This is a genomic window from Streptomyces sp. NPDC088197 (assembly GCF_044741185.1).
Taxonomy (GTDB): domain Bacteria; phylum Actinomycetota; class Actinomycetes; order Streptomycetales; family Streptomycetaceae; genus Actinacidiphila.
The window spans coordinates 1-55,638 of record NZ_JBIUSD010000014.1; the positions used below are offsets into that span (position 1 = coordinate 1).

The 55,638-nt window shown below is 72.3% G+C and carries 53 protein-coding genes and 1 pseudogene (1 of these 54 only partly in view); 23 read left to right on the forward strand and 31 right to left on the reverse strand.

Annotated elements, in window-relative coordinates:
- The first annotated feature begins 534 nt into the window (after positions 1–534).
- The gene (gene trpS, locus ACIOC1_RS27570) at positions 535–1,536 is read left to right on the forward strand and encodes a tryptophan--tRNA ligase (RefSeq protein WP_401856641.1); all 1,002 of its coding nucleotides are present in this window, start codon (positions 535–537) and stop codon (positions 1,534–1,536) included.
- Positions 1,537–1,641: 105 nt separating this feature from the next.
- Here trpS and proC read toward each other — a convergent pair whose 3' ends face one another.
- The 3 genes from proC to ACIOC1_RS27585 form a co-directional block, all read right to left on the reverse strand.
- The gene (proC, locus tag ACIOC1_RS27575; RefSeq protein WP_401856642.1) at positions 1,642–2,460 is read right to left on the reverse strand and encodes a pyrroline-5-carboxylate reductase; all 819 of its coding nucleotides are present in this window, start codon (positions 2,458–2,460) and stop codon (positions 1,642–1,644) included.
- 156 nt (positions 2,461–2,616) lie between these two features.
- The gene (locus tag ACIOC1_RS27580) at positions 2,617–3,354 is read right to left on the reverse strand and encodes an ABC transporter permease (RefSeq protein ID WP_355350226.1); all 738 of its coding nucleotides are present in this window, start codon (positions 3,352–3,354) and stop codon (positions 2,617–2,619) included.
- Positions 3,351–4,247: an ABC transporter ATP-binding protein gene (locus ACIOC1_RS27585; protein WP_401856643.1), complete on the reverse strand. Its 897-nt coding sequence runs from the start codon at positions 4,245–4,247 to the stop codon at positions 3,351–3,353. The genes ACIOC1_RS27580 and ACIOC1_RS27585 overlap by 4 nt, the downstream gene beginning before the upstream one ends.
- A 995-nt stretch (positions 4,248–5,242) precedes the next feature.
- On the opposite strand from ACIOC1_RS27585, the gene ACIOC1_RS27590 reads away from it, so the two are divergent.
- The gene (locus ACIOC1_RS27590) at positions 5,243–5,572 is read left to right on the forward strand and encodes a hypothetical protein (RefSeq protein WP_401856644.1); all 330 of its coding nucleotides are present in this window, start codon (positions 5,243–5,245) and stop codon (positions 5,570–5,572) included.
- Between the two features lie 9 nt (positions 5,573–5,581).
- Here ACIOC1_RS27590 and ACIOC1_RS27595 read toward each other — a convergent pair whose 3' ends face one another.
- A complete protein-coding gene (locus ACIOC1_RS27595; protein WP_401856772.1) occupies positions 5,582–6,058 on the reverse strand; it encodes a hypothetical protein in 477 nt (158 codons plus the stop codon).
- A 41-nt stretch (positions 6,059–6,099) separates the two neighbouring features.
- Positions 6,100–6,294, reverse strand: a complete 195-nt coding sequence (locus ACIOC1_RS27600; RefSeq protein ID WP_355350217.1) for a hypothetical protein — start codon at positions 6,292–6,294, stop codon at positions 6,100–6,102.
- Positions 6,295–6,382: 88 nt separating this feature from the next.
- Here ACIOC1_RS27600 and ACIOC1_RS27605 point away from each other — a divergent pair, with 88 nt between their 5' ends.
- Positions 6,383–6,925 carry a GNAT family N-acetyltransferase gene (locus ACIOC1_RS27605; RefSeq protein ID WP_401313855.1) on the forward strand — a complete coding sequence of 181 codons (543 nt, stop codon included), beginning with the start codon at positions 6,383–6,385 and terminating at the stop codon, positions 6,923–6,925.
- Between the two features lie 316 nt (positions 6,926–7,241).
- On the forward strand, positions 7,242–7,352 hold the full coding sequence (locus ACIOC1_RS27610; RefSeq protein WP_401856645.1) for a hypothetical protein: 111 nt from the start codon (positions 7,242–7,244) through the stop codon (positions 7,350–7,352).
- A gap of 41 nt (positions 7,353–7,393) precedes the next feature.
- Here the strand turns inward: ACIOC1_RS27610 and ACIOC1_RS27615 are convergent, their stop codons facing one another.
- The gene (locus ACIOC1_RS27615) at positions 7,394–7,855 is read right to left on the reverse strand and encodes a hypothetical protein (protein ID WP_401856774.1); all 462 of its coding nucleotides are present in this window, start codon (positions 7,853–7,855) and stop codon (positions 7,394–7,396) included.
- 103 nt (positions 7,856–7,958) lie between these two features.
- Here ACIOC1_RS27615 and ACIOC1_RS27620 point away from each other — a divergent pair, with 103 nt between their 5' ends.
- Both ACIOC1_RS27620 and ACIOC1_RS27625 read left to right on the forward strand, forming a co-directional pair.
- On the forward strand, positions 7,959–9,218 hold the full coding sequence (locus ACIOC1_RS27620; protein ID WP_401856646.1) for an LPXTG cell wall anchor domain-containing protein: 1,260 nt from the start codon (positions 7,959–7,961) through the stop codon (positions 9,216–9,218).
- A 50-nt stretch (positions 9,219–9,268) separates the two neighbouring features.
- Complete coding sequence (locus ACIOC1_RS27625) at positions 9,269–9,724, forward strand: Uma2 family endonuclease (RefSeq protein ID WP_401313850.1); 456 nt, start codon at positions 9,269–9,271, stop codon at positions 9,722–9,724.
- A 149-nt stretch (positions 9,725–9,873) separates the two neighbouring features.
- Here the strand turns inward: ACIOC1_RS27625 and ilvD are convergent, their stop codons facing one another.
- From ilvD to ACIOC1_RS27645, 4 genes are all read right to left on the reverse strand, one after another.
- The gene (gene ilvD, locus ACIOC1_RS27630; protein WP_391049609.1) at positions 9,874–11,727 is read right to left on the reverse strand and encodes a dihydroxy-acid dehydratase; all 1,854 of its coding nucleotides are present in this window, start codon (positions 11,725–11,727) and stop codon (positions 9,874–9,876) included.
- A 138-nt stretch (positions 11,728–11,865) separates the two neighbouring features.
- Positions 11,866–12,561 (reverse strand): TetR family transcriptional regulator, encoded by a 696-nt coding sequence (locus ACIOC1_RS27635; RefSeq protein WP_401856647.1) that lies wholly within the window; start codon positions 12,559–12,561, stop codon positions 11,866–11,868.
- Positions 12,558–13,352 carry a sugar phosphate isomerase/epimerase family protein gene (locus ACIOC1_RS27640; protein ID WP_401856776.1) on the reverse strand — a complete coding sequence of 265 codons (795 nt, stop codon included), beginning with the start codon at positions 13,350–13,352 and terminating at the stop codon, positions 12,558–12,560. Before ACIOC1_RS27640 ends, ACIOC1_RS27635 begins: the two co-directional genes overlap by 4 nt.
- Before the next feature lie 260 nt (positions 13,353–13,612).
- A complete protein-coding gene (locus ACIOC1_RS27645; RefSeq protein WP_355350196.1) occupies positions 13,613–14,581 on the reverse strand; it encodes a Ppx/GppA phosphatase family protein in 969 nt (322 codons plus the stop codon).
- Positions 14,582–14,711: 130 nt separating this feature from the next.
- Here ACIOC1_RS27645 and ACIOC1_RS27650 point away from each other — a divergent pair, with 130 nt between their 5' ends.
- Positions 14,712–15,524: a hypothetical protein gene (locus tag ACIOC1_RS27650; protein WP_401856648.1), complete on the forward strand. Its 813-nt coding sequence runs from the start codon at positions 14,712–14,714 to the stop codon at positions 15,522–15,524.
- A 311-nt stretch (positions 15,525–15,835) separates the two neighbouring features.
- Here the strand turns inward: ACIOC1_RS27650 and ACIOC1_RS27655 are convergent, their stop codons facing one another.
- A complete protein-coding gene (locus ACIOC1_RS27655; protein WP_401724329.1) occupies positions 15,836–16,678 on the reverse strand; it encodes a hypothetical protein in 843 nt (280 codons plus the stop codon).
- A 330-nt stretch (positions 16,679–17,008) separates the two neighbouring features.
- Here ACIOC1_RS27655 and ACIOC1_RS27660 point away from each other — a divergent pair, with 330 nt between their 5' ends.
- From ACIOC1_RS27660 to ACIOC1_RS27670, 3 genes are all read left to right on the forward strand, one after another.
- Positions 17,009–17,506: a methylated-DNA--[protein]-cysteine S-methyltransferase gene (locus ACIOC1_RS27660; protein ID WP_401856649.1), complete on the forward strand. Its 498-nt coding sequence runs from the start codon at positions 17,009–17,011 to the stop codon at positions 17,504–17,506.
- A 144-nt stretch (positions 17,507–17,650) separates the two neighbouring features.
- On the forward strand, positions 17,651–18,148 hold the full coding sequence (locus tag ACIOC1_RS27665) for a sigma-70 family RNA polymerase sigma factor (RefSeq protein ID WP_355342318.1): 498 nt from the start codon (positions 17,651–17,653) through the stop codon (positions 18,146–18,148).
- Positions 18,145–18,816 (forward strand): methylated-DNA--[protein]-cysteine S-methyltransferase, encoded by a 672-nt coding sequence (locus ACIOC1_RS27670; RefSeq protein WP_401856650.1) that lies wholly within the window; start codon positions 18,145–18,147, stop codon positions 18,814–18,816. The genes ACIOC1_RS27665 and ACIOC1_RS27670 overlap by 4 nt, the downstream gene beginning before the upstream one ends.
- Positions 18,817–18,861: 45 nt before the next feature.
- Here ACIOC1_RS27670 and ACIOC1_RS27675 read toward each other — a convergent pair whose 3' ends face one another.
- Both ACIOC1_RS27675 and ACIOC1_RS27680 read right to left on the reverse strand, forming a co-directional pair.
- Positions 18,862–19,614, reverse strand: coding sequence for a hypothetical protein (locus ACIOC1_RS27675; protein WP_355342312.1), 753 nt, complete (start codon positions 19,612–19,614; stop codon positions 18,862–18,864).
- Positions 19,615–19,690: 76 nt separating this feature from the next.
- Entirely contained in the window at positions 19,691–21,559 is a 1,869-nt protein-coding gene (locus ACIOC1_RS27680) for a hypothetical protein (RefSeq protein ID WP_401856651.1), read from the reverse strand.
- A 225-nt stretch (positions 21,560–21,784) separates the two neighbouring features.
- Here ACIOC1_RS27680 and radA point away from each other — a divergent pair, with 225 nt between their 5' ends.
- Together radA and disA are read left to right on the forward strand one after the other, a co-directional pair.
- Positions 21,785–23,170, forward strand: coding sequence for a DNA repair protein RadA (gene radA, locus ACIOC1_RS27685; protein WP_355342306.1), 1,386 nt, complete (start codon positions 21,785–21,787; stop codon positions 23,168–23,170).
- 402 nt (positions 23,171–23,572) lie between these two features.
- Positions 23,573–24,733 carry a DNA integrity scanning diadenylate cyclase DisA gene (gene disA, locus ACIOC1_RS27690; protein WP_391049623.1) on the forward strand — a complete coding sequence of 387 codons (1,161 nt, stop codon included), beginning with the start codon at positions 23,573–23,575 and terminating at the stop codon, positions 24,731–24,733.
- Positions 24,734–24,841: 108 nt separating this feature from the next.
- Here the strand turns inward: disA and ACIOC1_RS27695 are convergent, their stop codons facing one another.
- Positions 24,842–25,741, reverse strand: coding sequence for a hypothetical protein (locus ACIOC1_RS27695; RefSeq protein ID WP_391049625.1), 900 nt, complete (start codon positions 25,739–25,741; stop codon positions 24,842–24,844).
- Between the two features lie 139 nt (positions 25,742–25,880).
- Here ACIOC1_RS27695 and ACIOC1_RS27700 point away from each other — a divergent pair, with 139 nt between their 5' ends.
- The 5 genes from ACIOC1_RS27700 to ACIOC1_RS27720 all read left to right on the forward strand — a co-directional run bounded on the left by ACIOC1_RS27700 (position 25,881) and on the right by ACIOC1_RS27720 (position 30,872).
- A complete protein-coding gene (locus ACIOC1_RS27700) occupies positions 25,881–26,849 on the forward strand; it encodes an A/G-specific adenine glycosylase (protein ID WP_391164074.1) in 969 nt (322 codons plus the stop codon).
- 477 nt (positions 26,850–27,326) lie between these two features.
- Positions 27,327–28,058 (forward strand): SigE family RNA polymerase sigma factor, encoded by a 732-nt coding sequence (locus ACIOC1_RS27705; protein WP_391049628.1) that lies wholly within the window; start codon positions 27,327–27,329, stop codon positions 28,056–28,058.
- Positions 28,046–28,843 carry a hypothetical protein gene (locus tag ACIOC1_RS27710; protein ID WP_355342297.1) on the forward strand — a complete coding sequence of 266 codons (798 nt, stop codon included), beginning with the start codon at positions 28,046–28,048 and terminating at the stop codon, positions 28,841–28,843. The genes ACIOC1_RS27705 and ACIOC1_RS27710 overlap by 13 nt, the downstream gene beginning before the upstream one ends.
- A 4-nt stretch (positions 28,844–28,847) precedes the next feature.
- Entirely contained in the window at positions 28,848–29,531 is a 684-nt protein-coding gene (gene cseB, locus ACIOC1_RS27715) for a two-component system response regulator CseB (protein WP_355342294.1), read from the forward strand.
- Positions 29,532–29,597: 66 nt separating this feature from the next.
- Positions 29,598–30,872, forward strand: a complete 1,275-nt coding sequence (locus ACIOC1_RS27720) for an ATP-binding protein (protein WP_391049787.1) — start codon at positions 29,598–29,600, stop codon at positions 30,870–30,872.
- Positions 30,873–30,982: 110 nt separating this feature from the next.
- Here the strand turns inward: ACIOC1_RS27720 and ACIOC1_RS27725 are convergent, their stop codons facing one another.
- Positions 30,983–32,557 carry an MDR family MFS transporter gene (locus tag ACIOC1_RS27725; RefSeq protein ID WP_355342279.1) on the reverse strand — a complete coding sequence of 525 codons (1,575 nt, stop codon included), beginning with the start codon at positions 32,555–32,557 and terminating at the stop codon, positions 30,983–30,985.
- 234 nt (positions 32,558–32,791) lie between these two features.
- On the opposite strand from ACIOC1_RS27725, the gene ACIOC1_RS27730 reads away from it, so the two are divergent.
- Complete coding sequence (locus ACIOC1_RS27730; RefSeq protein ID WP_355342276.1) at positions 32,792–33,370, forward strand: helix-turn-helix domain-containing protein; 579 nt, start codon at positions 32,792–32,794, stop codon at positions 33,368–33,370.
- Positions 33,371–33,544: 174 nt separating this feature from the next.
- Here the strand turns inward: ACIOC1_RS27730 and ACIOC1_RS27735 are convergent, their stop codons facing one another.
- Entirely contained in the window at positions 33,545–34,282 is a 738-nt protein-coding gene (locus ACIOC1_RS27735; RefSeq protein ID WP_355342273.1) for a M23 family metallopeptidase, read from the reverse strand.
- Positions 34,283–34,796: 514 nt separating this feature from the next.
- Between ACIOC1_RS27735 and ACIOC1_RS27740 the strand changes: the two are divergent.
- Positions 34,797–34,973 (forward strand): annotated as a pseudogene (locus ACIOC1_RS27740) (hypothetical protein); the annotation flags it as partial.
- Positions 34,970–36,532 carry an NACHT domain-containing protein gene (locus ACIOC1_RS27745; RefSeq protein ID WP_401856652.1) on the forward strand — a complete coding sequence of 521 codons (1,563 nt, stop codon included), beginning with the start codon at positions 34,970–34,972 and terminating at the stop codon, positions 36,530–36,532. The pseudogene ACIOC1_RS27740 and the gene ACIOC1_RS27745, both read left to right, overlap by 4 nt.
- Positions 36,533–36,623: 91 nt before the next feature.
- Here ACIOC1_RS27745 and ACIOC1_RS27750 read toward each other — a convergent pair whose 3' ends face one another.
- On the reverse strand, positions 36,624–39,143 hold the full coding sequence (locus tag ACIOC1_RS27750) for an ATP-dependent Clp protease ATP-binding subunit (protein WP_355342267.1): 2,520 nt from the start codon (positions 39,141–39,143) through the stop codon (positions 36,624–36,626).
- A 434-nt stretch (positions 39,144–39,577) separates the two neighbouring features.
- Between ACIOC1_RS27750 and ACIOC1_RS27755 the strand changes: the two genes are divergently transcribed.
- On the forward strand, positions 39,578–40,162 hold the full coding sequence (locus ACIOC1_RS27755) for an SCO3374 family protein (RefSeq protein WP_401856653.1): 585 nt from the start codon (positions 39,578–39,580) through the stop codon (positions 40,160–40,162).
- Here ACIOC1_RS27755 and ACIOC1_RS27760 read toward each other — a convergent pair.
- The 10 genes from ACIOC1_RS27760 to ACIOC1_RS27805 form a co-directional block, all read right to left on the reverse strand.
- Positions 40,093–40,431: an Lsr2 family protein gene (locus ACIOC1_RS27760; RefSeq protein WP_355342261.1), complete on the reverse strand. Its 339-nt coding sequence runs from the start codon at positions 40,429–40,431 to the stop codon at positions 40,093–40,095. The genes ACIOC1_RS27755 and ACIOC1_RS27760 overlap by 70 nt on opposite strands.
- A gap of 121 nt (positions 40,432–40,552) precedes the next feature.
- Complete coding sequence (locus tag ACIOC1_RS27765; protein ID WP_355342258.1) at positions 40,553–41,071, reverse strand: amino-acid N-acetyltransferase; 519 nt, start codon at positions 41,069–41,071, stop codon at positions 40,553–40,555.
- A gap of 9 nt (positions 41,072–41,080) precedes the next feature.
- Positions 41,081–41,476, reverse strand: a complete 396-nt coding sequence (locus ACIOC1_RS27770) for a BlaI/MecI/CopY family transcriptional regulator (RefSeq protein ID WP_355342255.1) — start codon at positions 41,474–41,476, stop codon at positions 41,081–41,083.
- Between the two features lie 166 nt (positions 41,477–41,642).
- A complete protein-coding gene (locus ACIOC1_RS27775; RefSeq protein WP_355342252.1) occupies positions 41,643–41,819 on the reverse strand; it encodes a hypothetical protein in 177 nt (58 codons plus the stop codon).
- 60 nt (positions 41,820–41,879) lie between these two features.
- Positions 41,880–42,659, reverse strand: a complete 780-nt coding sequence (locus tag ACIOC1_RS27780) for a hypothetical protein (protein WP_355342249.1) — start codon at positions 42,657–42,659, stop codon at positions 41,880–41,882.
- A 164-nt stretch (positions 42,660–42,823) separates the two neighbouring features.
- Entirely contained in the window at positions 42,824–43,618 is a 795-nt protein-coding gene (locus tag ACIOC1_RS27785; RefSeq protein ID WP_355342247.1) for a type III pantothenate kinase, read from the reverse strand.
- A gap of 6 nt (positions 43,619–43,624) precedes the next feature.
- Positions 43,625–44,683, reverse strand: coding sequence for a carboxylating nicotinate-nucleotide diphosphorylase (nadC, locus tag ACIOC1_RS27790; protein ID WP_355342244.1), 1,059 nt, complete (start codon positions 44,681–44,683; stop codon positions 43,625–43,627).
- Positions 44,680–46,527, reverse strand: a complete 1,848-nt coding sequence (locus ACIOC1_RS27795) for an L-aspartate oxidase (RefSeq protein ID WP_401856654.1) — start codon at positions 46,525–46,527, stop codon at positions 44,680–44,682. Before ACIOC1_RS27795 ends, nadC begins: the two co-directional genes overlap by 4 nt.
- Positions 46,524–47,303 carry a pantoate--beta-alanine ligase gene (gene panC, locus ACIOC1_RS27800; RefSeq protein ID WP_391049788.1) on the reverse strand — a complete coding sequence of 260 codons (780 nt, stop codon included), beginning with the start codon at positions 47,301–47,303 and terminating at the stop codon, positions 46,524–46,526. The genes ACIOC1_RS27795 and panC overlap by 4 nt, the downstream gene beginning before the upstream one ends.
- A gap of 50 nt (positions 47,304–47,353) precedes the next feature.
- Entirely contained in the window at positions 47,354–48,250 is an 897-nt protein-coding gene (locus tag ACIOC1_RS27805; RefSeq protein ID WP_355342364.1) for a DUF2520 domain-containing protein, read from the reverse strand.
- Between the two features lie 464 nt (positions 48,251–48,714).
- On the opposite strand from ACIOC1_RS27805, the gene ACIOC1_RS27810 reads away from it, so the two are divergent.
- Entirely contained in the window at positions 48,715–49,860 is a 1,146-nt protein-coding gene (locus ACIOC1_RS27810) for a threonine aldolase family protein (protein WP_401856655.1), read from the forward strand.
- A 16-nt stretch (positions 49,861–49,876) separates the two neighbouring features.
- Here ACIOC1_RS27810 and ACIOC1_RS27815 read toward each other — a convergent pair whose 3' ends face one another.
- The 4 genes from ACIOC1_RS27815 to cdgB form a co-directional block, all read right to left on the reverse strand.
- On the reverse strand, positions 49,877–50,854 hold the full coding sequence (locus ACIOC1_RS27815) for a zinc-binding alcohol dehydrogenase family protein (protein ID WP_401856656.1): 978 nt from the start codon (positions 50,852–50,854) through the stop codon (positions 49,877–49,879).
- Positions 50,855–50,967: 113 nt separating this feature from the next.
- Positions 50,968–51,657, reverse strand: a complete 690-nt coding sequence (locus tag ACIOC1_RS27820; RefSeq protein WP_355342358.1) for a response regulator transcription factor — start codon at positions 51,655–51,657, stop codon at positions 50,968–50,970.
- A 75-nt stretch (positions 51,658–51,732) separates the two neighbouring features.
- Positions 51,733–52,932, reverse strand: coding sequence for a histidine kinase (locus tag ACIOC1_RS27825; RefSeq protein WP_391049646.1), 1,200 nt, complete (start codon positions 52,930–52,932; stop codon positions 51,733–51,735).
- A gap of 337 nt (positions 52,933–53,269) precedes the next feature.
- On the reverse strand, positions 53,270–54,934 hold the full coding sequence (gene cdgB, locus ACIOC1_RS27830) for a diguanylate cyclase CdgB (RefSeq protein WP_401724372.1): 1,665 nt from the start codon (positions 54,932–54,934) through the stop codon (positions 53,270–53,272).
- 288 nt (positions 54,935–55,222) lie between these two features.
- On the opposite strand from cdgB, the gene ACIOC1_RS27835 reads away from it, so the two are divergent.
- Positions 55,223–55,638 carry the 5' portion of a flavin reductase family protein gene (locus tag ACIOC1_RS27835; protein WP_355342226.1) on the forward strand. It continues 103 nt past the right edge of the window, so the window shows 416 of its 519 coding nt (coding positions 1–416); the start codon lies at positions 55,223–55,225; its stop codon lies beyond the right edge, outside the window.

Genomic DNA, 55,638 nt, shown 5'->3' on the forward strand with positions numbered 1-55,638 from the left:
TCCTTCAGACCGTTTCACCGGCCCTCCGGGCTTTCCCTTCGTCGTGTCTCCGACTCTATCAGACGCTTTCCAGTGCCTGACCCCCAGTCAGCGGGGCTTGTCTTTCCGGCTGTTCGGCCGTTCCGACGAGTGAGACATTAGCTGAACTTCGGCGGTCGAACCAAATCGGCCGCTTTCCGTTCCCGCCCCATTCCGAATGCGCACAAGTGAACGCCACGGCATGCCGTAGTCGCTCGTTTGTTTGCTGCGGAATGGCTGTCCGGGGACCGACCGGAGTCGGCGCTCACGCTCGGACAACCCGGAGAACGTTACGCACGGGTCCGGAGAGTGTCAACTCGGTGCCCTGGCGGTGGCCGGAGGGCTACTGTGGGTCGTATGACATCGCATGCGTGCACCTCTCAGTGGTGGGCCGCCTAGGGCGGCCAGGAGGTACGTATGCATCCAACGGCCGCCGCCTCGGCGGCCGTTTTCTGTTGTCCCGGCCGCGGTGGGCGGTGGTCCCGCGAACCCGACCAGGACCAGGAGACAGCAGTCATGACGCGGATTTTCAGTGGGGTCAAGCCGACCGGGCACCTCACCTTGGGGAACTACCTCGGCGCGATCCGGCGGTGGGCGGACGAGGACCAGCACCGGGCGGAGTCGCTGTTCTGCGTGGTCGACCTGCACGCGCTCACCGTCGACCACGATCCGGCGCGGGTGCGACGGCTCACCCGGCAGGCGGCGAGCCTGCTGCTCGCGGCCGGGCTCGATCCGCAGGTGTGCACGGTGTTCGTGCAGAGCCACGTCGACGAGCACGCGCGGCTGTCGTACGTCATGGAGTGCGTGGCCACCGACGGTGAGATGCGGCGCATGATCCAGTACAAGGAGAAGTCCGCGCGGGCGCAGGCGGCCGGGCAGAGCGTACGGCTGTCGCTGCTCACGTACCCGGCGCTGATGGCGGCGGACATCCTGGCGTACGGCGCCGACGAGGTGCCGGTCGGCGAGGACCAGACGCAGCATGTGGAGCTGACGCGGGTGCTGGCGGAGCGGTTCAACCAGCGGTACGGGCGGACGTTCGTCGTGCCCCGCGCCGTACGGCCCGCCGTGGCCGCGCGGGTCATGGACCTCCAGGACCCCACCGGCAAGATGGGCAAGTCGCACGACGCCACCGCCGGGATCATCTACCTGCTCGACGAGCCCGACGCGATCACCAAGAAGGTGATGCGGGCGGTGACGGACAGCGGGGCCGGCGAGGTGGAGTACGACCGCGAGGCGCGGCCGGGCGTCGCGAATCTGCTGGACATCCTGGCGGCTTGTACGGGCAAGGAGCCGGAGACGCTGGCCGGGGAGTACACGGCGTACGGGGCCCTGAAGCGGGACACGGCGGAGGCGGTGGTGGAGCTGCTGCGGCCGTTGCGGGCGCGGCACGCCGAGTTCAGCGCCGATCCGTCGTACGTGGACGGGGTGCTGCGGGACGGCGCGGCGGCGGCGCGGGCGCTGGCCCGGCCGACCGTTGACGCGGCCTACCGGGCGGTGGGGCTGCTGCCGCTCACGTAGCCGCGGCCGTATCCGTCCTGCTCCCGTGCCGCCTCGCTACCCGCGGCCGTATCCGTACTGCTCCCGTGCCGCCTCGCTACCCGCGGCCGTACCCGTCGAGCCGGGTCATCCGTTGCCGGAGGCCAGCTCGCGGCTGCGGTCGCGGGCGGCTTCGAGGGCGGCGAGGAGGGCGGCGCGTACGCCGTGGTTCTCCAGCTCGCGGATGGCGTTGATGGTGGTGCCCGCCGGGGAGGTGACGGCTTCGCGGAGCTTGACCGGGTGCTCGCCGCTGTCGCGGAGCATCACTGCGGCGCCGATCGCGGACTGGACGATGAGGTCGTGGGCCTGCGCGCGCGGGAGGCCGAGCAGGATGCCCGCGTCGGTCATGGCCTCGACCAGGTAGTAGAAGTACGCGGGTCCGGAACCGGACAGGGCGGTCGCGGCGTCCTGCTGCTTCTCCGGGACGCGGAGGGTCTTGCCGACCGGCTTGAAGATGGCCTCGGTACGGGCGAGGTGGGCCTCGGTGGCGTGGCGGCCCGCCGAGATCACGGACATGCCCTCGTCCACGAGCACGGGGGTGTTCGGCATGACGCGTACGACCGCGATGCCGTCCGCGAGCCGCTCCTCGAAGAAGGCGGTCGGGATGCCGGCGGCGGCGCTGATGACGAGGCGGTCGGCCGGTACGTGCGCGGCCAGCTCGTCCAGCAGGGCGCCCATGTCCTGGGGCTTGGCCGCCAGGATGAGGGTGTCGGCGGCCTTGGCGGCCTCGGCGTTCGTGACGGCCTCGACGCCGTAACGGGCGCGCAGTTCCTCGGCGCGTTCGGGGCGGCGGGCGGTGACCAGCAGGTCCTCCGGGGCCCATTCGGCGCGGATCATGCCGGAGAGGAGGGCTTCGCCGATTTTGCCGGTGCCGAGAACGGCGACTTTCTGCTTCTGGGCGGTCATGGGGTCATCTTCGCAGGGGCGGACGGGGCAAGCGGGCCGCGTCCGCCCTTCGGTCGTACGTCCGGTTCAACCCGGGGTGGCTCTGCTCAGGTGGTGCGGCTCAAGTGGTGCGGCTCAAGTGGTGCGGCTCAAGTGGTGCGGCTCAGGTGGTGCGGCTCAGGTGGTGCGGCGGCGCAGGGTGGCCGAGCCCAGGCCGAGGGCCAGGAGGGCGCAGCAGGCGACGATGATCAGATCGCGTACGAAGTCGCCGGTGACACCCGTGTGGTGGACGATCTGGGTGGTGGCGTCGGCGGCGTACGACATGGGGAGCACGTTCGACAGGCCGCTGAGGACCGGCTGCATGTCGCCGCGCGGGACGAACAGGCCGCAGAGCAGGATCTGCGGGAGCAGCACGGCGGGCAGGAACTGCACGGCCTGGAACTCGCTGGACGCGAAGGCGCTGACGAACAGGCCGAGCGCGGTGCCGAGGAAGGCGTCGGCGAGCGCGGCGACCAGCAGCAGCCACGCCGAGCCGGTGACGTCGAGGCCGAGCGCGAGCACGGACAGGCCGGTGGCGAGCGCGGCCTGGACGACGGCGACGGCGCCGAACGCGAGCGCGTACCCGGCGAGCAGGTCGGCCTTGCCCAGCGGCATGGACAGCAGCCGCTCCAGGGTGCCCGAGGTGCGTTCGCGCAGCGTGGCGATCGACGTGACCAGGAACATCGTGATCAGCGGGAAGATGCCGAGGAGCGAGGCGCCGGCCGAGTTGTACGTCTGCGGGCTGGCGTCGAAGACGTACTTCAGCAGTGTCAGCAGCACGCACGGGACGACGAGCATCAGGGCGATCGTGCGCGGGTCGTGGCTGAGCTGGCGCAGGACGCGGCGGGCCGTGGCGAAGGTGCGGTCGAGGTTCATCGCGCGGTCGATTCTGTGGGGGTGGACTCGGCGGATTCGTTGGCACTGGCACTGGCTTGTGCGGGGGGCTTCTGCTGAGAGGCGCCGCTCGCGCCCTCGGCCTGGCCGCCCTTGGCGTCGGCGCTCTTGGCGTCGCTCGCGCCGCTGGCTTCGTCGTTGGCCGCGTCGACCAGGCGCAGGAACGCCTCTTCGACGGTGTCGGAGCCGGTGCGCTCGCGCAGTGCGTCGGGGGTGTCGTCGGCGAGGATGCGGCCCTCGCGCATCAGCAGCAGGCGGTGGCAGCGTTCCGCCTCGTCCATGACGTGCGACGAGATGAGTACGGTCGCGCCGCGCTCGTCGGCCAGCCGGTGGAACAGTTCCCACAAATCCCTGCGGAGCACCGGGTCGAGGCCGACCGTCGGCTCGTCCAGCACGAGCAGTTCCGGCTCGCCGAGGAGGGCCACCGCGAGGGAGACCCGGCCGCGCTGGCCGCCGGAGAGGTTGGCGGCGAGGCTGTCGGCGTGCGACATCAGGTTGACGTCCGTCAGGGCGCGTTCGACCTGGGCGGCGCGGTCGCGGTGCGCGATGCCGAGGACGGCGGCGTAGTAGTCGAGATTCTGCCGGGCGGTGAGGTCGGAGTAGACCGACGGCGCCTGCGTCACGTATCCGAGGCGCGGGCGCAGGCTGCGGTGGCCCGCCGGGTGGTCCAGCACGTTGAGGGTGCCGGTGACGTGGGCCTGCGAGCCGACGATCGCTCGCATCAGCGTGGATTTTCCGCAGCCGCTCGGTCCGAGGAGGCCGGTGATTCGGCCGGGCGGGAGGGTAAAGGAGAGGTTGTCGAGCACGGTGCGGCCACCGCGTACGACGCGGAGGCCGGCGGCCTCGATGGCGGGTCCGGGGGCTTTATTCATCATGTGATGAATAAACACCCGTGACGGGGTGCGCGTCAAGCCGTGCTCCTCCGGAGGGGGTGGGTTTTCGGGGGGCCTGGCGGCGGCTCGGTGGGTGGCCGGGGTTCCTGGGTCGGGGGGCCTGGTCGGGGGGCGGTGTTTCTGGGCCGGGGGGTCGGTGTCCTCATCCGGATGGCCGGGGTTCCTGGGCCCGGGGGTCGGTGTCCTGGTCGGGGGTCCGGGGTTCCTGGGCCGGGGGTCGGTGTCCTGGTCGGGGGTCCGGGGTCGGTCAGGGTCATCCCCTATGGCGTACGCGGTGGGGGCGAAGGATCGTTGCGGTATGAGGCGTTCATCCCGAGAAGTTGCTGCATCGCGCGTTGAGAAGCGGCAGTTGGCCGTGGCCTCGGCGACGCTTGGACCTTGGCGGCCGGCCGCTGCCGTCGGTGCGATCGGGGGTGGGGTGTCACTTGCCCTGCACCTCGTGCACGGGCACTTCGGGCTCGGCATTCTGGCCGGGGCGCTGTCCGTGGGCGCCCTGCTCTTCTACTGCGTGGGCGGGGCCGGGGCGGTGCTCGGGTACTCCGGGGGCGCGCGGGGGCGGGATCACCGGATACGGAGGTGGGCGCGGGAGCATCCGTGGCGGGTGGCGGCTGTGCCCGGGGCGCTCATGCTTGTCAGCGACTTCGTTATTCGGGAGGTCCTGACAAGTCAGGGGTTCTTCGGGTCGCTCTGGACCGGGGTCTGGCACGGGGCTGTCGTGGCGGCTGTCGTGGGAGCCGTCGGGACCGTTTCGGCTGCGCGGCGTGCCTGAGGCTTTGACGTCTTGAGCGCTTCAGGTCTTTTGAGCGCTTGACGTTTCTTGAGCGCCTGACGTCACCCGTGTCGCATTGTCGGCGCACCTCGGTGCCTGGGGGGTCTTTCCCCCCGGGCGCCTTTCCTTTGCCCACCGCCCTGTCCCTGGTGTCAGTCCCGGCGGGGCCCGCAAACAGGGCTACCGGCAGAAGGAGCCGCCGGGCGGCATGTTTGCCGAGCCTGATGATCACGGGCTGGGCCGCTCACGCGGTGGGTTCACCACCAAGCTCCACCCGGCGGTGGAGCAGGGTCAGAAGCCCATGGCGATCGTGATCACGGCAGGACAGTGCGGGGACTCGCCACAGTTCGAACCCGTGCTCGGCTCTCGCGGCGGCCGACCGCCGCGTTTCGACCCTGTCGACTACCGCGAACGTCACGCTGTCGAGTGCGGGATCAACCGGCACAAGAGGCACCGCGCCGTCGCCACGCGGTACGACAAGCCCGCGGTCCGCTACGAAGCGACTGTCCTGGTCGCTGCCATCAACGAGTGGCTGTGACCCCTGCCGTCATACGGCTGGATCCACGTTCCACGTCTCCGGCAGATCGCCGCCGCAGAAGACGCAGACGAAGTCGCCCTCGCGCACGATGTTGTGCTCCTGGCAGTCGGGGCATCGCCGGAACACGATCTCGTGGGTGAAGCCGGAGGGCCGCCCAAGTTCTACGTCGTCCAGAGCATGAGCGACTGCCGACCAGGAGGTGACGTCCGGGCAGTATCCGGTGGACTGGTTGCTGACCTCGCCCACCATCCACCGGTCTGCCTCGCGCACGAAGCTGATCTCGCCAGCACCCAGAACCATGTCCCCGCCAGCGCAGGCCACGTGCTCGCTTCGCCGCGGCGCCAGCCGAAGCACACCATCCGTCCCGACCACGAAGGTGAACGGGTCGGCCAACTCTGCCACCGATCGCTCAGCGACCCAGCCGTCGAAGTCAGCCGCCGAGCTGATCCGGCACCCGCCGCTGCCAGACCGGACCGCAGCCTTCAGCTCCACCGGTCCCACATATCGGTAACTCCGCCCCCGCACGCTCACATCAGCCAACCTAAAACACTTCCGACACACGCCCTATTAGGCGTCAGGGTCAGCCCGCACTCGAAGTCCTCGAGCGGCAACGGTGCCAGTTCCTCGGCCTCGGAGCGGTAGCTGAAGCCGATCGACGTCAGTCGGCCCTGCAGGATTCGCTCGTCCTCTGCGGCGTCGATCTCGGCAATCCCCTCGTTCACTTCGGGCGGGAGGCTCATGGGTCGGGCGCGGGACGGAGAGGCAATTGGGATCGGGGGGTTGGGTGGGGGGCGGGGATAGGTTGGGGGGATGGGGGAGTTGGGGTGGGTGGAGGGGTGGCCGGGTGGGGGGATTCGGACGGGGCGGCTCTGGTTGAGGGAGCCGGAGGCGGGGGATCGGGGGGCGGTGATTGAGCTGTTCTGTTCGGCGGAGGTGGGGACCTATGTGGGAGGGCCCCGGGAGCGGGACGAGATGGAGCGGGCGGTGCCCGAGACGCCAAGGCGGCGGCACGGGCTCTTCGTGGTCGACCTCGACGGGGCGATGATCGGCATCGTCACGATCGACCGGCACGGCGCCGGGAGCAAAGGGCACGTCCGTCCGGAGGGCGAGGAACCCGAACTCGGCTACATGTTCCTGCCCGAGGCGTGGGGCCACGGATACGCCACCGAAGCCTGCGCGGCAGCGCTCAACTGGGCCGCCGAAGCGCTCCCCGGCGAGCCGGTGGTGCTCTGCACCCAGACCGCCAATACGGCATCGCTGCGCGTCGCGGAAAAGCTTGGATTCACCGAGGTCGAACGCTTCGAGGAGTACGGCGCCGAGCAGTGGTTCGGCCTGTGGACGCGCCGAGGGTGACCCCGCGCAAATAACCCCCTCCCCCCTCAGCCACAACGGACAGGCGGACGCCGACGGGCGAGGAGGGGACGGGCCGGGGTGCCCCCGCAGGGGGACGAACGGACAAGGCCAGAAGCAGGCGCAGGTGCCCGCACGTTCGTCGCCCGAGGAGGTGCCCCGGACCGGCACCGACCCAGGCACAAGCGGCACCCGCACGGAGGAGTAGAGGGGTTCGAGTTTTTCACCGACCGCGCGAGGCGCGCCGTGGTGCTGTCCCAGGACGAGGCCATCGCCCTCGCGACATGACTTCATCGGTACGGAGCACATCCTGCTCGGCTTGCTGGCGGCGGGAGAAGGCCGCGGCCTCGAGGTACTGGCGGCCCTGGAAGTGGAACCCGCCGGCCTGCGCCAAGCGGTACTCACCCGGGTGGCCAGGGAGACGTCATAGCGACGACCGGGATATGCGCCCACCGCCCGGCCGGACAGGCCCTAGGACCGGCGGCGTCCCGAGGCGGTCGTATGCTCGGCTCGGTGCAGCGCCTCCCCCGGCGCTTCGGTGAAGGCCCGAAGGAAATAGGCGAGGAGCACGCCGAGAAAGCCGATCGCCAGAAGCCCCTGCTCGGCCCCCGCCTCCCGCCGCCGCGAAAACCCCCGCCACGTCCGCTGGAAAGCGAGAGCGCTGCACACGGCGAACCCGGCCACCGCCAGAAAGGTCACAAAGGGGCCGACGTCTGCGTCGGCCAGCCCCTGAAAGCCGAACCGCAGCACCGCCGCCCCCACCCCGATGGCGACGAGGGACCCGACCGCGAGCCCGGCCCGCCGCCAGGCGTATCCGCCGTCGTGCGCGACCCACGTCGTCCCGAAGAAACGGATCGGCTCCGGCCGCGGCACCCCCTCAGCCGCCCCGCCGACGGCGTCGCCCCCGCCAACCCGCCGCTTCACTTCGCTCACCTCGTCCACGCCATCGATTATGACCCAGAACGGGACGTTCCCTGACACACCCGTTCGGCCGACGGTCGACGAATCGCACGACGCGATGCGTTTTCCTGACGATATGTCAGACATCCGGTCAGACGTCCCCCCGGCCTCGCCCGGGCTCCGACGCCGTCCCCCCGCCCCCCACCTCCTCCTCGGCCTGGGCGCCGCCGCCCTCACCGCCGCCGCCTGCACCCTGGCCGCCGGGTCCGGCGCGGCGACGGCCGCGGGCCCCCGCGCGGCCGAGGCGGCGACCAGCTCCCTGGTCGACCTCACCCTCGCACCCGCCCCGCCGCTCGGCCTGAGCGCCTTCCACGGCCGGTACGGCCACGCCTCCTCCGCCCCGGACGGCGGCCCGGACGGCGGTGACTTCTCCGACCCGTCCGGCGTGCTGTCGCACCTGACGGTGATCGGCGCGGTCACGGCCCGTACGGACGCGGGTCCCGGCAAGACCTCCGCGCAGGCCCAGGCGGGCGGCTTCACGCTCGGCCTGAACTCCAAGGACTTCGTCAGCGTCGGGTCGCTGGACGCGTACGCGGAGTGCGTACCGCCGCCGGTGGGCCCGTACGCGCTCGCGTACGCGCGGACGGACGGCGGGGTGATCGACGTACTCGGCCACACCGTCCCGGTCGGGACGACCACCTTCGACGTGACCGGCGCGGAGATCGGCGCCTCCGGCATCGGCGGCGGCACGCTCACCGTGACGTACGAGCCGTACCAGCACCCGCCCGGCGGCGCCCCGACCGCCGCCACCAGCGCGGACGCGGGCGTCGACATCACCGTCAGCGGCACGTTCACCGACACGAGCGGCGCCCCGGCGTACGCGGGACCGCTGGTCGACCTCCGCCTCGGCCACGTCGCCGTCACCTGTGAGACCACCACCCCGACCCCGACGAACTCGGTCGACTCGACGACGCCGGTGCCACCGACGACGCCACCGCCGACCACCGCGACCACGACGCCGACGACGCCCACCCCGACCGGCCCGGAAACCGGCGGCACGACCCCACCGCCCACTACCTCGCCGACCACCCCGCCCACGACGCCACCGACCACCCCGCCCACCACCCCGCCCACGACGCCACCGACCACCCCGCCCACCACCCCGACCACGACGTCACCGACCACCCCGCCCACCACCTCCCCGGACCCGTCGGGGACGGCCGGCACCACTCCCCCGCCGACGCCCACCGGGACCTGGACCACCCCCGGCGGCGACACCCTCCCGCACACCGGCGCCGAGGTCGGATGGGCAGCGGGACTCGCCGGCGGATCGCTGCTCCTCGGCGGCTTCCTCGTGTTCAGGACCGCCCGGGCGAGGCGCGGTCGGCACCTCTGATTTGGCATATGCCAGCGTCATTCTCTGCCCAGGGGTCATACTTACTGTCCATGGAAGGAAAATTAACGGCGCACGCCGCTGAGAACCCCGCGCGGCAGGAGCGATTCCGCACGCTGGCGCGGTATCTGATGACGCACAGCCTCCGCCGCACACTCCCCGCGCACCTGCGGGTGCGCAGGGACGTGGCGGTGGTCGTGGACGACCGCACGGTGGCCGAACCGGACATCGTCGTGGTCGGCGCGGAGGCGGAGAACGTTGTCGTCCTCGCCGTGGAAGTCCTGCCCGCCGACGCCGACGAGAGCGAGCCTCACCCGTACGAGGAAGCGGGGGTCACGCACCTGTGGCGCGTGGAGGAGGACACCGAGACCGAGCGCCCGATGGTCTACGTGCACGAGTGGGATCCGGCCTCGCACTCGTACGCCCTCACCGGCGTGCACCGCGAGGAGCTGACCGTCCAGGTCCCGTACCGCATCAACGTCGACCTCACGGGCATCGACCACCTCTGACCGTCGACCCCGTACGCGTGCGCGTAAACGTGCACGAACATGTGCCCGTCCCCGCACGGATACGCGTACGTCCAGGCACAGCGCGGCCGTACGCACGACGCCCCCGCACCGGGTCACGGTGCGGGGGCGTCGTGCGTGCGCTGCCGGTGTCAGCGCTCCAGCTTGGTGATGTCGCGGACGGCGCCGCGGTCGGCGCTGGTGGCCATGGCCGCGTAGGCGCGCAGGGCCGTGGAGACCTTGCGCGTGCGGTCGCGCGGGGCGTAGACGCCGCCGAGGGCTTCGCGGCGGGCGGCCAGCTCCTCCTCGGACACCAGGAGTTCCATGGAGCGGTTGGGGATGTCGATCCGGATGCGGTCGCCGTCCTCGACCAGGGCGATGGTGCCGCCCGAGGCCGCCTCGGGTGAGGCGTGGCCGATGGACAGGCCCGACGTGCCGCCGGAGAAGCGGCCGTCGGTGACCAGGGCGCAGACCTTGCCGAGGCCGCGGCCCTTGAGGAAGGACGTGGGGTAGAGCATCTCCTGCATGCCGGGGCCGCCGCGCGGGCCCTCGTAGCGGATCACGACGACATCGCCGGGGTTGACCTGCTTGGCGAGGATCTTGTCGACGGCCTCTTCCTGCGACTCGCAGACGACGGCCGGCCCCTCGAAGGTCCAGATCGACTCGTCCACGCCCGCGGTCTTCACGACCGCGCCGTCCAGGGCGAGGTTGCCGCGCAGCACGGCCAGGCCGCCGTCGGCGGAGTAGGCGTGCGCGACGTCGCGGATGCAGCCGCCCGCGGCGTCGGTGTCCAGGGTGTCCCACCGCTCGGACTGCGAGAACGCCTCGGCGGAGCGCTTGCAGCCGGGCGCCGCGTGCCACAGCTCGACGGCCTCGTCGGAGGCGGAGCCGCCGCGCACGTCCCAGGCGTCGAGCCACTCCTTGATGGAGGGCGAGTGGACGGTGTGCACGTCCTCGTTGAGCAGCCCGCCGCGGTACAGCTCGCCGAGGATGGCGGGGATGCCGCCGGCCCGGTGGATGTCCTCCATGTAGTACGTGCCGCCGGGCGCCACGTTCGGCGCGACCTTGGCCAGGCAGGGGACGCGGCGCGAGACGGCGTTGATGTCGTCCAGGCCGTAGTCGAGCTCGGCTTCCTGGGCGGCGGCCAGCAGGTGCAGGATCGTGTTGGTGGAGCCGCCCATGGCGATGTCGAGCGCCATGGCGTTGTCGAAGGCGGCGCGGGTGGCGATGGCGCGCGGCAGCACGGACGCGTCGTCCTGCTCGTAGTGCCGCTTGGTCAGCTCCACGACGGTGCGGCCGGCGTTCTCGTACAGCGCCTTGCGGGCGGTGTGCGTGGCCAGGACCGAGCCGTTGCCGGGCAGGGCCAGGCCCATGGCCTCGGTGAGGCAGTTCATCGAGTTGGCGGTGAACATGCCGGAACAGGAGCCGCAGGTCGGGCAGGCGTTCTCCTCGATACGGAGGATGTCCTCGTCCGAGATGTTCTCGTTGACGGCGTCCGCGATGGCGTTGATCAGGTCCAGCTTGCGGACGGTGCCGTCGACCAGCGTCGCCTTGCCGGCCTCCATGGGGCCGCCGGAGACGAAGACGGTCGGGATGTTGAGGCGCAGCGCGGCCATCAGCATGCCCGGGGTGATCTTGTCGCAGTTGGAGATGCAGATCAGCGCGTCCGCGCAGTGCGCCTCGACCATGTACTCGACGGAGTCGGCGATCAGGTCGCGGGACGGCAGGCTGTAGAGCATGCCGCCGTGGCCCATCGCGATGCCGTCGTCCACGGCGATCGTGTTGAACTCGCGCGGCACCGCGCCCGCCGCGAGGATCGCCTCGGAGACGATCCGGCCGACGGGCTGAAGGTGCGTGTGACCCGGTACGAACTCGGTGAAGCTGTTGGCGACCGCGATGATCGGCTTCCCGATGTCGCTGTTGGCGACGCCGGAGGCGCGCATCAGCGCGCGGGCGCCCGCCATGTTGCGGCCGTGGGTGACCGTACGTGACCTCAGCTCGGGCACGGTGTCCACTCCCTTGGGTTCACTTGGCTCGTACTGCTCCGTACTAGAGCATCGAGGGTACGCCCGTCGCCCAGGATCCGGACGTTCGGTCCGGTATGCGGGACGTGCGGTCCCATGGGGCTGTACGGGGGCGGGGTCCTACGGGTGGACGTCGGCGGCGGTGAGGTAGCGCTGGAGGACCGGGCCGACCATGGCGACGATGTCCTCGGGGTCGGCGGAGGCCATCGGCTCCACCCGCACGATGTACCGCAGCATGATGATCCCGACGAGCTGGGCGGCGGCGAGCTGCACGCGGAACTCGGCGTCGGGCACGTCGAGGCCGCCCGCGAGGCGGGCCAGGACGCGGCGGCTGACCAGGCCGCGGAAGACCGCGGCGGCCGTCTCGTTGGTGACCGCGGACCGGACGATGGCCAGCAGCGGCTCGCGCGAGACCGGGTTCTCCCAGATCCGCAGCATCAGCCGGGCCACCCGCTCGCCCATGCCGTCGACGCCGCCCGCCACGACGAGGTCGGGGATGTTCATGGCGGGCGCGAAGGACAGCTCGATGGCGGCGCCGAAGATCTGTTCCTTCGTGCCGAAGTAGTGGTGGACGAGGGCGGAGTCGACGCCCGCCGCCTTGCCGATCGAGCGGACGGAGGTCTTGTCGTAGCCGCGGGCGGAGAACTCCTCGCGGGCGGCGGCGAGGATACGGTCACGGGTCTCGGCGGTCCCGGCCTTGGTGCCCGCGGGACGGCCGCGGCGGCGGCCGGCCGGCTTGCCGGACTCCTGGGGGCCCTCGGATTCCTGGGGCCCGTCGGGTTCCGGGGAGCCGGGGGACGCCTTCGCCGTACTCACGCCGGACCACCGCCGACCGGCGCCGGTGTCGCGTAGTGCAGCCGGGTGAAGGCCAGCGCCTCCGCCAGGTCCGCCTCGCGCTCGGCCCTCGACATCGCCCGCCGGGTGGTCACCTCGACCACCACATGGCCGTCGTAGTCGCTCGCCGCCAGCGCCGCCAGCAGCTCCGCGCACGGCAGATTCCCGCGCCCCGGCACCAGGTGCTCGTCCTTGGCGGAGCCCGTGCTGTCGCCGAGGTGGACGTGCACCATCCGCTCGGCCATCCTCGCCATCAGCGCGAACGGCTCGGTACGGGAGGTCGCCGCGTGCGAGAAGTCCACGGTCAGGTGGCGGTAGTCGTCGTTGGCGACGTCCCAGTCGGGCGCGTACGCCTGCATCTCGCGGTCCCGGTAGCGCCACGGGTACATGTTCTCGACCGCGAACCGTACGTCCGTCTCGTCCGCCATCCGCCAGATCCCGGCGACGAAGTCCCTGGCGTAGCCGCGCTGCCAGCGGAACGGCGGGTGCACCACGACGGTCGAGGCGCCCAGCGTCTCGGCCGCCGCGCGGGCCCGCTGGAGCTTGACCCACGGGTCGGCGGACCAGACGCGCTGCGCGATCAGCAGGCACGGCGCGTGGACGGCCAGGATCGGCATCCGGTGGAAGTCCGACAGGCGGCGCAGCGCGTCCACGTCCTGGCTGATCGGGTCGGTCCACACCATCACCTCGACGCCGTCGTAGCCGAGGCGGGCGGCGATCTCGAAGGCGGTGGCGGTGGAGGCCGGGTAGACGGAGGCGGTGGACAGGACGATCTTCGACGTGCCGCCGCGGGGCCCCGCGGCGGACCCCGCGGTCGGGGCGAGACGTTCCCGCGCGTGCTGCGCGCGCTGCCCCGTACGCCATTCGCGTCTCAGGGCGGCGTCCGTCGTCCGGCCGTCCGTCTTCCGACCCGCTGGTTCAGCCACGGGAAACAGCGTACGGCGGCGGCCGGGGCGGAAGGGGCAGGTGCCGGGGGGTGCGGAGGGACTGTCGCCGATCTCACGGCGGGGCGCGGCGGGCGCGGCGGACCGGCTCAGTCGCCCCAGCGGGCCAGGGCCGCCCCCGGTCCGGCGTCGTTCACCATCAGGTCGAGCTTGCGCAGGATGACGCCCTCGCGCAGGGCCCAGGGGCAGATCTCCAGCTCCTCGACGCCGAAGAGGTCCATCGCGGCGTCCGCGACCAGGGCGCCCGCCAGGAGCTGCCCGGCCCGGCCGACCGAGACGCCCGGCAGGGTGCTGCGCTGGGCCGCCGTCATCTCCGCGAGCCGCGGCACCCACTCCTCCAGCGCGCCGCGCCGCAGCCGGCGCTGGGCGTACAGGCCGTCGGCGGAGCGGGCCGCGCCCGCGAGCCTGGCGAGCTGCTTGAACGTCTTGGACGTGCCCACCGCGTGGTCGGGCCGGCCGAAGCGGGCGAAGTCCGGGACCGTACGGGCGATCTCGGCGCGTACGTGCCTGCGCAGCGACCGTACGTCGTGGGCGGTCGGCGGATCGCCCGGCAGCCACGTACCGGTCAGGCGTCCCGCGCCGAGCGGCAGGGACACGGCCGCGTCCGGGTACTCGTCCATGCCGTAGCCGACCTCCAGCGACCCGCCGCCGATGTCCAGCACCAGCAGCCGCCCGGCCGACCAGCCGAACCAGCGGCGTACGGCGAGGAACGTCAGCCGCGACTCGTCCTCGCCGGACAGGACGGTGAGGCGGACGCCCGTCTCCGCGTCCACCCGGGCCAGGACGGCCTCGCCGTTCGCCGCCTCCCGCACCGCGGAGGTCGCGAAGGACAGCACGTCCTCGGCGCCCTTGTCCTCCGCCACGCGCAGCGCGTCCGCGATCGTGGCGACCAGGCGGTCGACGCCGGCGGCGCTGATCGCGCCGTGCTCGTCGAGGAGTTCGGCCAGGCGCAGCTCCGCCTTGTGCGAGTACGCGGGGAGCGGGCGCGCGCCCGGGTGCGCGTCCACCACCAACAGGTGGACGGTGTTGGAACCCACGTCGAGCACTCCGAGTCGCATGGGCAAGACGCTAGCGCGCCGACGTGGGTGTCCGTTCCGCGGGCCGCGCGGGGCCGCCGGGCGGTGGCGCGTGGGCGATCCGCGACCCGTTGGCGACCATTCGGCGCATTCCGGTCTTACTCTTGGGCGCGTGGCGAAGGTGAAGGCCCTCAAGGCCAAGAAGAAGAGTGCAGGCACGGTCCGCGACGAGGTGGGGCTGGACTTCGCCCGCGCCTGGGTCGAATTCGCCGATCCGGCCGACGAGGAGCAGGTCTTCCGCTGCGACCTCACGTGGCTCACCTCGCGCTGGACGTGCGTCTTCGGCAGCGGCTGCCAGGGGATCGTGGCGGGGCGCGCGGACGACGGGTGCTGTTCGCTGGGCGCGCACTTCTCGGACGACGACGACGAGAAGCGGGTGGCCGGGCATGTGGCCAGGCTCACGCCGGAGACGTGGCAGTTCCACGCCGAGGGCGCCGACGGCGCGTGGGCGATGGAGAACGAGGAGGGCGAGCGGCAGACGCGTGTCGTGGACGGGGCGTGTGTCTTCTCCAACCGGGCCGGGTTCGCGGGCGGCCAGGGGTGCGCGCTGCACGCGCTGGCCCTGCGGGAGGGGCGCGAGCCGCTGGAGACGAAGCCGGACGTGTGCTGGCAGTTGCCGATCCGGCGGACTTTCGACTGGGTGGACCGGCCGGACGATTCGCGGGTGCTGGTCGTGTCGATCGGGGAGTACGACCGGCGGGGGTGGGGGCCGGGGGGCCACGACCTGCACTGGTGGTGCACGTCGGCGACGTCCGCGCACGGTGCCGGTGACCCGGTCTACGTGTCGTACCGCCCGGAGCTGACCGAACTCATGGGTCCCGACGCCTACGCCATGCTCGCTGCGCTGTGCGAGTCCCGACTGTCCACCCCCCACCTTCCTCTTCTGGCCCCCCACCCCGCCGACCCCGCTGCCCCCGCTTCCTAGGGCCCTCTTGTGCGTGGGGGCGGCTGGGGGTTCGGTCCGGGTACCGTCCGGGCGCCCTCTTGTGCGTGGGGTCGGTCCCGGTACGGGGTACCTCCTCGAGCTGCGTGCTGCCTGCTCCCGCGCATCCGTCAACGCCCTGTCGGCACGCAAATCTGCGGGGGCACCCCGCACCGTCCCCTCCGGTACGTCGGCGCCCGACGGTCCGTGGGGGTGGATGGGGCCGGGCACGGGGGCTGCGGGGTGGGTGACGCCCCACACGGTGGCCAAAGGGGGCGTGTTCGATGTTCGGGGAGGCGCTTTGCGGGGTGTCCTCAGCCGAGGTGGCGGAGGGTGTCGGAGATGGTGGACCGGAAGGTCTGGAGGGCGTGGAGGCCGGCGGTGTAGCGGTCCTGGTGGGCGGCGATGTCGGCGGTCTGCTGCTGGGCGCGTACGGCGTGCAGGAGTTGGGCGGTGTGGTGGCGGCGCTGGCAGGTGACGTCGGCGACGGCGGTGCGCCGCTCGGTCGGGGTGTGCGTGGTGTTGCCGTCGCTGCCGCGATGCCACGCCTTGTCCCCGAAGGCCGCGAGCGGGTCGGAGTAGCGGGCGAACCCCTGGCCGGCCACGCAGCGGGACCACGCGTCCCAGGCCGCGAGCAAGCGGGGATCGCGTTTGACGGCCTTGTCGATCTCGACCGAGCGCGTGCTCGCGTAGAGCCAGTCCCGCTTGACGTCGATCCCGCGCATCAGCCGCCGGTTCGCCTCCACGTTGCAGGCCGGAAAGTCCGCGTACTCGGCCTGGGTCATCCGACGGCCCTGCGGCCGCGTGGGAGTGGACTTCGCCGGGTCCCATCCGTAGCCCCAGCGGCTCGCGTTGGTCATGTCGAGTGCGCCGTAGCCAGTGCTGACCGCGGTGAGCATGGTGGGGTCGACGGGGTAGCGCGGATCGAGCGGAAAGTCCGCGTGCCCGCGTTTCGCCATGCACTGCCGGACCAGCAACGCCGTTGCCCGCTTCTCCCGTTGGTAGTCCTCGGGCGTGTAGTCGTAACGATCCGCCGGAAGCGGCCCAAGCCCCACCGTCGCACGGACCGCCTCCGCCCGCTCCGGCCCCGAGGCACCCACCCCCGCCAGCACCGCCACCCCCACCACGGCCCCAAGCCGCCACCCCCGCGTCCCCATGCCCCCGGATGCTAGCCCCCGCCCCACCCGAGCCCACCCACCCCCCTCCGCCCCCACCGGCCCGTCGGACGCCGACGTACCCAAGCCCACCCACCCCCCTCCCCCCCTCAGCCACAGCGGACAGGCGGACGCCGACGGACCGGGAGGGGACGGGCCGGGGTGCCCCCGCAGGGGGACGAACGGACAAGGGCTGGACGTCATCGAAGTGCGGGCACGTTCGTCGCCCGAGGAGGTGCCCCGGACCGGCACCGACCAGGCACAAGCGGCACCCGCAGACGAAGAAAGCACCCGCACGGGTGGGCGGGTGGGCGGGCGGGAAAAATAAGCAAGATGAGGACACACGCGGTGATCGCCTCGCCCGTAGGCGACCTGACAGTGGTCCGCGAGGGCCCCGCCCTCGTAGGGCTCTACTTCGAGGGCCACAAACGAAGGCCCAACGAAACCACCTTCGGCGAACGCGCCGACGAATCCTTCGACGACGTACGCCACCAGCTCAAGGAATACTTCGCCGGAACCCGGCACACCTTCGACCTCGCACTGACCCCGGAGGGCAACGAGTTCCAGCGCCGCGTCTGGACCCTGCTGACCCGCATCCCGTACGGAGAAACCCGCTCCTACGGCGACCTCGCCCGCCAGCTCGGCGACATCTCCCTCTCCCAGGCCGTCGGCGCCGCGAACGGCCTGAACCCCTTGTCGGTGATCGTCCCGTGCCACCGCGTGGTGGCGGCCGACGGAAACCTGCGCGGCTACGCGGGCGGCCTCCCCCGCAAGCGGTACCTGCTGGAACTGGAGGAGCCCGACGCCGCCTCGGCGGACCGCCTCTTCTGAAGCGGACCGCAGTTCCGCGGCGAACCGCACCTCCGAAGCGGACCGCAGTTCCGCGGCGAACCGCACCTCCGAAGCGAACCGCAGGTCCAAAAGCCCCCCGCGAAAGCCACCTCACGTTTCGGCGCCCCCACGCGTTTACCCCATGTGAGCAAGCCACTGTTCGAACAGATCGTGACCGACCACGGGCCGATGGTGCTCCGGGTCGTCCGGGCCGTCGTGGGCCCGCACGACGCGCAGGACGCGTGGTCGGAGACCTTCCTGGCCGCGCTGCGGGCGTACCCGGAGCTGCCCGCGGACGCGAACGTCGAGGCGTGGCTGGTGACCATCGCGCACCGCAAGGCCGTCGACATCACGCGGGGCAACGCGCGCCGCGCGACACCGCTGGCGGAGCTGCCCGAGCGGGCGAGCCGCACCGGGCGGCCCGAGGACTGGGACCCGGATCTGTGGACGGCGCTGAAGGCGCTGCCGGAGCGGCAGCGGCAGACGGTCGCGTACCACTACCTGGCGGGCCTGCCGTACAAGGACATCGCCGCCGTGACGGGCGGCAGCCCGGACGCGGCGCGCAGGGCCGCCGCCGACGGGGTGAAGGCCCTGCGCCGCAGCTATCCGCGGGACACCGCGGGAGGAGGAGACCCCTCATGAAGGACGCGAACGACACGAACGACACGCAGGACGTGCGGGACGTGCGGGACGTGCGGGACACGAACGACTCGGCCGCCCAGCTCCTGGAAGCCCTCGCCGCGCAGGACGACGCGACGATGGACCGGCTCCACGAGCGCCTGGCGGCGGAAGCCGGGCAAGCCGGGCTGCTGGACGTCGCGTACCGGACGCTGGACAGCCCGGTGGGCCCGCTGCTGCTGGCGGCGACCGAGAAGGGCCTGGTGCGCGTGGCGTTCGCCGTGCAGGACCACGCGGCGGTGCTCCAGCAGCTCGCGGACACCATCAGCCCGCGGGTGCTGCGCGCCCCGCGGCGGCTGGACGCGGTGAGCCGCCAGCTCGACGAGTACTTCACCGGGCAGCGCCGCGGCTTCGAAGTCCCCCTGGACTGGCGGCTGTCGAAGGGCTTCAGGCGCGAGGTGCTGACGCACCTGCCGGACATCGCGTACGGCAGGACGGCGAGTTACGCGCAGGTGGCGGCGGCGGCGGGCAGTCCGCGGGCGGTCCGCGCGGTGGGTACGGCGTGCGCGCTCAACCCGCTGCCGCTGGTGGTGCCGTGCCACCGGGTGGTGCGCTCGGACGGTTCGGCCGGGCAGTACGCGGGCGGCGCCGACGCCAAGCACCTGCTGCTGGAGCTGGAGACGGCCGCCTGAGGCGGGCGTGACGTCCCGCGTCAACGGCCGTACGGACCACGGCCGTTACGGCAGCACCCCGTCCTCCGTCCGCAGCAGCCGCAGAAACGCCTTCAGACCGGCGATGATCTCGGTGTTGTCGGTCAGCCGGTTCACCGTCGCCTCGAACTCCCGCGCCAGCGCGGCGATCCGGCGGTCGGTCCCGTCGGCCCGCGCGTAGACCGACAGGCCCAACGCGTCGACCGCGGACCGGAGTTCGCCGAGCGCGTGGTACTGCTCCTCGGCCTTGCCCTCCAGGACCTTGGCGCCGCTCTCGACGCGGGTGACGGTGGCGCGCAGGGCGAGGACGTCGTCGCGCGGGTAGGTGACGTCCTTCAAGAGGGTGCCGAGGCGGCGCCGCAGCGCCGCGAACCAGGCGCCCGCGGGCCGGAAGACGGTGCTCAGCAGGAAGAATCCGGCGAGCCAGTAGCCTGCGGCGCGGCCGGTCGCCGCGGCGACGGCGACCGCGAGGGCGGCCGTGACGAGGTGTCCCGCGAGGGCGACGCGCAGCATCAGGCGGGCGATCCGCCCGGCCTCGGTGTCGCGTTCCGGGGAGACGGTCAGGCCCTTTTCGCGGCTGGTCCGGATCTCGGCGAGGACGGCGTGGGCGCGGAAGTAGAGGTTCCACGGCACGGTCAGCAGAAGGAGCAGCCAGAGCAGGCCGAGCAGGCCCGCGGCGGTGCCGAGGACGGTGGACAGCGGTGCGCCGACGGCGTGGACGACGGCGAGTGTTCCGACGGTGACGAGGGTGACCACGACCGTGCCGGTGAATTTCCCCATGCCGCTCATCGTCCCGCCGCGCGGGCGGCCCGGCATGAGTACGGCTACTCAGGAGTAACACCCTTTCGCCGTACGGCTATCCGGCCGGGCTCGGCGACTCCGGCGCGGTGCTGGGGGCGTCGGTCGTGGGCGGCGCGGTCGTCGGCGGAGGTGTCGTCGGGGGCGGGGTGGTGGGCGGCGGGGTCGTCGGCGGAGGCGTGGTCGGCGGGGGCGTCGTCGGGGAGGACGAGGACGGCGGCGGGGTGGTCGGGGAGTCGGAGGCGGGCGGCGGCACATTGCGGGTGGAGGAGCCGCGCAGGATCACGGTCGCGTGCGCCGGGGAGAAGGCGATGCGGGCGGTCCAGGAGCCGGAGGGCTCCAGGGCGTGGTCGACGCTCAGGGTGAGAGTGACCGATTCTCCGGGCCGCAGGTCGCCCGAGGTCGCGGAGAGCCGGATCCAGAACGCGGCGGTGTCGGCCGTCCAGTGCACGGGGGCCGCGCCGCGCGCGGTCAGGGTGACGGTGGTGCCGCTGGCGGCGACGGTGAGCGTACTGCCGCCGGGGGACGCCGAGCCGGCGGCCGTGGGGTCGGTCGAGACGGTCGTGGTGAGGACCGGCGCCGGGGTGTCCGTACCGCCGGAGTGCTGGGGGTCGGGAGCCTGCCGGGAGCTGCCCGCCTCCTGGTACGGGTCGCCGTTGAGACCGTCGGGCTCGCTGGCGGCGCGGTCCGTGCCGGGCGCGTCGGCGCCGAGCGGCGCCGCGTGATAGGCGGCCCACAGGGCGAGTACGGGCGCGGCGACGACGGCCGCGACGACCGTACTGGTGACGGCCCGGTGCCTGAGCTGCGCGCGGCGGGCGGCGCGGTCCTTGAGGTCCATGGGGAAGCCGCGCCGGTCGAAGCGCGGGGTGGCGTCGCGGGAGCGCCCGGCCCCGGCGTCCATGGCGTGCAGCAGGGCGGCGTACGCGGCCGAGCGCGGCGCCTCGATGAGGGCGAGGACGGCGGTGGACCCGGCCCCCGGAGCGCCCGGTACACCCGAGGCCCCCGGCCAGGGCCCCGCGGCGACGACGCGTTCCGCCGTACGCCTGCACACCGGGCAGTCGTCGACGTGCCTGACGAGTTCCGTGCGCAGCGCCGTACCGAGCAACACCTTGGTCTCGCCCGCGATCTGGGCGAGGGCGGCGCAGTTGCCGGTGTCCACGACGGACAGCGCGGTGCGGGTCCGCTCCACCTCGCAGGCGGCGCGGGCGAGCAGGCCGCGCGCGGTGTCGGCGTCGATGCCGAGGACGGCGGCGACTTCGTGCGGCGGGAGTTGGTGGCGGACCGCCAACTCCAGGGCCTCGCGCTGCTCGGGCGTGGTGCCGGCGGCCTCGGGCCAGGCGAGCGCGGCGAGTTGGGCGTGCCGCTGCTCGGCGACGGCGACCGACGTGCTCGGCGGCTCCGGCGGCCCGGCGGCGAGCCGGCGCAGGCAGGTCCAGCGGGCGAGCGCGTACAGCCAGGGGCGGAGCAGCTTCGGGTCGCGCAGGTGGCCGCGCTGCCGTTCGGCGAGCGCCAGCACCTCGCCGAGCGCCCCGGCCGCCGCGTCGTGCTCGCACAGGATCGACAGGCAGTACGTGAACAGGCCGTCCAGATACGGCTCGTAGTGCGCGGGCGGCTGCATGGGGAGCGTGCCGTGCGGGCGTTGACGGTCGTGCGCCTTGTGCGTCGCTTCCCGGCGGACGTCCTTGCGGCCGTCCTTGCGGCCGTCCTTGCGCGACGGCTCCTTGCGGGCGGCCTTGCGCGCGTCGCCGCGGGCCTCCTTGCGGGACACGCGCGCTCCCTCCACGCGCGGTCCCTCCGGACGCGGCGCCTCGGTGCGCGGCGCCTCGCCGCCCGGCGTGTCCTTGCGGGCGGCCCGGCCGGCCGGCGCGCGGTGCTTGCGGTGTGCGCCGGTCGTCTGGTTCTGGGTGGGGGTCTCCTGCCTGCTCATCACCGGGCGACGGTAGGCCCGGTACGGCCCCCGGTTCAGCTCTCCTGGCGTGCATTAATCCTTATGGGTAGTGATGCTGCCCAAAAGGGGACAGCTCCGTCATTCTTACGAGTGAACGCACGTGCGCGCGCTCGATGTCCGCGCCGCACGCCCCCTTGAGCGCCCCCGGCAGCCGCAGGAGCCGGTCCGGCCGCCTTGTCGGACCCTCCCGCTACGGTGGGCGGCATGGCTGCCCGTAAGACCGTCTCGAAGGACCGTCCCTCCTACCGCTGCACCGAGTGCGGGTGGACGGCGCTGAAGTGGCTGGGCCGCTGCGGCGAGTGCCAGGCGTGGGGGACGGTGGAGGAGTTCGGCGCCGCGCCCGCCGTACGGACCACCGCGCCCGGCCGGGTGACGACGGCGGCGCGGCCGATCGGCCAGGTCGACGGGCGGCAGGCGACCGCGCGCTCCACGGGCGTGCCGGAGCTGGACCGCGTGCTCGGCGGCGGCCTGGTGCCCGGCGCCGTCGTCCTGCTCGCGGGCGAGCCCGGCGTCGGCAAGTCCACGCTGCTGCTCGACGTGGCGGCGAAGGCGTCCAGCGCGCAGGGCGCGACGCTGTACGTGACCGGTGAGGAGTCCGCCTCGCAGGTACGGCTGCGCGCGGACCGGATCGGCGCGCTCGCCGACCATCTGTATCTGGCCGCGGAGACGGATCTTTCGGCCGTTCTCGGTCACCTGGACGACGTGAAGCCGGCGCTGCTGGTGCTGGACTCCGTGCAGACCGTCGCGTCGGCCGAACTGGACGGCGCGCCCGGCGGCACCGCGCAGATCCGCGAGGTCGCGGGCGCGCTGATCCGCGCGTCGAAGGACCGCGGGATGTCGACCATCCTGGTCGGACACGTCACCAAGGACGGCTCGATCGCGGGCCCGCGGCTGCTGGAGCACCTGGTCGACGTGGTGCTCAGCTTCGAGGGCGACCGGCACGCGCGGCTGCGGCTGATCCGCGGCATCAAGAACCGTTACGGCGCCACGGACGAGGTCGGCTGCTTCGAACTGCACGACGAGGGCATCACCGGCCTGGCCGATCCGTCCGGCCTCTTCCTCACCCGGCGCGACGAGCCGGTGCCCGGCACCTGCCTGACCGTGACCCTGGAGGGCCGCCGCCCGCTGGTCGCCGAGGTGCAGGCGCTGACCGTCGACACCCAGATCCCCTCGCCGCGCCGCACCACCTCCGGTCTGGAGAACTCGCGCGTGTCGATGATGCTCGCGGTGCTCGAACAGCGCGGCCGGATCAAGGCCATCGGCAAGCAGGACATCTACACCGCGACCGTGGGCGGCGTGAAGCTCACCGAGCCCGCCGCCGACCTCGCGGTGGCGCTCGCGCTGGCCAGCGCCGCCATCGACACCCCGCTGCCGAAGAACCTGGTGGCGATCGGCGAGGTGGGCCTGGCCGGTGAGGTCAGGCGCGTCACCGGCGTGCAGCGCCGCCTGTCGGAGGCGGCCCGGCTCGGCTTCACCCACGCCCTCGTACCGCCGGACCCCGGCAAGATCCCGGCGGGCATGAAGGTGGTGGAGGTCGCGGACATAGGGGACGCGCTGCGGGCCCTGCCGAAGCGGACCGCACGGTCATAGCGCCACGGCGTACGCCGGTACGGCCGCGGACGCCGGTGCCCGTACGGCTGTGCAGACGTCCGCGTTCGTACAGCCGTACGGCCGTACGGCCGCGGGCGCCCGGCTCGCGGGCACGGGGGAACGCCCCGCGCCCCTTCCCGGAGAACGCCCGGCTCGCGGTTCCGGGGAACACCCGGCACCCGTTCGGGTTGCGCGCGGCGTACAGTCACGGAAGGCCCGGCACACGGTCGTGCGGGGCCTCGCGCGCGCTCCCGGGAGAGCCCGCGCGCCGTCGCGGGACCCCCGTAGGACCGTCGCGGGACCCCGGTAGGAGCCGTCCGGCCCGCGCCGCGCCCCCCGGAAGCCGTAAACTTTGCCCTGGTCTCGCCCATTGGGCATCCGTAGCGACCGGAGGATTGCAGAGTGGCAGCCAATGACCGGGCAGGGGGCCCTCCCCCGGCCCGAAGGGCATCGGGCGACTCCCCCGGCAGGTCCGGCGGGGTTTTCGGCGCCGACGCCGGGCTGATGCGCGCCTCTTTGAGCGCCGTCGCACCCGGCACCTCGCTCCGTGACGGCCTGGAGCGCATCCTGCGCGGCAACACCGGCGGCCTCATCGTGCTGGGCATGGACAAGACCGTGGAGTCACTGTGCTCCGGCGGCTTCGTGATGGACGTGGAGTTCACCGCGACCCGGCTGCGCGAGCTGTGCAAGCTGGACGGCGCGCTGGTCCTCGACAAGGACATGACGAAGATCCTGCGCGCGGGCGTGCAGCTCGTCCCCGATCCGACCATCCCCACCGAGGAGACCGGCACCCGGCACCGCACCGCCGACCGGGTCAGCAAGCAGGTCGGCTTCCCGGTCGTCTCGGTCAGCCAGTCGATGCGGCTGATCGCGCTCTACGTGGACGGGCAGCGCCGCGTCCTGGAGGACTCCGCCGCGATCCTCTCCCGCGCCAACCAGGCACTGGCCACGCTCGAACGGTACAAGCTGCGCCTCGACGAGGTCGCGGGCACGCTGTCCGCGCTGGAGATCGAGGACCTGGTGACGGTGCGCGATGTCACCGCCGTCGCCCAGCGCCTGGAGATGGTCCGCCGGATCGCCACCGAAATCGCCGAGTACGTCATCGAGTTGGGCACCGACGGACGGCTTCTCGCCCTGCAACTGGACGAGTTGATCGCGGGCGTCGAGCCCGAGCGCGAACTGGTCGCCCGCGACTACGTGCCGGAGCCGACCGCCAAGCGCAGCCGTACGGTCAACGAGGCGATGGCCGAACTCGACTCGCTGCCGCAGAGCGAACTCATCGAACTCACCACCGTGGCACGGGCCCTGGGTTACACCGGCTCCCCCGAATCCCTCGACTCCGCCGTCTCGCCGCGCGGTTACCGGCTCCTCGCCAAGGTGCCCCGGCTGCCCAACACCGTCATCGAGCGCCTGGTCGAGCACTTCGGCGGCCTCCAGAAGCTGCTCGCCGCGAGCGTCGACGACCTCCAGACGGTCGACGGCGTCGGCGAGGCCCGCGCCCGCTCCGTCCGCGAGGGCCTCTCCCGCCTCGCCGAGTCGTCCATCCTGGAGCGGTACGTCTAGACGTACCGCTGGAGGCGGCTGCCTCGGGGACCGGAAGCGCCCCGACCTCGTCCGCCGCCCACACGAAGCGGCGGGCCGGGGACGGCCGGGGGGCCGGGCCCCCCGGGGCTAGTCCTGGGAGAGGACGAAGGAGACCTGCTTGGCGCCGTAGCCGGAGAGCCGGGCCTGGATCAGGTAGGTGCCGGGCGCGGCAGCGCTCCCCTTGGGGGTCGCGCACTTCGGGGAGCTGGTCTTGGCGTTCCACCGGAGCGTGTACGTCGTGGAGCCGTGGGCGGGCACCTGGAGGAGGTAGGAGCCGCTGCCCGCGGTGGGGCAGTCGTCGGAGGCCCAGGTGTGGGCGTTGCCCGCGGTCGAGGTGATCGTGAAGACGGCCTTGGCGGGGCCGAAGTCGACCTTGCAGGAGACGGATCCGGAATTCGCGGCGCGCAGCTCGAAGACGGGGGTCTCGTCCGGCGAGTAGGAGTTCTGGACGCTGCGCAGCGAGAGCTGGACGCTGCCGGGCGAGCAGTCGGGAAGCGTGGAGCCGGCGGGCAGTTGACCGCCCGAGCCGCCGTTGCCCGAGCCGCCGCTGGTGGCGACACCGCCGGAGGCCGCGCCGCCCGACGACGAGGTGCCCGCCGTACCCGACGTACCGCCGTCGTTGCCGCCCGAGGAACCGGCACCGGCCGAACTTCCGTCCGTGGCACCGCCGTTGGAGCCGCCATTGGAGCCACCGTCGGAGCCGGAGGAGCCCGCGGAGGAACCGGAGGAGCCGCCGCTGTCGCCGCCCGAGGTGTCGCGGCCACCGGGGCGCCCGGTGATGTGCGTACCGGTCGGCTCGGGGCCCGGCGTGATCGTGCCGACCGGGGTGTGGGTGCCCGAGGAGCCGTTGTTGCCGCTACCGCCGCCCCCGCCGGTCGAGTTGACCAGCCAGAAGATCAGCAGGGCGACGAGCGCGAGCACACACAGCGCAACGGCCCGCCGCCGCCAGTAGATGGTCGACGGCAGAGGTCCGACGGGATTGCGCATTGAGCCCACACCCGAACTCTAGGGGAGATCACCCGCGCCTCGCCGCAACACCCGCCGCTCGGCGGCCGGTCTTTGCCGATCATCACGTTTAAGGGGACGGCCGGTCGCTGTCAGTGGCCTGTGCGAGGATCGGGAGGACATGAGCACCGACATCCGCGACGCTTCCGTCAGCACCTCAGCCCGCACGTCCCCGGCCGCCCCCGCGGGTTCGGCGGTCCCCCCGGCTCCCCCGGCCGCCGTCACCGAACTGCACGACCTGGTGATCGACTGGTTCGGCGAGCACGCCCGCGATCTGCCCTGGCGGCGGCCGGACGCGGGCGCGTGGTCGGTGATGGTCAGTGAGTTCATGCTCCAGCAGACGCCGGTCGTCCGGGTGCTGCCGGTGCACCAGGAGTGGCTGGCCCGCTGGCCCCGCCCGGCCGACCTCGCGGCGGAGTCGCCCGGCGAGGCGGTACGCGCCTGGGGGCGGCTCGGCTATCCGCGCCGCGCGCTGCGGCTGCACGCGGCGGCCACCGCCATAGCGGCCCAGCACAACGGCGAAGTCCCCGAGGACCACGGCCAGTTGCTGGCCCTGCCCGGTGTCGGGGAGTACACGGCGGCGGCCGTGGCGTCTTTCGCGTACGGGCGGCGGCACATCGTGCTCGACACCAATGTGCGGCGGGTCTTCGCCCGCGCGGTGACCGGCACCGCGTATCCGCCGAACGCGACGACGGCCGCCGAGCGGCGGACCGCCCAGACGCTCCTCCCGGCCGAGGAGCCGGTCGCGGCGCGGTGGGCGGCGGCCACCATGGAGCTGGGCGCGCTGGTGTGCACCGCCCGCTCCCCCGAGTGCGGGCGCTGCCCGATCGCCGCGCGCTGCGTCTGGCGGCTGGCCGGTTCGCCCGCGCACGACGGGCCGCCGCGCCGGGGCCAGACGTACGCCGGGACCGACCGGCAGGTACGCGGCCGGCTGCTGGCCGTCCTGCGCGCCTCCACCGCTCCCGTACCGCAGGCCGCGCTCGACGCCGTGTGGCACGAGCCGGTGCAGCGGGCCCGGGCGCTGGACGGCCTGGTCGAGGACGGCCTGGTCGAGCCGCTGGCGGACGGCGTGTACCGGCTGCCGGTCTAGGGCGTACCCGCCACCGCCGTATCCGCCGCAGCGCCGTATCTGTCACCGCGCGGTATCCGCCACCGCGCCGCATCCGCTTCAGCGCCGCATCCGCTTCAGCGCCGTATCCGTCACAGCGCCGTAACCGTCACAGCTCTCCGCCGGGCACGGTCTCCGGATGATCCGGGCCCGGCGGCGCCGCGCGCCCTCCCCCGGCGGTTCCGCGTGCCCGCCCCCGTCCCCCACTCCCACCTCGGCTTTCGTGGGCCGCGCCCCCTGTGACGCCTGACTTCTCGGGTCCGTAAATGCCCGTTTAACCACAGAATGCGCCTATTCATAGCGATTCACGGCTTGCATTCCACCCGTTACAGAACCGATGGGTTGCTGTGAGGCCGCTGTGCGCTCGCGGTGGCGAAAGCCCAACATCCGCTCCGTAGCGTCCTCGATGTCGGCAGGGAACGACGACAGCGGCAGGCAGGCACGGGACGGAGTCACACCATGGCGGGGAACGGCGAGGTACTGGAGTTCGAGGAGTACGTGCGGACTCGGCAGGACGCCCTGCTGCGCAGCGCCCGCCGCCTGGTGCCCAATCCGGTCGACGCGCAGGACCTCGTACAGACCGCGCTGGTGCGGACGTATCCGCGCTGGGAGGGCATCGCCGACAAGACGCTGGCCGACGCGTACATGCGCCGGGTCATGATCAACACCCGTACCGAGTGGTGGCGGAACCGGAAGCTGGAAGAGGTGCCCACGGGCGAGCTGCCGGACGCGAGCGTGGACGACGGCTCGGAGCAGCGCGCGGACCGCGAGATGCTGCTCGACGTGATGACGGTGCTGGCGCCCAAGCAGCGGCAGGTCGTGATGCTGCGGCACTACGGCCAGCTCTCCACCCAGGAGACGGCCCGCGCGCTGGGCATGTCGACCGGTACGGTGAAGAGCACCCTGCACCGGGCGCTGGCCCGGCTGCGGTACGAACTGGAGCACGGCCGCTACGGCTACTCCCGGCTGGACGCGGTGGACCGGGACTCTGCCGGGCGTGACGCGTCCCAACCGGAATCGGCATACTCGACGCACCCGGCTCATTCGACGGACGCGACCGGACCGCTCGGCGCGGCAGCTCCGCTCGGCACGGCCGGCTCGACCGGGTCGGCCGGATCGACCGACCCGCTGGATCCGGCCGCGCTCGGCCGGGAACCGATGGAACGCATGGAGGGCGTGTGGGCCGCGTAGCCTCGACTCTCGCGACGGGCGCGCTGGCGTGCGCGTGCGTCGTGGTCGCAGGCTGCGGTACGGCCGCCACCGGCGCCCGCCGCGAGGGCCCGGCGCCGGCCGCCACCCGGGTGAAGACGCCGTCCACCGTCGCCCCGGCGATCGTCGCCGACCAGGTGGCGCTGGCCACGATGGTGCGCAAGGACAACAGCGTCAGCGCGGACGTACGCGAGGATCTGACGCCGTGCGTGGGGGCCGGTTACCCGATGGACACCGACTCGGGCGACCTCACGGCGGGCGACGGCCCCGACCTGGTGATCAACGTGACGACGTGCGGCGACGGCCTCGGCATCGCCGCGTACGTGTACCGGATGGTCAACGGCAAGTACCAGAACGTGTTCGCGGACGAGCAGCCGCCGGTCTACGGCAGCGTCGAGGACGGGCGGCTCCAGATCATCCACGAGGTGTACAGGACCGACGACCCCGCGACGTATCCGACCGGGCAGGAGTCGATCACGTACGCCTGGCGCGGGCAGCGCTTCGTCGAGGTCGCGCGGGACTTCTCGGACTTCGGCGCGCGGACGCCGACCGTCTCGCCCGAGCCGACCTCGACCGACCCGGCGCCGCTGCCCAAGTCGGACCCGGTCGATCCCGGCGTGCCGGCGGCGGAGACCACGACCCCGGCGCCGGCCAAATCCCCCTCCTCCGGCGTGTCCGGCAGGCCGAGCAGTCCCGCCGCTGCCGGTTCGACGGCCCCGCAGATGTCGGCCGACGGCGACGCCGTCCAGCACGGCCAGGGACAATAGCCCGGTGGCCGCCACTCATGTCCTGTTCGTCGAGGACGACGACGTCATCCGCGAGGCGACGACTCTCGCGCTGGAACGCGACGGCTTCGAGGTCACGGCCGCGCCCGACGGGCTCGAAGGGCTCACGGCCTTCCGCGCCCGCAGGCCGGACCTCGCGCTGCTCGACGTGATGGTGCCGGGCCTGGACGGCGTGTCGCTGTGCCGCCGGATCAGGGACGAGTCGACGGTGCCGGTGATCATGGTGTCGGCGCGGGCCGACGCCATCGACATCGTGCTCGGCCTGGAGGCCGGGGCCGACGACTACGTGACCAAGCCGTTCGACGGCGCGGTGCTGGTGGCGCGAATCCGCGCCGTACTGCGCCGCTTCCGGGCGGCGGGCGGCGACGACGGGCTGGACGACGCGCCGCAGCTCTCCTTCGGGGACATCGAGATCGACCCCGAGGGCATGGTGGTCACGCGGGCCGGGGAGCGGCTGGCGCTGACCCCGACCGAGATGCGGCTGCTGCTTGAGTTCGCGGGCGCGCCCGGCACCGTGCTCTCCCGCGACCGGCTGCTCCAGCGGGTCTGGGACTACGAGTGGGGCGGCGACACGCGGGTCGTGGACGTCCATGTGCAGCGGCTGCGCGCCAAGATCGGCCAGGACCGGCTGGAGACCGTCCGCGGTTTCGGCTACAAGCTGCGGGCCTGAGGTCGCGTGCCGTCCCGTCCGGCGGACTCGCCGTCCGCCTCCTCGTACCCCGGAGCCCCGCGCCGCTTGCGTACCGGCCCCCGCCGCTTCGGTACCGGCCCGCGCTGGTTCCGTGCCGGTCTGCGCTGGAAGATCGCCGCGGCCATCGCCGTGGTGTCGGCGCTGGTCGCGCTCGCGCTGAGCCTGGTCGTGCACAACGCCGCGCGGGTCAGCATGATCAACAGCACCCGTGACGTCCAGGACGAGCGCGTCCAGTCGGCGCTGCGGATCTACGAGACGACCGGGCGGCTGGTCTTCTACGCCAAGATCGACGACCCGGAGCTGCCGCGCGAGCTGAAGGAGTTCGCGGCCAAGGGGCAGCGCGCCACGTATGTGCAGGACACCGGCGGTCACCCGATGGTGTGGGCGGAGACGCCCGCCGCGGACGGCCGGGTGCTGTCGCTGAAGACCGGTTTCACCGACCGCTACTCCGTGCTGGACGACCTCGACCAGGCGCTGGTGGCCGGGTCGCTCGCGGTCGTCGTCGGCGGTACGGCGATCGGCGTGCTGATCGGCGGCCGGATGTCGCGGCGGCTGCGGAAGGCGGCGGTCGCGGCCCGCAAGGTCGCGGACGGCGACACCGAGGTACGGGTGCGCGAGGCGATCGGCGGCCGGCGCGTACGGGACGAGACGGACGAGCTGGCGCGGGCCGTCGATGCGATGGCCGACGCGCTGCAACTGCGGCTGGAGGCCGAGCGGCGGGTGACGGCCGATATCGCGCACGAGCTGCGGACGCCGGTCACCGGTCTGGTCACCGCCGCCGAGCTGCTGCCGCCCGGCCGCCCCTCGGAGCTGGTGCGCGACCGCGTGCACGCGCTGCGGACGCTGGTCGAGGACGTCCTGGAGGTGGCGCGGCTGGACGGCGCCGCGGAACAGGCCGACCTCCAGGAGCTGGCGCTCGGCGAGTTCGTCCGCCGCCGCGTCGTGGCACTGGCGCCGGACGCCTCGGTCACGGTGGCCGAGGAGGCCGTCGTGCCCACCGACCCGCGCCGCCTGGAGCGCATCCTCGGCAATCTGCTCGCCAACGCCGCCCGGCACGGCGGCGCCCCCGTCGAGGTGGTGGTCGACGGCCCCTATCTGCGCGTCCGCGACCACGGGCCCGGCTTCCCCCCGGACCTCCTGCGCGACGGCCCCAACCGCTTCCGTACGGGCTCCGCCGCCCGCTCGGGCGGCGGCCACGGCCTGGGCCTGACGATCGCCACCGGCCAGGCCCGCGTCCTCGGCGCCCGCCTCACCTTCCGCAACGTCCCCGCCGAGGACGGCGGCGGCGCGGTCGCGCAACTGATGCTGCCCCGCGAGTAGCCGGGTGTCCGGCACTTCGCGGGGCAGCGGGTCCGGCCGAGGAGCCGGGGGGGGGGCGGGTGGCCAGCGGCCGGGGGGCTGGGGGGCCGGGGGCCTTGCCGGTCAGATGATCAGATGGCGTCGGCCAGGACGGGGGGCTGTTCGTCCTCGGAGCTGGCGGCCTTGGGGGCCGCGGCGCGCAGCGGGGTCTCGGTGATGAACCAGGCCGCGACGAAGCCGACGACGCTGATGACGGCGCCCCACAGGAAGACGGTGTGGGTGCCGTCGGCGACCGCGTGGAAGTACGCGTCCTTCACGGCCGGCGGGAACTTGGCGATGGTGGCCCGGTCGAGCTGGGCACCGGCTCCAGCGGCCCCGGAACCGGCTCCGGCGGCGCTGGAGGCCATGCCGTGGGAGACGGTGTGCGTGAACAGGGCGCCGAAGAGCGAGACGCCGAAGGAGCCGCCGATCGTGCGGAAGAGGGTGGAGGACGAGGAGCCGACGCCGATGTCCTTCATCTCGACGCTGTTCTGCGCGATCAGCATCGTGATCTGCATGACGAAGCCCATGCCGACGCCCAGTACGGCCATGTAGAGGCCGGAGGTGAAGCGGCTGGTGTTGACGTCCATGGTGGAGAGCAGGAACAGGCCGAAGGTCATGAAGGCGCCGCCGACCAGCGGGAAGATCTTGTACTTGCCGGTGGAGGTGGTGATGCGTCCGGCGACCATGGAGACGACGAGCATGGCGCTGAGCAGCGGCAGCAGCAGGAGTCCCGAGTTGGTCGCGGAGGCGCCCTGGACGGTCTGCTGGTACAGCGGCAGGAAGGTCATCGCGCCGAACATCGTGAAGCCGACGATGAAGCCGACCAGCGAGATCAGCGAGAAGTTGCTGTTGCGGAAGATCCGCAGCGGCAGCACCGGCTCGGCGGCGCGGGTCTCGGCGTAGAGGAAGGCCGCGAGCGAGACGAGGCCGAGCACGAGCAGGCCGATGATCTGCGCGGAGCCCCAGGCGTACTGCGTGCCGCCCCAGGTGGTGAGCAGGACCAGCGAGGTGATCGCGACGGTGAGCAGCGACGCGCCCCAGTAGTCGATACGGCCCGAGCGCCGCTTCTTCGGCAGGTGCAGCACGATGGTGACCATCGCGAGGGCGACGACGCCGATCGGCAGGTTGATGTAGAAGCTCCAGCGCCAGCCCCAGTTGTCGGTGATGCTGCCGCCGACGAGCGGGCCGCCGATCATGGCGATGGCCATGACACCGGCGATCATGCCCTGGTACTTGCCGCGCTCGCGGGGCGGGATCATCTCGCCGATGATCGCCATCACGCCGACCATCAGACCGCCGGCGCCCAGGCCCTGGACGGCGCGGAAGCTGATGAGCTGGTCCATGGTCTGCGACATGCCGGAGAGCGCGGAGCCGAGCAGGAACAGCACGATGGACGTGAGGAAGATGCCCTTGCGGCCGTACATGTCGCCGAGCTTGCCCCAGATGGGGGTGGAGGCGGCGGTGGCCAGCGTGTAGGCGGTGACGACCCACGACAGGTGGTTGAGCCCGCCGAGTTCGCCGACGATCGTCGGCATCGCGGTACCGATGATCATGTTGTCGAGCATCGCGAGCATCATCGCGATCAGCAGGCCCGCCATGACGACGCGCACACTGCGCTGTCGCGGCTCCGCCTTGACGGCGGCGGCGGTGTCGGTCTGGGACATGGCGGTGGGTCCTCCCCCGGTGAGGGCGGTTCTCCGGGTCCGGCGACACTCACTTCGCCGTCCGCTTACTTGCCGCCCGGCTAGCTAGGTACGGAATGAAGGTACGGGCGTAACTAGCCGGGCGTCAAGTAAGTGCGTAGGGTTTGACCAAGGCCGTACCGTCATGCCCCGTACAGCCCGTCGAGCCGGTCGGGCTCCGTCTGCCCGACGCGAGCGCAGCAGGAGTGCACAGCCATGGTCACAGCGCAGACCCGCCGCGGCGACACCCGCCGCCGCATCCAGGACGTCGCCCTCGAACTCTTCGCGGAGCAGGGCTACGAGAAGACCTCACTGCGCGAGATCGCCGAGCATCTGGACGTCACCAAAGCGGCGCTCTACTACCACTTCAAAACCAAGGAAGACATCCTCATCAGCATCGCGCAGGACCTGTCGAAACCGGTCGACGCGCTGATCGCCTGGGGCAACGAGCAGCCGCGCACGCTGGCCACCAAGCAGGAGGTGCTGCGCCGCTACAGCGAGGCGCTGTGGGGCGCGGAGGCGCTGTTCCGGTTCTTCCAGGAGAACCAGGCCACGGTGCGCGAGCTGAGCATCGGCGAGTCCTTCAAGGGCAAGATCGGCTCGCTGAGCGGGCTGCTGAGGGAGCCGGAGTGGCCGATGCCCGCGCAGGTGCGCTGCATGACCGCGCTCTTCGCCATGCACGCCGGGATGTTCGCGATGCGCGACATCGAGGGCGATCCGGCCGCCAAGCGCGCCGCCATTCTCGACGTCGCGCTCGACCTGGTCGCCCAGGCGGAGGCCGAGGCGGGGGTCTGAGGGGGCTGAGCTTGCGAGTGGCTGAGCTTGCGAGGGGCTGAGGGGCTCTTCCGAGGGTCCTCGCACGGGTAGAGACGGCGGCCGGATGTTGACGGCCGCCGTCTCTCTTGTACGACTGGATCTCTTGTACGACTGGTGGGATCAGACGTGCGTCGGACGTACGTCAGATGTACGTCAGACGTGCACGCCGTGCGTGCGCAGGAAGTGCAGCGGCTCGACGGAGGAGCCGTAGTACGGGGTCTTGCGGATCTCGAAGTGCAGGTGCGGACCGGTCGAGTTTCCGGTGGAGCCGGACTTGCCGATCTCCTGGCCGGTGTCCACCTTCTGGCCGACGTGCACGCCGATGTGCGACAGGTGGCCGTACTGCGAGTACGTGTTGTCCGCGTGCTTGATCACGATGTTGTTGCCGTACGCGCCGCCCCAGCCCGCCGTCACGACGGTGCCGGTGTGCGCGGCCCGCACGCTCGTGCCGCTCGGCACGACGAAGTCCTGGCCGGAGTGGGTGTGCGCCCAGTGCGGACCGGCCTGCGCGTACCCCGCGCCGATCACGTAACCGCTGGTCGGGGTCACCCAGGACGCGCTGCGGGCCTTGCGGTCGGCGGCGGCCTTGGCGTCCGCGCGCTTCTTGGCGTCGGCCGCGGCCTTGGCCTTGGCCTCGTTGGCGGCCTTGGTCTTCGCGGCGTCGGCCTTCACCTTGGCCGCGGTGGCCTGCTGGCCGCTGGCCTGCTTCTGCACCACGTCGGAGATGCTGCTCGCCGTCCCGGCGGCGAGGAATCCCTCGTGCTGCGTGTCGGCGGCGATCGCCGCCGTCGAGCCCAGGGCGAGCGCCGCGACCAGTCCGCCCGTCACTACCGCGACACGGCCACGGGTGACGGACTTCGGGGCACGGTTCATCGTCGAGTTCTTGCGCATGAAGAAACAACCTCACTGAAAGGGGGGAGCAACAGGTCCGGAGATCCGAAACATCCGACTGCGGCTCGTTGCCCATCCTTGGTAACGCGGCATTCCGCCGGACCACAAGGACCCCTATTACTAAGCGCGGTCGTAGTGCCGACCTCTCGGATTCCACCCTTCCCTTCACCCTTTTTACGTCGAATGCCCGGTACGCCCACCCGCTCAAGTCGCACCAAAACGGGCATCAAGGGCCTCGCCCCTTCACTTCCCTGTCCCCCGCCTGTGCGTGATCCACAGGCTCCGCACACCCCGCGAACCCGCCACTATTTCGCTTAGTAAGTGGCCTGGCTCACATGGGGCACATCACCTCGCCACGCGATTCGGCGAATTCCACCGGGACCAAGGACCTGTGACCGCCGCCACTTCCCCGCCCCTTCCCCGCCCCTTAGAACCCGCCCCCTTCCACGAATTCGTGGCGCGGGTCACATTCCCGCCCCTATCGTGAGGCCCGGACACAAGGGGGGCCGGCCACGGCGGGATCAAGGCCGTGGTCGTCGAAGCGGGCGCCGACACCGCCCGCACCACGGGCCGCACCCACACGGTCTCCTTCACGCTCCGCCCGAAGGACGCGGCGACGGGCCGGCCGGTGGAGATCGCCGCCCCGGACGAGGGCACCCTGCCGGGTGACGCGCCCCGGCCGCCCCGGTGAGCGGGCCCTTACGGGAGCGGCTGGCGGTCGCCACCGCCCGGCAGGACCTGGGCGAGCACCTGGAGCACCTGCGCGGCCTGGTCCCGTACGTCCTCCCGCTCCGTACGATCGCCCGCCGCGACCGGCCGCCCGCGCCCGCCGACTTCCTGAGCGCCGTCGAGGTGCCGCTGAGCCCGCCGTCGCACTGGGCCGAGGACGTCCTGGCCGAACGGCGCGGGCTGGTCCTCATCGACGGCCTGGACGAGATCGACGAACGGTCCCGTGAGCGCGTCGGCGACTGGCTGCGCGGCCTGCTCGCCGCGTATCCCGGCAACCGCTGGCTGGTCACGTCCCGCCCGACGGCCGTCTCCGACTCCTGGCTCGCCGACGAGGGCTTCACCGACCTGACCCTCTCCCCCATGAGCCGGGGCGACATCCGCGCCTTCACCGAGCGCTGGCACGACGCCGCCCGCGCCAGCGTCCCCGACGAGGAGCCCGAGGAGCGGGCGCGCCTCGACACGTACCAGCGCACCCTCCTCGACGCCCTCCACACCAAGCAGGACCTGGCCCGGCTCGCCACGAACCCGCTCATGTGCGGCCTCATCTGCGCCCTGCACCGCGACCGCAGCGGCTACCTCCCCACCGGCCGCAAGGAGCTGTACGACGCCGCCCTCGGCATGCTGCTGATCCGCCGTGACCGCGAACGCGATCTGGCGACCCCGCTCACCGAGGAACCGCAGATCCAGCTCCTCCAGAAGCTGGCGTACTGGCTGGTGAAGAACGGCCAGGCCGAGATGGACATCTCCGACGCCATGCGCCTGATCTCAGCCGCCCTGCCCGCGATGCCGTCCGCCGCCGCGCTCGGCGACAGCGCCTCCGTCTACTGCCACCTGCGCGACCGCAGCGGGCTGCTGCGCGAGCCCACGCCGGACACGGTCGACTTCATCCACCGCACCTTCCAGGACTTCCTGGCCGCCCGCGCAGCCGTCGAAGACCTCGACTTCGACCTGCTGGCCGCCAACGCCCACCACGACCAGTGGGCCGACGTCATCCGCATGGCCGTCGCCCACGGCCGCCCGGCCGAGCGGGCCAGGCTGCTGCGGAAGCTGATCGAGCGCGGCGACGCGGAGCCGGACCACTCAGCCCGGCTGCACCTGCTGGCGACGGCGTGCCTGGAACACGCCACAGAGCTGGACCCGAGGGTCCGCGCGGAGGTGGTGCATCGTGCGGAGAGGCTCATCCCGCCACGGACGGCCGAGGACGTCCAAGGACTGGTGAGCGTCGGCCCGCTGGTCCTGGAACTGCTTCCGGGCCCGGAAAGGCTGAGCCGCGACGAGCCTCGGCCGTCGTCCAGGTGGCGTGGTCCATCGGTGGAGACGCCGCGGTCGTTCTTTTGGCTCGGTTCGCAGCTCACGACCGCCATCATGGAAGCGCGTTGCCCCAGGGACCCCGGCCCGGTCGACCTGGCGCCGCTCGCGGCCCTTCCCGCTCTGACCAAGGTCACGGTCACCGGCCCCGGCCCCGTCCTCGACGCCGACCGCATCCCGCGCGTGAAGGTCACCGTCCACGCCCCGAGGTGACAAAAGGGGCGGGCCCCGGACCGTTACCGCTGGTCCGGGGCCCGCCCCTTACTACGCCGCTGTCGCGGCGGACGCTACCGCGCCGGAGGCGCTACGCGTCCTTGGTCAGATTCGGCCCGCTCGCCGTCTCCACCGGCGGCGCGTCCGCGACCGTGACCTTTTCCTCGCCACGGAACGTGAACTTGGCCGTCTCGCCCTCGCCCTCGACGTCGACCACGACGATGTGACCGGGGCGCAGCTCGCCGAAGAGGATCTTCTCGGAGAGCGAGTCCTCGATCTCGCGCTGGATGGTCCGGCGCAGCGGCCGGGCGCCCAGGACGGGGTCGTAGCCGCGCTTGGAGAGCAGCACCTTGGCGTCGGGGCTGAGCTCGATGCCCATGTCGCGGTCGCGCAGCCGCTCGTCGACCCGGCTGATCATGAGGTCGACGATCTGGAGGATGTCCTCCTCGGTGAGCTGCGGGAAGACGATGACATCGTCGACGCGGTTCAGGAACTCCGGGCGGAAGTGCTGCTTCAGCTCGTCGCTGACCTTGTTCTTCATCCGCTCGTAGTTGGACTTCGTGTCGCCCTGGGCGGCGAAGCCCAGGTTGAAGCCCTTGGAGATGTCCCGGGTGCCGAGGTTGGTGGTCATGATGATCACCGTGTTCTTGAAGTCCACGACCCGGCCCTGGGAGTCGGTCAGGCGACCGTCCTCCAGGATCTGCAACAGCGAGTTGAAGATGTCGGGGTGGGCCTTCTCGACCTCGTCGAAGAGGACGACGGAGAACGGCTTGCGGCGCACCTTCTCGGTGAGCTGGCCGCCCTCCTCGTACCCGACGTAGCCGGGAGGCGAGCCGAAGAGCCGCGAGACGGTGTGCTTCTCGCTGAACTCCGACATGTCGAGCGCGATCAGCGCGTCCTCGTCGCCGAAGAGGAACTCGGCGAGCGCCTTGGACAGCTCGGTCTTACCGACGCCGGACGGGCCGGCGAAGATGAACGAGCCGCCGGGACGCTTAGGGTCCTTCAGACCGGCACGCGTGCGTCGGATGGCCTTGGAGAGCGCCTTGACGGCGTCCCGCTGGCCGATGACGCGCTTGTGCAGCTCGTCCTCCATGCGCAGCAGGCGGGAGGACTCCTCCTCGGTCAGCTTGAAGACCGGGATGCCGGTGGCGGTCGCCAGGACCTCGGCGATCAGGTCGTCGTCGACCTCGGCGACGACGTCCATGTCGCCGGCCTTCCACTCCTTCTCGCGCTTGGTCTTCGCGGCGAGGAGCTGCTTCTCGTTGTCCCGGAGCGAGGCCGCCTTCTCGAAGTCCTGCGAGTCGATCGCGGACTCCTTCTCGCGGCGCACGTCGGCGATCTTCTCGTCGAACTCGCGCAGGTCCGGCGGCGCGGTCATCCGGCGGATACGCATCCGGGAACCGGCCTCGTCGATCAGGTCGATCGCCTTGTCCGGCAGGAAGCGGTCCGAGATGTACCGGTCGGCCAGGGTCGCGGCGGCCACCAGGGCGGAGTCCGTGATGGACACCCGGTGGTGCGCCTCGTACCGGTCGCGCAGGCCCTTGAGGATCTCGATGGTGTGCTGGAGCGACGGCTCCGCGACCTGGATGGGCTGGAAGCGGCGCTCGAGGGCCGCGTCCTTCTCCAGGTACTTGCGGTACTCGTCCAGCGTGGTGGCGCCGATGGTCTGGAGCTCACCGCGGGCCAGCATGGGCTTGAGGATGGAGGCGGCATCGATCGCGCCCTCGGCGGCACCGGCGCCGACCAGGGTGTGCAGCTCGTCGATGAACAGGATGATGTCGCCGCGGGTGCGGATCTCCTTGAGGACCTTCTTCAGGCGCTCCTCGAAGTCACCGCGGTAGCGGGAGCCGGCGACCAGGGCGCCGAGGTCAAGCGTGTAGAGCTGCTTGTCCTTCAGCGTCTCGGGCACCTCGCCCTTGACGATCGCCTGGGCCAGGCCCTCGACGACGGCGGTCTTGCCGACGCCGGGCTCGCCGATGAGCACGGGGTTGTTCTTGGTGCGGCGGGACAGCACCTGCATGACCCGCTCGATCTCCTTCTCGCGCCCGATCACCGGGTCGAGCTTGGTCTCACGAGCGGCCTGGGTCAGGTTGCGGCCGAACTGGTCGAGGACGAGCGAGGTCGAGGGGGTGCCCTCGGCCGGGCCGCCTGCCGTGGCCGACTCCTTCCCGCCGGAGTAGCCGGACAGGAGCTGGATGACCTGCTGCCTGACCCGGTTGAGATCGGCGCCCAGCTTCACCAGGACCTGGGCTGCGACGCCCTCGCCCTCGCGGATCAGGCCGAGCAGGATGTGCTCGGTGCCGATGTAGTTGTGGCCGAGCTGGAGGGCCTCGCGGAGCGACAGCTCCAGGACCTTCTTCGCCCGGGGGGTGAAGGGGATGTGGCCGGACGGGGCCTGCTGGCCCTGGCCGATGATCTCCTCCACCTGCTGGCGGACCGCCTCGAGCGAAATCCCGAGGCTCTCCAGGGCCTTAGCGGCGACACCCTCACCCTCGTGGATCAGGCCCAGGAGGATGTGCTCGGTGCCGATGTAGTTGTGGTTGAGCATCCGGGCTTCTTCCTGAGCCAGGACGACAACCCGCCGCGCGCGGTCGGTGAACCTCTCGAACATCGTTAATCGCTCCTCAGAGCGGTCGGGCAGTGAGGGGTCGGTCCCCTCCCTGTCCTTCCGCATGCTAGTCCCGCACAGCGGCGCCGCTCACGTATCCACCCCCGCTCGCGCGAGGAAAGCTGCGCTACCGGCTGACGTCACTCACACAACCTCGATGGTGCGAGACGATGTTCCCGCAGGCCAGGCGAATACCCCTTTATCAAGTACGCCCGTGGCGAACGCACGCCCTCGCCTGCTCGAACACCAGCCCTTCCCACTAGGTACTTCTTACCCTCTGCCCAGGACACTCCATGCCGAAAGCGGCTGGGGAGTGCGCTAAGGGCGAACAACCTTGCGCCGTTACGGACACTTCCGGCCGACACCGAACGTGTTCACCCATCGACGGTACGTGGTCGCCGCCGTAACCCCTGCCCCGGCGGGCAGTTGCACACGGCATGGGCTGGTACGAGCACGAACTGGGGTGGCCGACCACCGGGGCGCTGCCGCCGGGTCTGGTCACCGGGGTGCGGTTCGACGCGGTGGACGTGCCCGCGGAGGCGGGTCTGGCGGTGCTGAACCGTTTCCCGCGGCCGGGCCAGCTCGGCCCGGTGGCGCTGGACGGCCACCGGATCCGGCTGCTGGTGGCCGCCGGATCCGCCGAGGAGCTGCCGGGGCTGCTGGAGTGGCTGGAGTGGGGCGGTATCCGGCTGGATCTGACGGCGCTGGGGTCCGGCGCTCCGATGCGAGCGCCCGCGCACCCCGAGTGGGGCCGCCGGGAGGCCGCGTACGACCGGTCCGCGCCGGTGTGGCTGCGGCCTCCCCGACCGGGGTGCGAAGTCGAGTCCACGGTGCCCGCGCTGCGTGTCACGGATGGAGCCGATGGAACGGGGGTACCCATCGGGCTCACGGCACTGGTGGCCGCCCTTGCGACGGCCTGCCACCGGATCACGCTGCGGACGCGTAGCCAGGATCAGCCGTGGGCCTTCTCGTACGCCTCACGAATGGTGGCCGGAACACGACCGCGGTCGTTGACCTCGTAACCCTTCTCCTTGGCCCACGCACGGATCTTCGCGGTGTCGGGACCGGAAGCGCCGCCTCCGCGGACCGCCTTGGTACGGCCACGACCGGCCCGTCCGCCGGTACGACGGCCACTGTCCGTGTACGGGTTGAGCAGCCCGCGGAGCTTGTCAGCATTCGCGGTGGTGAGGTCGATCTCGTAGGTCACACCGTCGAGAGCGAACGTGACGGTCTCGTCCGCCTCGCCGCCGTCGAGGTCGTCAACAAGAAGAACCTGGACCTTCTGAGCCACCGGCTTCCCTTTCATCGAAAACGGATTAACGGTAAAAGCAAAGCGCCTTTGCGGGAAAAACACAAACCCCTTGCACGAACGGGCGCCCGCGAGGTAGCGCGATCCGGACAAACCGGAACGGTCAGAGTTGCAGCAGCATGCGGCTGTTGCCCAAGGTGTTCGGTTTCACTCGCTCCAGGTCCAGGAACTCCGCGACACCCTCGTCATTGGAACGGAGGAGCTCGCCGAAGACATCGCCGTCGACCGGCGTCTCCCCGATCTCCACGAAGCCGTGCTTCGCGAAGAAGTCCACTTCGAAGGTGAGGCAGAAAATTCGGCGGACTCCCAGCCAGCGTGCGGTGTGCAGCAACTTTGCCAGCAACTGGTGGCCGACACCCTTGCCGCGCTGTGTCGGGTCCACCGCCAACGTCCTGACCTCGGCCAGGTCCTCCCACATCACGTGCAGGGCGCCGCACGCGACCACGTTCGCGTCCTCGTCCCGTTCCGCGACCCAGAACTCCTGGATGTCCTCATAAAGGGTCACTGTCGGCTTGTCGAGCAGGATGCCGTCACGCACATAGGAGTCGAGCAGCGTCCGTACCGCGGCGACATCGCCGGTGCGCGCCCGGCGGATGGTGACGTCATTCGACATGAGGGGCATGTGCGGACGCTATCGCCCTTCGGGATCCGCAGGACCGGAGGGGTCGACGGACTGGATGATGCGCAATGCGTCACGGACCGCTTCACGCTGTTCCGGAGACATCATGCCGAAGAAGTGGACGAGCGCGGCGGCCGGGTTGTCGCTCGCGGACCACGCTTCGTTCATCAGTGCGGCAGAGTATGCGGCACGCGTCGAAACGGCCTCATAACGATAAGCGCGGCCTTCCTCCTCGCGGCGGAGCCAGCCCTTCTGGCGCAGGTTGTCCATTACGGTCATGACAGTTGTGTACGCGATGGATCGATCCCGTGAGAGATCCTCCAGGACCTCACGAACCGTGACCGGTCGGTTCCACTCCCACACTCGCGTCATGACGGCGTCTTCGAGGTCTCCCAATGGCCGGGGCACATTCCGGATACTAGCCGCAGACGTTCCGCTTATCGGGACCAAACGGGTCGGACCGGCGCACGGCGCCTTGTCGGGCGCCGCGCACCGGTCCGTGGATCGGGCATGGATCTTCGGCCAAGTATCAGATGATATTGATTTTCTTGGCCGTCAAATGCCGCGGCGGGCGTCAGCGGTCCTCGGCGGAGGGCTGGCGCGCGGCCTCGGCGCGGGCGAAGGCGGCGTCCACCGCCGCGTCCTCCTTGGCCTTGTTGGCCCCGCCCTGATTCTTGATGATCGTCACGATGACGGCGATGAAGAGGATCGCCATCACCAGCGGCGGCACGATCGCGGATACGTAGTCCATACCGACCAGCGTAGCCACGCCTCCCGCGCCGCCGACGGCGGGTGGGTGCGGCGGGGCCCGTCAGGCCGAGCGGGCCTCGTCGTCCCGCTTGGGCGCGGCGGGCTTGCGGCCGGGCGGCCAGATCTCGGCGGGCGTCGGCGGGCGCTTGGGCGCGCCCTCGCCGGGTCCCGGCGAGGGGGAGGGCGCCGGGGACTTCGGGCGGGGCGAAGGAGCCGGGGACGGCTTCTTCTCCGCCGGGTCCGCGGCGGTGGCGGAACGGGCGCCCGGAAGGGCGAGCAGGCGGCGCGACGTGGTCATATGGGCCTCCAGACGGAGTCGTACGTCGTTCTCTGCGAGGGTTTCGCAGCGGCGCAGCAGTGCGGTGCGCCGCCGGTACTCCGGGGTTCCGCTCGGTGCGGCCCGCAGGCGGCGCAGTGCGGCGAGGTCGTCCGCGCCGGGTACGTAGCCGCCGGCGAGCGCGGCGGTGAGCCGTTCCAGATACCCGCCCGCGCTTCCGGGCAGCGCCTGCCGGTACCGGCTCAGCTCGTCCAGCAGGAACGACCGCAGCCGTCCCGCCTCGGCCACCGCGTCGTCCACGGCGTGCACGAGCCGGAGGTATTCCTGTACGTGCTCGGCGGGCCGCGCCGGTACGCGCGCCTGTGCGGCGGGGCGTACGGGTCCGCGGAGCTGTTCCGCCGGGCGTACGTGCTCGGCCGGGCGCGGCGCGAGCACGGCGTCGGCGGCGGCGGTGTCGGTCCGGCCCGCGTAAGGGGACAGGACTTCCGCCAGGGCTCGGCGCAGCACGCGCAGTTCGTCCGCGCTGAACGCCATCCCGCCTCGGTTTCCGTGTGGCGTGGGCATAGCGAAAGATTAGTCTTTAACCGGACAAATCACACGCATCCTCGCGCACTCGGGTGCGTCGCCCGCCCCGTACCGCCGCAAGCCCCCCGTACGGCCCGGAGCCGCCCCGTACCGCCGGGCGACACGGCGAGACACGGCGGGCAACACGGCGTACACCCCGGGCGCTACGACGTCTGGACGTTCCGCTCGTACACCAGCCGCAGTCCGATCAGCGTCAGCCAGGGCTCGTGCTCGTCGATGATCGACGCCTCGCCCAGGACCAGCGGCGCCAGGCCGCCCGTCGCGATGACGGTCACGTCGTCCGGGTCGTCGGCCAGCTCGCGCGCCATCCGCTCGGCGATGCCGTCGGCCTGCCCGGCGAAACCGTAGAGGATGCCGGACTGCATGGCCTCGATCGTGTTCTTGCCGATGACGCTGCGCGGCCTGGCCAGCTCGATCTTGCGCAGCTGCGCGCCGCGCATGCCGAGCGCGTCCACCGAGATCTCGATGCCGGGCGCGATGGCGCCGCCCACGTACTCCCCGCGCGCCGACACCGCGTCGAAGGTGGTCGCCGTGCCGAAGTCCACGACGATGCACGGGCCGCCGTAGAGGTGCACGGCGGCCAGCGAGTTGATGATCCGGTCGGAGCCGACCTCCTTGGGGTGGTCGACCAGGATCGGCACACCGGTCTTGACGCCCGGCTCGACCAGGATCGACGGGACGTCGCCGTAGTAGCGGCGGGTCACCTCGCGCAGCTCGTGCAGCACCGACGGCACCGTCGAGCAGATCGCGATGCCGTCGATGCCGTCGCCGAGGTCGCCGAGCAGCGGGTGCATCCCCATCAGGCCCTGGAGCAGTACGGCCAGTTCGTCGGCGGTACGGCGCGGGTCGGTGGAGATCCGCCAGTGCTCGACGATCTCCTCCCCGTCGAACAGCCCGAGGACGGTGTGGGTGTTGCCGACGTCGATGGTGAGCAGCATGCGCCCCTACGCTTCCGCTCGCCGGCCCGCGGCGTCCGCGCGCAGGTCGAGGCCGATGTCCAGGATCGGGGAGGAGTGGGTGAGGCCGCCGACCGCCAGGTAGTCCACGCCGGTCTCGGCGTAGGCGCGGGCGGTGTCCAGGGTGAGACGGCCCGAGGACTCCAGCACCGCGCGGCCCGCGACCAGCGCGACGGCCTCCGCGGTCTCGGCCGGGGTGAAGTTGTCCAGCAGGATCAGGTCGGCGCCCGCGTCCAGCACCTCGCGCACCTGGTGCATCGTGTCGACCTCGACCTCGACCGCCAGATCGGGGAACTCCTCGCGGACCAGCTTGAACGCCTGCGCCACGCCGCCCGCCGCGACCACGTGGTTGTCCTTGACCAGCGCCGCGTCCGACAGCGACATCCGGTGGTTGACGCCGCCGCCGCAGCGGACCGCGTACTTCTCCAGCGCCCGCAGGCCCGGAGTCGTCTTGCGGGTGTCGCGGACCTTCGCGGAGGTGCCCTCCAGCACGTCGGCCCACTCGCGGGTGGCGGTGGCGATGCCCGAGAGCCTGCACAGCAGATTGAGCGCGCTGCGCTCGGCGGTCAGCAGGTCGCGGGTGCGGGTGCGCACGGTGAGCAGCTTCTGCCCGGCCGCGACCCGGTCGCCGTCCTCCACGTGCCGCTCGACCTCGAACTCGTCGGTGCACACCACCGACAGCACCGCCTCGGTGACCCGCAGGCCCGCCACGGTGCCCGCCTCGCGGGCGGTGAAGTCGCCGGTGGAGAAGGCGTCCTCGGGGACGGTCGCCACGGTCGTGACGTCCACGCCCTGGTCCAGGTCCTCCTCGATCGCCATGTGCGCGATGTCCTCGACCTGCACCGGGTCAAGGCCCGCGTCCATCAGGAGCTGCGCCAGGTCGGGGTCGAGGCCGCACTCCAGCGGGTCGAGGCCGTACGCGTCGTCGTACGCCTCGCCCGCGCCGCAGCCGCAGCCGTCACCGCAGCCGCCGCCGGTCACCTCGCTCGGCGGGCCGATCTGCGGCAGCGGGAGGGCGACGGGCCGGGGACGGTCGGGGGTGGTCACGAGGGCTCCTTCGGATTCCGAGCGGCGTGCGGCGGACGGTTCGCGGTACTGGGCGCGGCGTCCGGCGCGGTGCCGTTGGGGGCGGCCCCATCATCCACGATCGGAGCGGTCCCGGGGGCGCCGCCCCGGGTGTCCCCCGTGCCGCCGCCGGTCGGCGGGAAGTCCGTGCGTTCGGTGGTGTGCACCGCGAGCGTGCGGTGCGGGGTGAGGCGTACGACGAGATGCCGGCGCCACGCCTGGTCGTCGCGGTCGGGGCGGTCCTCGCGCCAGTGGCAGCCGCGGGTCTCCTCGCGGCGGCGGGCGGCGGCGACCAGCACCCGGGCGACCAGGCCCAGATTGGTCGCCTCCCAGGTCTCGACGCACGGCTCGGCGGTCTTGCCGTCCCTGTCGTACTCCTCGACGGCCGCGGTGTGCAGCCGTTCCAGCGCGCCCGCCGCGGTGGCCAGGCTGTCGGCGCTGCGCAGGACGCCCGCGCCAGCCGACATGATCCGCTGCACCTCGTAGCGCGCCTCGGAGGCCAGCAGCGGGGTGTGCGCGGGCTCCGGGATGACGGGCTCGCCCGGCACCGTCGGGTCGGCGACGATGTCGGCGGCGATCCGCTCGGCGAAGACCAGCCCTTCGAGGAGCGAGTTCGACGCGAGCCGGTTCGCGCCGTGCACGCCCGTACAGGCGACCTCGCCGCACGCGTACAGGCCGGGGACGGTCGTACGGCCGAGGAGGTCGGTACGGACGCCGCCGGACGCGTGGTGCGCGGCGGGCGCGACCGGGATCGGCTCGGTGACGGGGTCGATGCCGTGGGCGCGGCAGGCGGCCAGGATGGTGGGGAAACGCTCCTCCCACATGGTGGCGCCGAAGTGCCGGGCGTCGAGGTACATGTGCTCGGCGCCGGTCTCCTGCATCCGCCGCGTGATGCCCTTGGCGACGATGTCGCGCGGGGCCAGTTCGGCCAGTTCGTGCTGGCCGACCATGAAGCGGACCCCGTCGGCGTCCACCAGGTGCGCGCCCTCGCCGCGTACCGCCTCCGAGACCAGCGGCTGCTGGCCCTCGGCGTCCGGGCCCAGCCACAGCACGGTCGGGTGGAACTGGACGAATTCCAGGTCGCTGACCTCGGCGCCCGCGCGCAGCGCCAGCGCCACGCCGTCGCCCGTCGACACCGCCGGGTTGGTGGTCGCCGAGAACACCTGGCCCATGCCGCCGGTGGCCAGGACGACGGCGCGGGCGCGTACGGCTCCGACGCCGTCGCGCTGCCCGGCGCCCATCACGTGCAGGGTGACGCCCGCGGTGCGGCCCTCGGCGTCGGTGAGCAGGTCGAGGACCAGCGCGTTCTCGACGAAGTCGATATTGGCTTCGCGGACCGCCTCGATCAGCGCGCGGGAGACCTCGGCGCCGGTCGCGTCGCCGCCCGCGTGGACGATCCGGCGGCGGTGGTGGCCGCCCTCGCGGGTCAGCAGGATCTCGCCGCTGGTCTTGTCTGTGTCGAAGTGCGCGCCGGTCGCGATGAGGCGGCGCACCGCGGCGGGGCCCTCGGTGACCAGGGTGGCGACGGCCGTCTCGTCGCAGACGCCCGCGCCCGCGACGAGGGTGTCGGCCAGGTGCTGCTCGGGGGTGTCGCCCTCGCCGAGGGCCGCGGCTATGCCGCCCTGCGCCCAGCGGGTCGAGCCGTCGTCCAGGTGCGCCTTGGTCACGACGGTGACCTTCGCGCCCGCGGCGGCGCAGCGCAGGGCGACGGTGAGGCCCGCGACGCCCGAGCCGACCACGACCACGTCGGAGGTCAGCGTCCAGCCGGGCTCGGCGGCGTACAGGCGGATGCCGGTACTCACGCTTGTGGCTCTGGTTCCGTTCATTCGGCGGCTCCGAACTCCAGCGGGAGGTTGTCGATCAGGCGGGTGGTGCCGGCCTTGGCGGCGACGGCGAGGACGGCGGGGCCCGCGTGGTCCGGCGCGGCTTCGGTGAAGTCGGCGGGGTCGATGAGGGCCAGGTAGTCGACGGCGAGGCCGTCGGCCGTGGCCAGGACGTGTCCTGCCGCCCGTCGTACGGCGTCCGGGCCGCCCCCGGCCGCGTCCCGGCCCGCGAACAGGGCGCGGGACAGGGCCAGCGCGTGCTCGCGGTCCCGCTCCGACAGGTAGCGGTTGCGGCTGGACAGCGCCAGGCCGTCCGGCTCGCGCACGGTCGGTACGGCGACGATCTCGACGGGGAAGTTCAAGTCGGTGACCATGCGGCGGATCAGGGCGAGCTGCTGGGCGTCCTTCTGCCCGAAGAAGGCCGCGGCGGGCCGCGTGAGGTGCAGCAGCTTGGCGACGACGGTCAGCATGCCGTCGAAGTGGCCGGGCCGGGACGCGCCCTCGTACCGCTCGCCCATGGGTCCCGCGGTGATACGGACCTGCGGTCGGCCGCCGGGGTAGACCTCGTCGGTGGCGGGCGCGAAGACGTGGTCGGCGCCGGCCTTCTGCGCCAGCACGACGTCGGCTTCGAGGGTGCGGGGGTAGCGGTCGAGGTCCTCGTTCGGCCCGAACTGGAGGGGGTTGACGAAGACGGTGACGGTGACGAGGCCGTCGCCCGCGTAGGCGCGGGCCGCGCGGATCAGGGCGGCGTGGCCCTCGTGCAGCGCGCCCATCGTCATGACGACGGCGGCGGCCGGGGGCAGTTCCGCCGCGGTGTGCACCAGCTCGGTCACGGGGTCCCTCCATTGGCGAGGGCGCCGAGCAGCGCCTCCGCGAACTCCGGTTTCAGCATTCCGTTGGCCAGAGCGCGGTCCGCGGTGGCGCGGGCCATTCCCACGTACGAGGCCACCGTCTCGGGGGCGTGCGCGCGCAGTTCGTCCAGGTGCGCGGTGACGGTGCCGGCGTCGCCGCGGGCGACCGGCCCGGTCAGGGCGGCGTCACCGGAGCGCAGGGCGTTGTCGAGCGCGGCCCCCAGCAGCGGGCCGAGCATGCGGCCGGGCTCGGCGACGCCCGACGCCTTGAGCAGGTCCATCGACTGGGCCACCAGGGTGACGAGGTGGTTCGCGCCGATGGCCAGTGCCGCGTGGTAGAGCGGGCGGGCGGCCTCCTCGATCCACTCGGGCTCGCCGCCCATCTCGATGACGAGGGCCTCGGCGGCCAGCCGCAGCTCGCCGGGGGCGGTCACGCCGAAGGAGCAGCCCGCCAGGCGCTGCACGTCCACCGGGGTGCCGGAGAAGGTCATCACCGGGTGCAGCGCGAGCGGCAGCGCGCCCGCGCGCAGCGCCGGGTCGAGCACGGACGTGCCGTACCGGCCCGAGGTGTGCACCAGCAGCTGGCCCGGCCGCACCGCGCCGGTCTCCGCGAGGCCCTTGACCAGGTCGGGCAGGGCGTCGTCGGGGACGGTCAGCAGTACGAGGTCGGCGCGTTCGAACACCGCGGCCGGTTCCACCAGGGGGACGCCGGGGAGCAGCGCCGCGGCGCGGCGCTTGGACGCCTCGGACACGCCGGACGCCGCCACGGGGCGGTGCCCCGCCATGCGCAGCGCCGCCGCCAGTGCGGGGCCCACTCTGCCGGCTCCCACGACCCCGACGGCCAGTCGCGCCGGCCGCCCCTCCGCCTTGCCCATCTCGTCCACGCGCGCTCCGAGCCTTCCGTTCCAGTCCTCACCGGGGTACCGGACGCCTTCTCGTCAATCCTACGCGAATCCCCTCCGGGGCGGTCAGCCCGTGCGGGGTGCCCCCTGCGAGAGCTTCAGCACACCGCTGCGTCTCTTTGTCTTGTTTCTTTCCCGCCCGCCCACCCGTGCGGGTGCTTTGTCGTCTGCGGGTGCCGCCTGTGCCTGGTCGGTGCCGGTCCGGGGTGCCCCCGCAGGGGGACGAACGGACAAGGGCTGGACGTTTTCGAAGTGGGTGCACGTTCGTCGCCCGAGGAGGTGCCCCGGACCGGCACCGACCCAGGCACAAGCGGCACCCGCAGACGAAAAAACACCCGCACGGGTGGGCGGGCGGGCGGGAAAGGAGGGAGGGCGGGCACCCGCGCGGGGGGCGATAAGGCGTGGCGGGGGACCGCCCTGGAAGGGAGTATCGGGGGATGGGCGATGACGGCGAGATGCGGGAGAAGGTCGCGGCGGCAGTCGCGAAGTGCGACGGAAGGGTCCTGATGTCCGGCCCCAAGGCAACCCTTGGGGAACGGCTGGCGCGGCTCGCCGAAGAGGCGGCGACGGCGTACGACGTGACGGAACCGGTGGACATCTACGGCGACGGCGTAGTGGCCGCCCTGGAGCGCCGCGTGGCGGAAACCCTCGGCACGCAGGACGCGGCCTTCTTCCCGACGGGCACGATGGCCCAGCAAGTGGCCCTGCGGGCATGGGCGGGCCGCACGGGCAACGCGACGGTGGCGCTGCACCCGATGGCCCACCCGGAGGTGCACGAACGCGGCGCGCTGCACGCGGTGAGCGGCCTGCGCACCGTCCACCCGACGACGGAACCCCGCCTGCCGACCGCGGAAGAGATCCGCGACTTCGAGGAGCCGTTCGGCACCCTGATGCTCGAACTGCCGCTGCGGGACGCCGGTTTCGTGCTGCCGTCGTGGGACGAGCTGACGGCGACGGTGGCCGCCGCCCGCGACCGGGACGCGGTCGTGCACTTCGACGGCGCCCGCCTGTGGGAGTGCACACCCCACTTCGGCCGCCCGCTGCCGGAGATCGCGGCCCTCGCGGACAGCGTGTACGTGAGCTTCTACAAGTCGCTGGACGGCATCTCGGGCGCGGCCCTGGCCGCCTCCGCGGACGTCGTCGCTGAGGCGAAGGCGTGGCGGCACCGGTACGGCGGCATGCTGTTCCAGCAGTTCCCCGCCGCGCTGGCGGCGCTGGCCGGTCTCGACACCGTACTGCCGCGGCTCCCGTCGTTCGTGGCGCACGCCAAGCCGGTCGCGCGGGCCCTGCGCGAGGGCCTGACGGAGGGCGGCGTGCCGTGGCTGCGGGTGCACCCGGAAGAGCCGCAGACCCACCAGTTCCAGCTCTGGCTGCCGTATCCGGCCGACGTCCTGGGTGAGGCGTCACTGCGTCAGGCCGAGGAGACCAGGATCTCCCTCTTCGGCCGCGCCGTCTTCGCGGAGCCGGGCGTGCCCGGCCTGTCCATGACGGAGGTGACGGTCGCGGCCCCGGCGCTCGAATGGACCGAGCAGGACGTCAGGGAGGCGGCGGCGGCCTTCGCGCGCCGCCTCCCCCGGCCGTAGGACCGAGGCCGTCCGCTCAGCCGCCCACCCGCAGCAGCAGCTTCCCCGTGCTCCTGCGCGACTCCAGCAGCCGGTGCGCCTCCGCCGCCCGCTCCAGCGGGAATTCGGCGCTCACCGGCAGCTCCACATCGCCGTCGGTGACGGTACGGAAGGCGGCGTCGGCGATCCGCCGCAGCCGCTGCGGCTCCTGCGCGGCCATGCCGAGGACGGAGAAGCCCGAGACGGACAGCCCCAGCGGATACGTGTCGGCGGGCCCGATCCGCCAGGGCTCCTCCGAACCGGCGTTGCCGAAGGAGACGAGGCGGCCGAAGCGGCCGAGCGTGCCGAGGGTGCGGCGGAAGGTCTCGCCGCCGACCGGGTCGAGGGCGATGTCGACGCCCCGCCCGCCGGTCGCCGCCCGGACGTCGGTGTCGAAGGTCGCGGCCATGAAGACCTCGTCGTAACCGGACTTGAGCGCGTGGTCGGCCTTGTCGAGGCTGGAGACGACGCCGTAGACGGCCGCCGCGCCGCCCAGCCGGGCGAGCTGTCCCGCGACCGTGCCGACGCCGCCCGCCGCGCCCTGGACGAGCACGGTGTCGCCCTCGCGCAGCCGCCCGACCTCGTGCAGCAGCGCGTACGCGGTGGGCAGCACGCTGGGGAGGGTGGCGCCGGTGCGCAGGTCGAGTCCCGCGGGCAGGGCGAAGACGGTGGCGGCCGGCGCGAGCGCGGTCTCGGCGTAGCCGCCGCCGTCGAGGAAGGCGGCGACCTCCTGGCCGGGCGTGAAGTCGGTGACGTCAGGGCCGACCTCGCGGATCAGCCCCGAGACCTCGAGGCCCGGCCGGAAGGGCAGCGCCTCCACCCGGTAGCCCTCGGCCCTGGCCTTGACGTCGGCGAAGTTGACGCCCGCCCAGGCGACGTCGACGGTGACCTCGCCGGGGCCCGGCGAGGGCCGCGGCACGTCCGCGAGGCGCAGAACCTCGGGACCTCCGTACTGCTCGAAAACGATGGCGCGCATGTCGTACTCCCCCGTGCTGTGATCCCTACCGGTCGGTACGGACCTTCCCTGATCGGCCCGGCGTGAACCCGTATCCGCGAACCGCCGGTAACCGCTTCAGGGGTCCGGCCGCCTCAGCCGCCGGCCCGCACCAGGCCCGTCTCGTAGGCCAGGACGACGGCCTGGACGCGGTCGCGCAGGCCCAGTTTGGTGAGGATGCGGCCGACGTGCGTCTTGACCGTGGCCTCCGACAGGACCAGCTTGCGGGCGATCTCGCCGTTGGACAGGCCCTGGGCGACCAGCAGCAGCACCTCGCGCTCGCGCTCGGTCAGCTTGTCGACCTCCTTGTGCTCCTCGGCCGCCGCGGACGGCAGCATCGGGGTGAAGCGGTCGAGCAGCCGCCGGGTGGTGCTGGGCGCCACCACGGCGTCGCCGCTGTGCACGGCCCGGATCGCGCCCAGCAGTTCGTCCGGCGGCACGTCCTTGAGCATGAAGCCGCTGGCGCCCGCCTTGAGGGCGGCGAAGGCGTACTCGTCCAGGTCGAAGGTGGTCAGGATGAGGACCCGCGGGCCCTCGCCCTCCCGGCGGACCGCCTCGCCGCGGTCGCCCCCGCAGATGTGCCGGGTCGCCTCGACCCCGTCCATCCGCGGCATGCGGACGTCCATCAGCACGACGTCGACCCGCGTGTGCCGCAGCACCTCCAGCGCTTCGGCGCCGTCGCCCGCCTCGGCCACGACCTCCATGTCCGGCTGGGCGGCGAGCACCATCCGGAACCCGGTGCGCAGCAGCACCTGGTCGTCGACGAGCATGACGCGGATCGCCATGTGTCCTGCCTCTCGGTAGTTCTCCGTGGTCACGGCCGCCGGTCCTCGCCGGTCCCGGCCGTGGTGGTCGTCCGGCTAACCGGTTCTCAGCGGCAGCACCGCGCTGATCCGGAAGCCCCCGCCGGGGCGCGGACCCGCGTCCAGCGTGCCGCCGACCATGCCTATCCGCTCCCGCATGCCGATCAGGCCCTGGCCCAGGCCGTCCCGGCCGCCCTGCTGGTACAGCTCGTGCCGGGCGCCGCGCCCGTCGTCCTCGATCAGCAGGTCGAGCGCCGCGTCGCCGAAGCCCAGCATGACGCTGGCGCTGGCGCCGTCCCCGCCGTGCTTGCGGACGTTCGTCAGCGCCTCCTGCACGATGCGGTACGCGGTCAGCTCGACGCCGCTGGACAGCGGTCTGGCGTCGCCCGCGACCTCGAATCTGACCGGCAGGCCCGCGCCGCGCACCTGGTCGATCAGATCGGCGAGCTGGTCGACGCCGGGCTGCGGCACGTACTCGCCGCCCGCGTCGTCGCCCGCGCGCAGCAGCCCGAGCAGCCGCCGCATCTCGGCGAGGGCCTGTCTGCCGGTGGTGGAGATGGTCGACAGCGCCTGCTTGGCCTGGTCGGGCGCGGCGTCCAGCACATACGCGGCGCCGTCCGCCTGGACGACCATCACCGAGACGTTGTGCGCCACGACGTCGTGCAGCTCGCGGGCGATACGGGCCCGCTCGGCCGCCACCGCCGCCTTGGACTGCGCCTCGCGCTCCCGGTGCAGCCGGGCCGCCCGCTCCTCCAGCTCCGCGTAGTACGCGCGGCGGGTACGGAGGCGGTCGCCGACCACCCACGACAGGGCGAAGATCACCGTCAGGAAGAAGGTCTGGAGCAGCGTCGTCCAGACCGTCGAGTACTCGTCGTGCGGCGGCCAGCGCAGCATCGACAGCGGCGCCGCCGCGAGGCCCGCCAGCAGGGCCAGCCGGGACGACCAGCGCTCGCCGTTGGACGCGCACGTGTAGATGATCGCCAGCATCGCCGCGTCGCCGGGATTGGTCTGCACGCCCAGCGCCAACTGGGTCAGGCCGACCCCGATGGCCAGCAGCAGCATCTTCTCCGGCGCACGGCGGCGCAGCGCCACCACGACCGCCAGCGCGCCGGACAGCGGCACCGCCAGCAGCCGCTCGGGGAACCTCAGGTCGGGGACTTCCAGCACCCACACAGCGCAGACCACGAGCAGGACGAGGGCCCAGAAGCCGTCGACCCACGTCGGGTGTCTGCGGAGAAAGTCGTAGATGCGCTGCACATAACCCAGCGTAGGCAACGGAACCCGTGCCGGGGTCAGCCGCTGGAGCGATCTCCCCTACTCCCCAAGGTGGACCCTCCGGGCCGGGTCCCCCCACTCACCTCTACGTCCCGCCGCCCGTGCCCCGCCTCTCCGCGGGAGGGCCCGCCCCGTCCGGGGCGCGGGGAGAGCGCGCCGCCGGCCCCCGCCGGCCGGTGGTCCGCAGACCACCGGACTGCCCCGCCGGGGCCGGTGGTGACCTGCGGGAGCACCGTGGCTGAGCGCGCGGTTCCTCCCCCGGCGCAACGGAACCGCCCGGGGCCGGGCCGCGAAGAGCCGCGACCCGCGCGGGGAGGGGTCAGCCGGCGCGGCGGTGGCCCGTGCGGGAGCGCGAGCGTTTCTCGACGTACATGCGCTGGTCGGCCGAGTGGAGGACTTCCTCGGCGGTCATCCCGCACCCGGCCCAGCCGATGCCGAAGCTGGCGCCGACGCGGACGGCGCGCCCGTCGACGCGGATGGGCGGGATGATGGCGTTGCGGAGGCGGACGGAGAGGTCGGCGGCGTCGGCGGGCGCCAGCCCGTCGGCGAGGACGACGAACTCGTCGCCGCCGAGGCGGGCGACGGTGTCGCCGTCGCGGACGGCGCCGGTGAGGCGGCGGGCGACCTCGATGAGGACGGCGTCACCGGTGTGGTGCCCGAAGCGGTCGTTGATGGACTTGAAGCCGTCGAGGTCGCAGAAGAGGACGGCGAGGCCCTTGCCCGCGTTCTCGGGGTCGCTCTCGTCGGGCGCGGTGACGTGGGTGTGCGAGTCGTAGCCGAGGGCGCCGAGGGGCGCGGCGAGCTCCTCGGGCCCGTAGCCGTAGCTGAAGGCGAACTCGTCGGGCCCGTCGCCGGGGACGCCGAGGGCGTCGGAGAGGTCGTGGGCGTCGCGGTCCTGGGGCCGCGAACAGAGCCGGGCGGAGAGCCGGGCGCGCAGTTCGGCGCTGTTGGGCAGGCCGGTGAGCGAGTCGTGGCTGGCGCGGTGGGCGAGTTGCAGCTCGCGGCCCTTGCGCTCCTCGATGTCCTCGACGTGGGTGAGCAGGAAGCGCGGCCCGTCGGCGGTGTCGGCGACGACCGAATTGCGCAGCGAGGCCCAGACGTAGCTGCCGTCGCGCCGCGCGAGCCGCAGTTCGGCCCGGCCGCCCTCGGCGGAGGTGCGCAGCAGCAGGCCGACGTCCTCGGGGTGGACGAGGTCGGAGAAGGAGTAGCGGCGCATGGTGGAGGCGGAGCGGCCCAGGAGGCGGCACAGGGCGTCGTTGGCGCGCAGCAGCTTGCCGTGCTGGTCGCCGCCCATCTCGGCGATGGCCATGCCGCTGGGGGCGTACTCGAAGGCCTGCCGGAAGCTCTCCTCGCTGGCGCGCAGTGCCTGCTGGTCGCGTTCGAGCCGGACGAGGGCGCGCTGCATGTTGGCGCGCAGCCGGGCGTTGCTGATGGCTATGCCGGCCTGGAACGCGTACATCTGGAGGGCTTCGCAGCCCCAGGGGCCGGGGTGCCTGCCGCTGGTGGGCTTGTCGACGGATATGACGCCGATCAGCTCGCTGCCGACGGTCTGCGAGGAGTACATGGGGGCGTAGAGGCGGTCGCCGGGGTGCCATTCGTCGGCGAAGCGGGGCAGCGGGCCCTCGGTGTGCCACTGGGGCACGTCGTCGTCGATGAGGACCCAGCCCTCGGTGTGCGGGATGAAGCGCAGGGTGCCCCAGCGCTCGCCCATGGTGAGGCGGCGCTCCCAGGAGGTGCGCGAGCCGATGCGTCCGGCCATGAGGGCCTCGGCCGCGGCGCTGCCCGCGAAGGCGGCCACGATGAGATCGCCGTCGGGGCGCACCAGATTGACGGCGGCCAGCTCGTAGTTCAGCCCCTTGACCACGCCTTCCGCGACGGCCTGAAGGGTGTCAGCGAGACTCCGCGCCGTGTTGAGGTCCGCGACGACCTGGTGCAGCTGACGCAGGGTCGCGAGACGGACATACGGCTCCGACTCGGTGTCCATGCCTCTCTCCGCGCCCTCGACAGCAACTCCTGATAATTTCAAATCAACGGATTACACGGGCCACTGAATCACAGCGAGCTGTGCCCCAGGTACACAGGGTCAACAATTCCTCGCCCTTGTGACTCAAGTCACATCATCATGTAAGCGGTTGAACACACAACGTAGAGCCCTGGTCCTAGGACCGGCCACGGCCCGCCTCCGACCGGAGCCCGATGCGCGCGATTCCTACCGCCCCGTAACGTGATGGATGTGCTTGAACCTTCACCCGGACGGCATCCTGGGACCACCATGGGCCTATCCGAGACCGTCGACCTCGACGACTTCCGCGCCGCGATGTCCCGCCTGGCGGCGGGCGTCGTCCTCATCACCGCACACGACTCGGAGGACGAGCCGCGCGGCGAGGACGTCGGCATGACCGCCACCGCCTTCCTCTCCGTCTCGCTCGAACCGCCGCTGGTGATGGTGAGTGTCCGCGAGGGCTCGCGGATGGACGACCTGCTGGAGCGGCAGCCGCGCTGGGCCGCCTCGGTCCTCAGCGAGAGCCAGCGGCACATCGCGGGCCGCTTCGCGATGCGCGGCCGGATCAGCGACCGGCTGCTCTTCGAGGACATCTCGTACTACCGGGGCGAACACTCCGGCGCTCCCGTGCTCGGCGGCGCGCTCGCGATACTCGAGTGCGAGACGCAGCAGCGGGTGCCCGCCGG

Bases quoted from the DNA above. Each gene is read 5' to 3' on its own strand.
- trpS (WP_401856641.1), top strand. From the start codon at position 535: ATGACGCGGATTTTCAGTGGGGTCAAGCCGACCGGGCACCTCACCTTG.
- proC (WP_401856642.1), bottom strand. From the start codon at position 2,460: ATGACCGCCCAGAAGCAGAAAGTCGCCGTTCTCGGCACCGGCAAAATC.
- ACIOC1_RS27580 (WP_355350226.1), bottom strand. From the start codon at position 3,354: ATGAACCTCGACCGCACCTTCGCCACGGCCCGCCGCGTCCTGCGCCAG.
- ACIOC1_RS27585 (WP_401856643.1), bottom strand. From the start codon at position 4,247: ATGATGAATAAAGCCCCCGGACCCGCCATCGAGGCCGCCGGCCTCCGC.
- ACIOC1_RS27590 (WP_401856644.1), top strand. From the start codon at position 5,243: ATGTTTGCCGAGCCTGATGATCACGGGCTGGGCCGCTCACGCGGTGGG.
- ACIOC1_RS27605 (WP_401313855.1), top strand. From the start codon at position 6,383: ATGGGGGAGTTGGGGTGGGTGGAGGGGTGGCCGGGTGGGGGGATTCGG.
- ACIOC1_RS27620 (WP_401856646.1), top strand. From the start codon at position 7,959: ATGTCAGACATCCGGTCAGACGTCCCCCCGGCCTCGCCCGGGCTCCGA.
- ACIOC1_RS27625 (WP_401313850.1), top strand. From the start codon at position 9,269: ATGGAAGGAAAATTAACGGCGCACGCCGCTGAGAACCCCGCGCGGCAG.
- ACIOC1_RS27645 (WP_355350196.1), bottom strand. From the start codon at position 14,581: ATGCGACTCGGAGTGCTCGACGTGGGTTCCAACACCGTCCACCTGTTG.
- ACIOC1_RS27655 (WP_401724329.1), bottom strand. From the start codon at position 16,678: ATGGGGACGCGGGGGTGGCGGCTTGGGGCCGTGGTGGGGGTGGCGGTG.
- ACIOC1_RS27660 (WP_401856649.1), top strand. From the start codon at position 17,009: ATGAGGACACACGCGGTGATCGCCTCGCCCGTAGGCGACCTGACAGTG.
- ACIOC1_RS27670 (WP_401856650.1), top strand. From the start codon at position 18,145: ATGAAGGACGCGAACGACACGAACGACACGCAGGACGTGCGGGACGTG.
- ACIOC1_RS27675 (WP_355342312.1), bottom strand. From the start codon at position 19,614: ATGGGGAAATTCACCGGCACGGTCGTGGTCACCCTCGTCACCGTCGGA.
- ACIOC1_RS27680 (WP_401856651.1), bottom strand. From the start codon at position 21,559: ATGAGCAGGCAGGAGACCCCCACCCAGAACCAGACGACCGGCGCACAC.
- radA (WP_355342306.1), top strand. From the start codon at position 21,785: ATGGCTGCCCGTAAGACCGTCTCGAAGGACCGTCCCTCCTACCGCTGC.
- ACIOC1_RS27695 (WP_391049625.1), bottom strand. From the start codon at position 25,741: ATGCGCAATCCCGTCGGACCTCTGCCGTCGACCATCTACTGGCGGCGG.
- ACIOC1_RS27700 (WP_391164074.1), top strand. From the start codon at position 25,881: ATGAGCACCGACATCCGCGACGCTTCCGTCAGCACCTCAGCCCGCACG.
- ACIOC1_RS27705 (WP_391049628.1), top strand. From the start codon at position 27,327: ATGGCGGGGAACGGCGAGGTACTGGAGTTCGAGGAGTACGTGCGGACT.
- ACIOC1_RS27725 (WP_355342279.1), bottom strand. From the start codon at position 32,557: ATGTCCCAGACCGACACCGCCGCCGCCGTCAAGGCGGAGCCGCGACAG.
- ACIOC1_RS27730 (WP_355342276.1), top strand. From the start codon at position 32,792: ATGGTCACAGCGCAGACCCGCCGCGGCGACACCCGCCGCCGCATCCAG.
- ACIOC1_RS27735 (WP_355342273.1), bottom strand. From the start codon at position 34,282: ATGCGCAAGAACTCGACGATGAACCGTGCCCCGAAGTCCGTCACCCGT.
- ACIOC1_RS27750 (WP_355342267.1), bottom strand. From the start codon at position 39,143: ATGTTCGAGAGGTTCACCGACCGCGCGCGGCGGGTTGTCGTCCTGGCT.
- ACIOC1_RS27755 (WP_401856653.1), top strand. From the start codon at position 39,578: ATGGGCTGGTACGAGCACGAACTGGGGTGGCCGACCACCGGGGCGCTG.
- ACIOC1_RS27765 (WP_355342258.1), bottom strand. From the start codon at position 41,071: ATGCCCCTCATGTCGAATGACGTCACCATCCGCCGGGCGCGCACCGGC.
- ACIOC1_RS27775 (WP_355342252.1), bottom strand. From the start codon at position 41,819: ATGGACTACGTATCCGCGATCGTGCCGCCGCTGGTGATGGCGATCCTC.
- ACIOC1_RS27780 (WP_355342249.1), bottom strand. From the start codon at position 42,659: ATGCCCACGCCACACGGAAACCGAGGCGGGATGGCGTTCAGCGCGGAC.
- ACIOC1_RS27785 (WP_355342247.1), bottom strand. From the start codon at position 43,618: ATGCTGCTCACCATCGACGTCGGCAACACCCACACCGTCCTCGGGCTG.
- ACIOC1_RS27795 (WP_401856654.1), bottom strand. From the start codon at position 46,527: ATGAACGGAACCAGAGCCACAAGCGTGAGTACCGGCATCCGCCTGTAC.
- panC (WP_391049788.1), bottom strand. From the start codon at position 47,303: ATGACGATGGGCGCGCTGCACGAGGGCCACGCCGCCCTGATCCGCGCG.
- ACIOC1_RS27805 (WP_355342364.1), bottom strand. From the start codon at position 48,250: ATGGGCAAGGCGGAGGGGCGGCCGGCGCGACTGGCCGTCGGGGTCGTG.
- ACIOC1_RS27810 (WP_401856655.1), top strand. From the start codon at position 48,715: ATGGGCGATGACGGCGAGATGCGGGAGAAGGTCGCGGCGGCAGTCGCG.
- ACIOC1_RS27815 (WP_401856656.1), bottom strand. From the start codon at position 50,854: ATGCGCGCCATCGTTTTCGAGCAGTACGGAGGTCCCGAGGTTCTGCGC.
- ACIOC1_RS27820 (WP_355342358.1), bottom strand. From the start codon at position 51,657: ATGGCGATCCGCGTCATGCTCGTCGACGACCAGGTGCTGCTGCGCACC.
- cdgB (WP_401724372.1), bottom strand. From the start codon at position 54,934: ATGGACACCGAGTCGGAGCCGTATGTCCGTCTCGCGACCCTGCGTCAG.